Annotated in this window: 53 protein-coding genes and 2 pseudogenes (1 of these 55 cut by a window edge); 31 read left to right on the forward strand and 24 right to left on the reverse strand. The window is 28.9% G+C overall.

Annotated elements, in window-relative coordinates; all coding sequences use genetic code 11:
- A pseudogene (locus PG913_RS11585) lies at window positions 1-403 on the forward strand (amidophosphoribosyltransferase); it begins 1,497 nt to the left of the window's first position.
- Window positions 404-790: 387 nt separating this feature from the next.
- Here PG913_RS11585 and PG913_RS11590 read toward each other — a convergent pair.
- From PG913_RS11590 to PG913_RS11655, 14 genes and pseudogenes are all read right to left on the reverse strand, one after another.
- Entirely contained in the window at window positions 791-3,703 is a 2,913-nt protein-coding gene (locus tag PG913_RS11590; RefSeq protein ID WP_271230844.1) for a TonB-dependent receptor plug domain-containing protein, read from the reverse strand.
- Window positions 3,704-3,753: 50 nt separating this feature from the next.
- Window positions 3,754-4,485, reverse strand: coding sequence for an energy transducer TonB (locus PG913_RS11595; RefSeq protein ID WP_271230845.1), 732 nt, complete (start codon window positions 4,483-4,485; stop codon window positions 3,754-3,756).
- A 225-nt stretch (window positions 4,486-4,710) separates the two neighbouring features.
- On the reverse strand, window positions 4,711-7,404 hold the full coding sequence (locus tag PG913_RS11600; RefSeq protein ID WP_271230846.1) for a TonB-dependent receptor: 2,694 nt from the start codon (window positions 7,402-7,404) through the stop codon (window positions 4,711-4,713).
- A gap of 30 nt (window positions 7,405-7,434) precedes the next feature.
- On the reverse strand, window positions 7,435-8,157 hold the full coding sequence (locus PG913_RS11605; RefSeq protein ID WP_271230847.1) for an energy transducer TonB: 723 nt from the start codon (window positions 8,155-8,157) through the stop codon (window positions 7,435-7,437).
- A gap of 125 nt (window positions 8,158-8,282) precedes the next feature.
- Window positions 8,283-8,963, reverse strand: coding sequence for an energy transducer TonB (locus PG913_RS11610; protein ID WP_271230848.1), 681 nt, complete (start codon window positions 8,961-8,963; stop codon window positions 8,283-8,285).
- 300 nt (window positions 8,964-9,263) lie between these two features.
- On the reverse strand, window positions 9,264-10,475 hold the full coding sequence (hflX, locus tag PG913_RS11615; protein ID WP_271230849.1) for a GTPase HflX: 1,212 nt from the start codon (window positions 10,473-10,475) through the stop codon (window positions 9,264-9,266).
- A gap of 322 nt (window positions 10,476-10,797) precedes the next feature.
- Window positions 10,798-11,157 carry a Na(+)-translocating NADH-quinone reductase subunit F gene (locus PG913_RS11620; protein WP_271230850.1) on the reverse strand — a complete coding sequence of 120 codons (360 nt, stop codon included), beginning with the start codon at window positions 11,155-11,157 and terminating at the stop codon, window positions 10,798-10,800.
- Window positions 11,157-12,510 (reverse strand): annotated as a pseudogene (locus PG913_RS11625) (DEAD/DEAH box helicase). Before PG913_RS11625 ends, PG913_RS11620 begins: the two are co-directional and overlap by 1 nt.
- A 156-nt stretch (window positions 12,511-12,666) precedes the next feature.
- On the reverse strand, window positions 12,667-13,977 hold the full coding sequence (gene nqrF, locus PG913_RS11630) for an NADH:ubiquinone reductase (Na(+)-transporting) subunit F (protein WP_271232175.1): 1,311 nt from the start codon (window positions 13,975-13,977) through the stop codon (window positions 12,667-12,669).
- A gap of 2 nt (window positions 13,978-13,979) precedes the next feature.
- Window positions 13,980-14,714, reverse strand: coding sequence for an NADH:ubiquinone reductase (Na(+)-transporting) subunit E (nqrE, locus tag PG913_RS11635; RefSeq protein WP_271230851.1), 735 nt, complete (start codon window positions 14,712-14,714; stop codon window positions 13,980-13,982).
- Window positions 14,715-14,745: 31 nt separating this feature from the next.
- The gene (locus tag PG913_RS11640; RefSeq protein ID WP_058886083.1) at window positions 14,746-15,390 is read right to left on the reverse strand and encodes an NADH:ubiquinone reductase (Na(+)-transporting) subunit D; all 645 of its coding nucleotides are present in this window, start codon (window positions 15,388-15,390) and stop codon (window positions 14,746-14,748) included.
- Window positions 15,391-15,392: 2 nt separating this feature from the next.
- Window positions 15,393-16,133 carry a Na(+)-translocating NADH-quinone reductase subunit C gene (locus tag PG913_RS11645; protein ID WP_271230852.1) on the reverse strand — a complete coding sequence of 247 codons (741 nt, stop codon included), beginning with the start codon at window positions 16,131-16,133 and terminating at the stop codon, window positions 15,393-15,395.
- Window positions 16,134-16,135: 2 nt separating this feature from the next.
- Window positions 16,136-17,341, reverse strand: coding sequence for an NADH:ubiquinone reductase (Na(+)-transporting) subunit B (locus PG913_RS11650; RefSeq protein WP_271230853.1), 1,206 nt, complete (start codon window positions 17,339-17,341; stop codon window positions 16,136-16,138).
- Window positions 17,342-17,344: 3 nt separating this feature from the next.
- Window positions 17,345-18,697 (reverse strand): Na(+)-translocating NADH-quinone reductase subunit A, encoded by a 1,353-nt coding sequence (locus PG913_RS11655; RefSeq protein WP_271230854.1) that lies wholly within the window; start codon window positions 18,695-18,697, stop codon window positions 17,345-17,347.
- Window positions 18,698-18,861: 164 nt separating this feature from the next.
- On the opposite strand from PG913_RS11655, the gene PG913_RS11660 reads away from it, so the two are divergent.
- A complete protein-coding gene (locus PG913_RS11660) occupies window positions 18,862-20,082 on the forward strand; it encodes a type IX secretion system plug protein (RefSeq protein WP_271230855.1) in 1,221 nt (406 codons plus the stop codon).
- A gap of 51 nt (window positions 20,083-20,133) precedes the next feature.
- Complete coding sequence (gene apaG, locus PG913_RS11665) at window positions 20,134-20,520, forward strand: Co2+/Mg2+ efflux protein ApaG (RefSeq protein WP_271230856.1); 387 nt, start codon at window positions 20,134-20,136, stop codon at window positions 20,518-20,520.
- 11 nt (window positions 20,521-20,531) lie between these two features.
- On the opposite strand, the gene PG913_RS11670 is transcribed toward apaG, so the two are convergent.
- The 4 genes from PG913_RS11670 to PG913_RS11685 all read right to left on the reverse strand — a co-directional run bounded on the left by PG913_RS11670 (window position 20,532) and on the right by PG913_RS11685 (window position 25,021).
- Window positions 20,532-21,869, reverse strand: a complete 1,338-nt coding sequence (locus PG913_RS11670) for a hypothetical protein (RefSeq protein ID WP_271230857.1) — start codon at window positions 21,867-21,869, stop codon at window positions 20,532-20,534.
- Between the two features lie 4 nt (window positions 21,870-21,873).
- Window positions 21,874-23,589 (reverse strand): hypothetical protein, encoded by a 1,716-nt coding sequence (locus tag PG913_RS11675; protein ID WP_271230858.1) that lies wholly within the window; start codon window positions 23,587-23,589, stop codon window positions 21,874-21,876.
- Between the two features lie 7 nt (window positions 23,590-23,596).
- Window positions 23,597-24,268, reverse strand: coding sequence for a hypothetical protein (locus tag PG913_RS11680; protein WP_271230859.1), 672 nt, complete (start codon window positions 24,266-24,268; stop codon window positions 23,597-23,599).
- A gap of 75 nt (window positions 24,269-24,343) precedes the next feature.
- Window positions 24,344-25,021 carry an NRDE family protein gene (locus PG913_RS11685; protein ID WP_271230860.1) on the reverse strand — a complete coding sequence of 226 codons (678 nt, stop codon included), beginning with the start codon at window positions 25,019-25,021 and terminating at the stop codon, window positions 24,344-24,346.
- Between the two features lie 193 nt (window positions 25,022-25,214).
- Between PG913_RS11685 and pruA the strand changes: the two genes are divergently transcribed.
- The 7 genes from pruA (at window position 25,215) to PG913_RS11720 (ending at window position 33,940) form a co-directional block, all read left to right on the forward strand.
- On the forward strand, window positions 25,215-26,840 hold the full coding sequence (gene pruA, locus PG913_RS11690; protein WP_271230861.1) for an L-glutamate gamma-semialdehyde dehydrogenase: 1,626 nt from the start codon (window positions 25,215-25,217) through the stop codon (window positions 26,838-26,840).
- A gap of 144 nt (window positions 26,841-26,984) precedes the next feature.
- Window positions 26,985-29,819 carry a M16 family metallopeptidase gene (locus PG913_RS11695; RefSeq protein ID WP_271230862.1) on the forward strand — a complete coding sequence of 945 codons (2,835 nt, stop codon included), beginning with the start codon at window positions 26,985-26,987 and terminating at the stop codon, window positions 29,817-29,819.
- A 77-nt stretch (window positions 29,820-29,896) separates the two neighbouring features.
- Window positions 29,897-30,811, forward strand: coding sequence for a glutaminase (locus PG913_RS11700; protein WP_271230863.1), 915 nt, complete (start codon window positions 29,897-29,899; stop codon window positions 30,809-30,811).
- Between the two features lie 78 nt (window positions 30,812-30,889).
- Window positions 30,890-32,128: a DEAD/DEAH box helicase gene (locus tag PG913_RS11705; protein ID WP_271230864.1), complete on the forward strand. Its 1,239-nt coding sequence runs from the start codon at window positions 30,890-30,892 to the stop codon at window positions 32,126-32,128.
- 241 nt (window positions 32,129-32,369) lie between these two features.
- Window positions 32,370-32,768: a GlcG/HbpS family heme-binding protein gene (locus tag PG913_RS11710; RefSeq protein ID WP_271230865.1), complete on the forward strand. Its 399-nt coding sequence runs from the start codon at window positions 32,370-32,372 to the stop codon at window positions 32,766-32,768.
- A 288-nt stretch (window positions 32,769-33,056) separates the two neighbouring features.
- On the forward strand, window positions 33,057-33,425 hold the full coding sequence (locus tag PG913_RS11715) for an ArsR/SmtB family transcription factor (protein WP_271230866.1): 369 nt from the start codon (window positions 33,057-33,059) through the stop codon (window positions 33,423-33,425).
- Window positions 33,426-33,475: 50 nt separating this feature from the next.
- Window positions 33,476-33,940, forward strand: coding sequence for a DUF6428 family protein (locus PG913_RS11720; RefSeq protein WP_271230867.1), 465 nt, complete (start codon window positions 33,476-33,478; stop codon window positions 33,938-33,940).
- Window positions 33,941-34,015: 75 nt separating this feature from the next.
- Here the strand turns inward: PG913_RS11720 and rsmG are convergent, their stop codons facing one another.
- Window positions 34,016-34,642: a 16S rRNA (guanine(527)-N(7))-methyltransferase RsmG gene (rsmG, locus tag PG913_RS11725; protein WP_271230868.1), complete on the reverse strand. Its 627-nt coding sequence runs from the start codon at window positions 34,640-34,642 to the stop codon at window positions 34,016-34,018.
- A gap of 158 nt (window positions 34,643-34,800) precedes the next feature.
- Here rsmG and PG913_RS11730 point away from each other — a divergent pair, with 158 nt between their 5' ends.
- The 3 genes from PG913_RS11730 (at window position 34,801) to PG913_RS11740 (ending at window position 38,113) form a co-directional block, all read left to right on the forward strand.
- Window positions 34,801-35,892, forward strand: a complete 1,092-nt coding sequence (locus PG913_RS11730; protein ID WP_271230869.1) for a fatty acid desaturase family protein — start codon at window positions 34,801-34,803, stop codon at window positions 35,890-35,892.
- Between the two features lie 51 nt (window positions 35,893-35,943).
- Window positions 35,944-37,131, forward strand: a complete 1,188-nt coding sequence (locus PG913_RS11735) for a pyridoxal phosphate-dependent aminotransferase (protein WP_271230870.1) — start codon at window positions 35,944-35,946, stop codon at window positions 37,129-37,131.
- A gap of 127 nt (window positions 37,132-37,258) precedes the next feature.
- Window positions 37,259-38,113 carry a hypothetical protein gene (locus tag PG913_RS11740; RefSeq protein ID WP_271230871.1) on the forward strand — a complete coding sequence of 285 codons (855 nt, stop codon included), beginning with the start codon at window positions 37,259-37,261 and terminating at the stop codon, window positions 38,111-38,113.
- A gap of 14 nt (window positions 38,114-38,127) precedes the next feature.
- Here PG913_RS11740 and PG913_RS11745 read toward each other — a convergent pair whose 3' ends face one another.
- Window positions 38,128-38,610: a retropepsin-like aspartic protease gene (locus PG913_RS11745; RefSeq protein ID WP_271230872.1), complete on the reverse strand. Its 483-nt coding sequence runs from the start codon at window positions 38,608-38,610 to the stop codon at window positions 38,128-38,130.
- A 34-nt stretch (window positions 38,611-38,644) separates the two neighbouring features.
- Between PG913_RS11745 and PG913_RS11750 the strand changes: the two genes are divergently transcribed.
- From PG913_RS11750 to PG913_RS11760, 3 genes are read left to right on the forward strand one after another with little or no spacing between them, the layout of a single operon-like run.
- The gene (locus PG913_RS11750) at window positions 38,645-39,409 is read left to right on the forward strand and encodes a TatD family hydrolase (protein ID WP_271230873.1); all 765 of its coding nucleotides are present in this window, start codon (window positions 38,645-38,647) and stop codon (window positions 39,407-39,409) included.
- A gap of 4 nt (window positions 39,410-39,413) precedes the next feature.
- Window positions 39,414-40,505 (forward strand): hypothetical protein, encoded by a 1,092-nt coding sequence (locus tag PG913_RS11755; protein ID WP_271230874.1) that lies wholly within the window; start codon window positions 39,414-39,416, stop codon window positions 40,503-40,505.
- A complete protein-coding gene (locus PG913_RS11760) occupies window positions 40,471-40,986 on the forward strand; it encodes a methylated-DNA--[protein]-cysteine S-methyltransferase (protein WP_271230875.1) in 516 nt (171 codons plus the stop codon). Before PG913_RS11755 ends, PG913_RS11760 begins: the two co-directional genes overlap by 35 nt.
- A gap of 155 nt (window positions 40,987-41,141) precedes the next feature.
- Here PG913_RS11760 and PG913_RS11765 read toward each other — a convergent pair whose 3' ends face one another.
- Window positions 41,142-41,594, reverse strand: coding sequence for a nucleoside deaminase (locus tag PG913_RS11765; protein ID WP_271230876.1), 453 nt, complete (start codon window positions 41,592-41,594; stop codon window positions 41,142-41,144).
- Between the two features lie 63 nt (window positions 41,595-41,657).
- Between PG913_RS11765 and PG913_RS11770 the strand changes: the two genes are divergently transcribed.
- From PG913_RS11770 to PG913_RS11825, 12 genes are all read left to right on the forward strand, one after another.
- Window positions 41,658-42,437 (forward strand): UDP-2,3-diacylglucosamine diphosphatase, encoded by a 780-nt coding sequence (locus PG913_RS11770; protein WP_271230877.1) that lies wholly within the window; start codon window positions 41,658-41,660, stop codon window positions 42,435-42,437.
- Window positions 42,438-42,586: 149 nt separating this feature from the next.
- Window positions 42,587-43,576, forward strand: a complete 990-nt coding sequence (locus PG913_RS11775; RefSeq protein ID WP_232114000.1) for an AAA family ATPase — start codon at window positions 42,587-42,589, stop codon at window positions 43,574-43,576.
- Between the two features lie 9 nt (window positions 43,577-43,585).
- Entirely contained in the window at window positions 43,586-44,449 is an 864-nt protein-coding gene (locus PG913_RS11780) for a DUF58 domain-containing protein (RefSeq protein ID WP_271230878.1), read from the forward strand.
- Between the two features lie 32 nt (window positions 44,450-44,481).
- Window positions 44,482-45,399, forward strand: a complete 918-nt coding sequence (locus tag PG913_RS11785) for a BatD family protein (RefSeq protein ID WP_271230879.1) — start codon at window positions 44,482-44,484, stop codon at window positions 45,397-45,399.
- The gene (locus PG913_RS11790; protein WP_271230880.1) at window positions 45,386-46,393 is read left to right on the forward strand and encodes a vWA domain-containing protein; all 1,008 of its coding nucleotides are present in this window, start codon (window positions 45,386-45,388) and stop codon (window positions 46,391-46,393) included. Before PG913_RS11785 ends, PG913_RS11790 begins: the two co-directional genes overlap by 14 nt.
- 2 nt (window positions 46,394-46,395) lie before the next feature.
- Window positions 46,396-47,439 carry a vWA domain-containing protein gene (locus tag PG913_RS11795; protein WP_271230881.1) on the forward strand — a complete coding sequence of 348 codons (1,044 nt, stop codon included), beginning with the start codon at window positions 46,396-46,398 and terminating at the stop codon, window positions 47,437-47,439.
- A 17-nt stretch (window positions 47,440-47,456) separates the two neighbouring features.
- Entirely contained in the window at window positions 47,457-48,305 is an 849-nt protein-coding gene (locus tag PG913_RS11800; RefSeq protein ID WP_271230882.1) for a tetratricopeptide repeat protein, read from the forward strand.
- A 43-nt stretch (window positions 48,306-48,348) separates the two neighbouring features.
- Window positions 48,349-50,115, forward strand: a complete 1,767-nt coding sequence (locus PG913_RS11805; RefSeq protein ID WP_333780761.1) for a BatD family protein — start codon at window positions 48,349-48,351, stop codon at window positions 50,113-50,115.
- Complete coding sequence (locus PG913_RS11810) at window positions 50,115-50,876, forward strand: SH3 domain-containing protein (RefSeq protein ID WP_271230883.1); 762 nt, start codon at window positions 50,115-50,117, stop codon at window positions 50,874-50,876. The genes PG913_RS11805 and PG913_RS11810 overlap by 1 nt, the downstream gene beginning before the upstream one ends.
- Window positions 50,877-50,941: 65 nt before the next feature.
- Window positions 50,942-51,241 (forward strand): hypothetical protein, encoded by a 300-nt coding sequence (locus PG913_RS11815; RefSeq protein WP_271230884.1) that lies wholly within the window; start codon window positions 50,942-50,944, stop codon window positions 51,239-51,241.
- A 68-nt stretch (window positions 51,242-51,309) separates the two neighbouring features.
- Window positions 51,310-52,893: a SulP family inorganic anion transporter gene (locus PG913_RS11820; RefSeq protein ID WP_271230885.1), complete on the forward strand. Its 1,584-nt coding sequence runs from the start codon at window positions 51,310-51,312 to the stop codon at window positions 52,891-52,893.
- Between the two features lie 92 nt (window positions 52,894-52,985).
- Complete coding sequence (locus PG913_RS11825) at window positions 52,986-53,621, forward strand: carbonic anhydrase family protein (RefSeq protein ID WP_271230886.1); 636 nt, start codon at window positions 52,986-52,988, stop codon at window positions 53,619-53,621.
- Between the two features lie 64 nt (window positions 53,622-53,685).
- Here PG913_RS11825 and PG913_RS11830 read toward each other — a convergent pair whose 3' ends face one another.
- On the reverse strand, window positions 53,686-54,183 hold the full coding sequence (locus PG913_RS11830) for a CvpA family protein (RefSeq protein WP_271230887.1): 498 nt from the start codon (window positions 54,181-54,183) through the stop codon (window positions 53,686-53,688).
- A 129-nt stretch (window positions 54,184-54,312) separates the two neighbouring features.
- On the opposite strand from PG913_RS11830, the gene PG913_RS11835 reads away from it, so the two are divergent.
- From PG913_RS11835 to PG913_RS11845, 3 genes are all read left to right on the forward strand, one after another.
- Window positions 54,313-54,672 carry a hypothetical protein gene (locus PG913_RS11835; protein WP_271230888.1) on the forward strand — a complete coding sequence of 120 codons (360 nt, stop codon included), beginning with the start codon at window positions 54,313-54,315 and terminating at the stop codon, window positions 54,670-54,672.
- Window positions 54,673-54,842: 170 nt separating this feature from the next.
- Window positions 54,843-55,853 (forward strand): DUF4369 domain-containing protein, encoded by a 1,011-nt coding sequence (locus PG913_RS11840; RefSeq protein WP_271230889.1) that lies wholly within the window; start codon window positions 54,843-54,845, stop codon window positions 55,851-55,853.
- A gap of 46 nt (window positions 55,854-55,899) precedes the next feature.
- Entirely contained in the window at window positions 55,900-56,247 is a 348-nt protein-coding gene (locus PG913_RS11845; RefSeq protein WP_271232177.1) for a TlpA family protein disulfide reductase, read from the forward strand.
- Window positions 56,248-56,304: 57 nt separating this feature from the next.
- On the opposite strand, the gene PG913_RS11850 is transcribed toward PG913_RS11845, so the two are convergent.
- Together PG913_RS11850 and PG913_RS11855 are read right to left on the reverse strand one after the other, a co-directional pair.
- Window positions 56,305-56,664: a YraN family protein gene (locus tag PG913_RS11850; protein WP_271230890.1), complete on the reverse strand. Its 360-nt coding sequence runs from the start codon at window positions 56,662-56,664 to the stop codon at window positions 56,305-56,307.
- A complete protein-coding gene (locus tag PG913_RS11855; protein ID WP_271230891.1) occupies window positions 56,664-57,578 on the reverse strand; it encodes a S66 peptidase family protein in 915 nt (304 codons plus the stop codon). The genes PG913_RS11850 and PG913_RS11855 overlap by 1 nt, the downstream gene beginning before the upstream one ends.
- Window positions 57,579-57,671 lie beyond the last annotated feature (93 nt).

Below are 57,671 nucleotides of genomic sequence, written 5' to 3' on the forward strand. Positions count from 1 at the left end.
TTATGGTATTGACATGGCAAAAATCAATGATTTTATCGCCTTTAAAGCCGCTTTAGCATTATTAAAACAAACTAATCAATATGATATTATTGATACAGTATATGCTAAATGTAAAAAGCAAGAAACTAGCGAAGATAAAGATGTTGTAAATTTTGTAAAAGAAGTATATGCTCCTTTTACTGATGAAGAGATTTCTGGTAAAATTGCAGAGTTATTAAAAACATCTGATATTAAAACAGATGTTGAAGTAATTTTTCAGAATGTAGCTAATTTACATAAAGCTTGTCCTGATAATTTAGGTGATTGGTATTTTACAGGTGATTATCCAACAGATGGAGGTAACCGAGTAGTTAATCAAGCTTTCATAAACTTTTATGAAGGTAATGATGAAAGAGCTTACTAAGAGAAATTTTAAAAGCTAAAAACGGTTATAAACAAATATTAATTTATAGTATATATCCAAAAATCATACAAAAGTATTTTAATAAAAAGAGCTCGATAGTATATCGAGCTCTTTTTTTGTGTTAAAAAACATCTTTATAGCCTGTTTTAAATTCATTTAAAAACGTTTTATCGCTGAAAAATCGAATCTGTCAAGCTGAATTTATTTCAGTTTCACATCCTGATTAGCCATATTTCTTCACCTTATGCGATTCTGAAATAAATTCAGAATGACGATAATTTGGTTTTTATTTAATTTTTAAACAGGCTCTAAATTTATATCATTCTAAAACAATAAAAAACTCGAGCAGTAATGCTCGAGTTTTTTTATTTTATATAAAATATCTAATTAATTATTGATAATCCAAGAGACATAATACAATTGCCCTATTTGACCAGATCCTGGTGCAACAAAGTATTCTTTACCAAATAAATTTGTTCCTCCAATTTTAAATTTAGACTTCATCGAAGGTATACGATAATTTAACTGAGCATCAACTACAGTTCTTGCATCCACATTTCCTTTAATAAATTGTGATATCCACTTATATTTGTCTTGCCATCTAGCGTTAATATTAAAACCAATATTTCTGAAAATTTTATTATTTCCAAATTCAACTTTTACAGTATGTTTTGGTGTGTTAAAATTTGGTTCAAAAAATCCTAAATCTTTATCTACAATTTCATAATCTATAAAATCATAACTGAACCCAAAATTAAAAGATTTTAGTAACTTAGTCTTTAAACCAATACCAAAGCCATAAGATGTAACTTCTGATTTACTATTGGTTACAATATTAAACTCTTGTGCTAGAAGATCACCATCATCATCAACACTATAAAGTGAAGTATATGCTAATTCATCAAGAACCAATACTCCGTCAACAATTTCACCTGCTTGTATAGCTGGATCTGCTAATTCTGCTGTTGTTAATTTTCTATTACCAAAAGGATAAACTAAGCCTAATTTAGGGGTTATAATATCTTGTATAAATACAAAATCTTTATGTTTACTATAAAAACCATTAATATCTATATTAATATTATTAGTTTTTGTAACACCAAAAAAACTTCGATACCCTAACTCAAATGTTTTTACTTCTTCAGGTCTAACTTCTGTATATACTGATTTTACAAAATCTTTACCTGTGTAATCATCTTCAGGATATACAGATCTGGTTAGTAATGAATTATTAATTATATCTTCACCTGAAATAACTCCATCTAAATTATCATATTTTACACCGTGTAATTCATTATAATTTTTACCGATAGAAATTCTAGTTAAGTTATCTTTTGAAGTCCCTAAGTTAATTTTTCGCCCTAGTTGATTTCTCAAATATTGTTCTTGTATTGTTGGGTTTCTAAAACCTGTTTGATAAGAAGCTCTTAAAAAATGATTTCTATCTTCACCTAAAGCATAATTTACAGCATAACGAGGTGAATAATTTCCATCAAAATTTTGAGATTTATCATAACGTAAAGATCCTATTAATTTTAATCTATTATTAAGGAACTTTTTTTGAACTTGAGTATAAAAACCGTATTCGCTTATATTAATAGCTTTTGTAGCATCATTAAAAATTGTTCCTTTAGAGTTTGGATTGTACTGCCTAAATGATCCTCCAGCCTGAACATCTCCCCAATTGTTTAATAAATTACTAAAATTATAATTCCCTTCAACACGTGAGTAAGTACTCTTATCGTATATTTTACTACCACCTTCGGTAATTAATGTTTCTTTAACTCTTTTTAACTCTTTATCAAATTCAGATGTACCAGGCTGTAATGTATATGAATCAGCATAGGCTCTAGCTTTTTTCATAACATCTAAATTAGTTCTGAAATTACTTAAATCAGCACCACTATCATACATTTCTATTAAATAATCTTCCCCCCAATACTCTCCAGATAAAGAAGTCATTATCGTACCTGTTCTATTTAAATTAAACGAATTTCCTGCATCGTTTACAGTATGATACGTTCTTAAGTAAAAATGGTTTCCTTTTACTTCAAATTTTGATTGATTAACATAAGCATCTTCTTGAGTATACCTTGAACTACCTTGAAATAAACTGCTACCTGTTGCTACTCTTGAGCTTAGTATTAATTCTAAAGATTCATTTTGAAAAGGTCTATAATTGAAAGATACATCAAATTTTAAATTTTTTACTTTTTGACTCCCTCCTAATAATTCTCGTTCTGAATACCCTGTTCGGCTAATATTAAAATCTTGAGAAAAATCGAAATCATCATATTCAGGACTATAAAAATCTACTCCAAAAGAATATTCCGCTATATCTAGTAAATTGACACTACCATTAAATTCATCTCCATAAATATTTATACCATCATAATTTAAAGTAGTATTTCTATTTCCTTCGATAATTTTATTAGTATCAATTTGTTTATTTCGTCTATCATTTGCGTGCCACTCTTCAGCTACTATGTAGCTGAAATTAACTTTCGCAGCAAAAGACTCACTAAATTTATATGCCATACGTATAGCCGCATCATAAAAAGTATTATTTCCTGCCATTTCCTGATAAGTATTACCACTTTTTAAAGAAACACTAATACCTGTAAAATCGAAAGGGTTTTTAGTTGTCATTAGCATAATACCATTATATGCATTAGCTCCATATAGTGCTGAAGAAGCACCTGGTAATACCTCTATATGTTGAATATCTAAATCAGAAACTCCTGATAAATTACCAGGACTAAAGTTTAAAGCTGGTGCAGCAGTATCCATACCATCTACTAATTGAATAAACCTAGAATTAGTAAAATTAGAAAAACCTCTAGTATTAATTGATTTGAAGCCATAATTACCCTCTCTTGAATCGATTCCTTTTAAATTTACTAAACCATCATAAAAAGAATTTGAAGATGTTTTTTGAATATCATTCAAACCAAATCTTTCAATTGTTACTGGAGATTCAATAATTTTTTCAGGAATTCTAGAGGCAGATACAACTACTTGATCTAACAAAAAACTCTCTTTTAAAATGATATTAATTGATTTTTTTAAACTTGTAATCATAAGTTCTTCTGCTTGATAACCAAAAGCAGAAACCCTTAAAGTTAAAGGAAATTTTTGTGTGCTACTAAACTTAAACTCACCATCCTGATTTGAGACAGTACTTTTTCCATCTAAAGTAACCTTAGCATTATAAAAAGGTTCTAGATATTCATCATAAACTACACCTTTTATCTCTACTTGTGCATATGAAATAATGCTATACAAAGTAAAAACAATCATTATTGAATATTTTTTTAACATTTTAAAAGTTATTTTGTCTAATTATAAAATTATTCTTCTAAAGAAAAATTGATAGGAAAACCATATTTTACAGAAGTATGTTTTCCTTGTTTTTTAGCTGATTGAAACCTTGGTAATAATGAAACAACTCGTTTAGCTTCGTTATTTAATACTTCACTATCATCAGGACCTAACGTTTTAATATTTTTAACATAGCCACTTTTACTAATAATAAAACGAACCCAAACTTCACCTTCTATATTCTGTATTAAAGCTTCCGAAGGATAACTAAAGTGCTTAGAAATATGTTTCATCATTTCATTATTAAAACAATCAGACTCTTCACCTTTCTTTACTTTTTGGCAAGCATCAAAAACAGGTATTCTATCTACAGCCGTAAATTTTAATGCCTTTTTAACTTCTTCTTTTGATAATTTATTTTTAAGATCTTCAATATTTTTATTTATATTGATTTCCTTTGAAATATTTGCAGCGACTAAATCAGTAGTCTGTTTTTCATTAGAAGAAGAACTGACACCTGAAGTAGTTAAATTATTGGTTGAAATGACCATTTTTTTCTTCAACATTCTTCTTCTAGCAGATACTTTAACACTAATTTGCCTAGATTTTTTATTCTTCGAATCTTTTAATGGAGTTATAGCACATTTAGTTATGCTATTTAAATCGATATCTGTACTCTCTGGAGATTCACAAACTTCTTGCCCAAAAAGAACAGAAGATGTTATAATATATAATAGTGTAAATAAAACTGTTTTTTTCATAAAAAATGACTTTAAATAACTCACTATCAAATAACAAGCCAAACTTAATCAGGCGGCAAATATATTAAAATAATATCATTATTAGATAGTAAAATATTTTTTAATTTAAAAAAAGTATTTTCAACAACAGACTTTGATTAAACATAAAAAAACCTAAATAATACATGTATTATTTAGGTTTTTTTATGTTTAATTCTTTTATTTAGTAAATACTTGACTTATATACTACTGATTAATAGTCCAAGAAATGTAATACATTGAGCCAATTAATCCAGAACCAGGAGCAACAACATATTCTTTACCTCCTAAGTTAGTACCACCAACTTTAATTCTTGATTTTAAATTTGGAATAGTATAGTTTATCTGAGCATCTAATACAGTTCTACTATCAATATTTCCGTTTAAGAAACTAGATTGCCATAAGAATTCATTTTGCCATCTTGCATTTAGATTGAACCCGAAGTTTTTAAACAAATTAGGATTACCAAACATTACTTTTACTTGATGTTCTGGGGTATTAAAACCAGGTTGAAAATCTTCATCATCTTCTTGATTAAATATTAATTTACTTAATGTGTAATTTGCTCCAAAATTAAATGTTTTAAACACTTTTGTCGTTAAACCTACGCCAATACCATAAGACTCTACTTTAGCTAAGGTATTTGTATTTAAAGTAAACTCTGTTAAATCTTCATTTTCAAATGCATCTTTACCACCAACAAAACCTTCATAATTAGGCACTACTACTGTTTTAGTAGCTGTAAAATTATCATATTGATTATAATAACCATTTATATCTAATTCAACAATGTTAGTAGATGTTAAATTTACAATACTTCTATATCCTAATTCATAAGATGTTACTTTTTCAGGCTTTACTCGATTAGGGTTTACACGTACATAAGTACCATCTTTTAACATAAACGCATTATTAAAAACATCTTGTCCTTTAATAATAGTATTAGGAATATTCTCATTTTCAACTTCTACTAAAAAACGTTCTATATTTTCTGATGAAGTTCCTAATAAAAATTGATTTGGACCCGATTTCAATCCTAAATACTGTTCTAATGTACTTGGAGTTCTAAAACCTGTTTGATATGAAGCTCTTAGGATTTTATTTTCTTTAACAGCATAATTTAAAGCAACCCTTGGTGAAAAATTACCATCAAAGTTTTTTGTTTTATCATAACGAACAGACCCAGTAAACTTTAAACGATCATCTAAAAACTTCTTTTGTAGCTGTGAATATATTCCATACATATCAAATTCAATAGGATCTTCTTTATCTGTAAATAAAGTACCTTCTGAATTAATGTTAAATTTACGGTAAGAACCTCCTACTTGAAATTCACCCCATTTAATAATATCTCTAAAATTATAATTTACATCAGCATTATATAAATTGGTATTGTCTTTTATGCCTGCTCCTCCTTCACTAATAGAAGTATCTTTTATTTTAGCTAATGCTCTGTTAAAGTCTACTGTTCCTGGTTCAAGCCTACCCATATCAGCAAAACTCCTTGCTACATTATGGTTCCCTGATTTTATATTTGGTATTAACCCTCCAAATGCAGCTCCATATTCAGTAAACCACTTTTTATTAGATTTATAATCCTGATTTAAAGCAATCCCTGCAAAACGTAAATCATAGCTTATTCCTGTAGTATTAGTAGTGTAATAAGCACGAGCAAAGAAATTCTTACCTAAAACTTCTACTTTATGCTGTTGAACAAGAAATTCTTGTTGAGAAAACCTATTTGAACCTTGATATAAATTATCTCCTTCAGAGAAACGTGAATTAAGTATTACCTCTAACTTTTCATTTCCCATTGGTCTAAAATGTAACGATGCATCAAACTTTAAACCACTACCATCATAATCATATAGTTCTTTCTCTGCATATCCTGTTCTAGTTACAGTTCCTATATCTTTAAATGGACCTGTAAATGTATAAGCAATCTCATCTCCATAAAAATTTACTCCATCATAATCAGGTGTGTCATTTCTATTTCCTTCTTTAATAACACCTCCAACACCTGTTGTGTTCGATGCATCATTTGCATGCCATTCTTCAGCTTTATAAACAACTAAATTTGCTTTTGCTGCAATATAATTATTAAACTTATATGCCATTCTAACACCAACATCATGAAATTGATGTGATCCTGATTCTTCTTGATTGATAAAACCTGTTTTATAATAAGTACTTATTCCATCATAATCAAAAGGATTTTTACTTTTCATTAATAAAATACCGTTAAATGCATTTGCACCATATAAAGCTGAAGATGCTCCTGGAAGTATTTCTACATCCTTTACATCTAATTCTGATAGCCCTACAATATTACCTGCTGAAAAATTTAATGCTGGTATTGAAGTTTCAACACCATCTACTAACTGAACAAATCTTGTATTATCAAAAGTAGAAAATCCACGGGAGTTAATCGATTTAAAACCATAACTTGCTTCTCTAGAATCTACTCCTTTTAAGTTTGTTAATCCATCATAAAAAGAAACAGAAGTATTATTTTTAATATCTGTAAGTCCTAATCTCTCAATAGTTACTGGTGATTCAATAATTCGTTCTGGAGATCTAGAAGCTGAAATTACAACTTCATCTAAGGTTGTATTTTCTTTTAAAATAATATTTAATTCTTGATCTGCATCTGTTATTTCGATTACTTCTTTACGATATCCGAAAGCAGAAACTTGAATAACAAATGGAAATTCAGATTTTACTGTTAGCGTAAAACTTCCATCAATATCTGAAACAATTCTACTGTCTAATGAATTAATAATAGCACTTGGAAAAGGCTCTAGGTATTCATCATAAACCTTTCCTTCTATTATAACCTGTGCCGAAATAGCAATACTATAAATAACAAAAAAAAGTAGTAGTAGTAGTTTTTTATGCATATTGTTTTGTTTAGTTTAATTGTAATAAGATTATTGCTCTAAAGCAAATGAAATAGGAAAGCCATATTTTACAGAAACACGTCCACCATCTTTTTTTGCTGGAATAAATTGAGGTAATTTAGAAACTACTCTAACTGCTTCTTTATTTAATATACCTCCATTTCTAGGACCTAAAGTTTTAATGTTTTTTACTTCACCATTTTTATCAATAATAAAACGAACCCAAACTTCTCCTTGAATAGATTCTTGAATAGCATCACTTGGGTATCTAAAATGTTTAGAAATATGCGCAACCATTTTTTCATTAAAACAATTAACACGATCACCTTTTTTCACTTTTTTACAAGCATTAAACAAAGGGATTTTATCAACAGTATTAAATTTTGCAGCACTTTTTAATTCTTCAATAGATAATTTCTTTTTTATATCTTCTATATTTGTGTTTGATGATATAGATTTAGTAACTTCTAGATTTTCAGTTACTTTTTTAACCTTAACAAGACCTATACTTCCAATACTAGAAAGCTCCTTTTTCTTTATATTTTGTCTCTTTTTTAAGTGTCTTCTACTTGCAGATACTGTAACCGATATTTGTCTTGATTTTTTATTTTTTTTAGATTTTTTAATAGTACATTTAGTAATACTAATAGTATTTAAATCTAAATCCGTTTTATCTGGAGATTCACAAACTTCTTGTGATATAACATTAATTGAAAAGAAACAGGTTAACACTAATAATAATAATTCTCTCATAGTATAAGGGGATTAAGCTAAATAATTACTTAAAAATAATAGCAATTAAAACAAGCTTATAAGCTATACAAAGATACGTTTTTTTTTTTAAAACAGAAAAACCTTAATTTATCATTAATAAATATTTAATTTAAAGTAAAATTCATAGGGAATTTGTATATAACATTTGCTAAAAGACCTTTTTCTTTACCTGGAGTAAACTTAGGTAATAATAATACAATTCTCATTGCTTCTTTTTTCAATACATCATTATCTTTTTCTCCTTGTATTTTTACATCCTTTACTTCTCCATTCTTATCAATAACAAAACTTACTTCTAAATTACCTTCAACACCTTTCTTTAAAGCTTCCTTCGGATATATAAAATTATTAATAATATGTTTTTCCATTTCATTATTAAAACATTCAATATTATCTGATGAATCTTCATTACAAGATGCGAATAATGGAATATTCTCTACAGAATCAAAAGAAACAACTTGTTTTTCAGCTTCTTTTTTTAGCATTATTAATAATTCGGCATCTATTTTAGTTGTTGTTTGACTATCAACAAGTGCTTTTGTTTTTAAATTACTAGCTAAATGAACAACCTTATTTAAATAAATACGTTTTTTTAAATATCTTGTACTCGAAGCAATAACATATTTAGTTTTTTGTTTTTTTGTTTTTGTAACTTCTTTTCCTACTGCACATTTATTAATAGCATTAACATCTACTAGTACTTTCTTCTCTGAAAGACAAACTTTTTGAGAAAAAACAGATAGCACACTAAAAAAAACGGTTAATATTATTAGTATATTTTTCATTAGAATTTCTTTTAATTTTAAACAAATTATCCAACAGTTTTTAAAACTATTGAACGACATCAAATTATTTGATTTATCTATTTAAAAAGAATGATATGTAATTCTAATTTAGTTTGAAAAGTAGTATCAAAAGGAAATTTTGATATAGCGGAAGGTGTTCTTTTATTATTTTTCATTTTCTAGGGGGAATAAAATGGTTAAAATATTTTCTCTCTAAGAGATACCTCAATATACAACAAAAAGCACATAGACACAAAATATCTATGTACTTTTTACATTAAGCTATGTTAAACTAAGTGTTTACTCTATCGGTAAATCGTCTTCGTATAAGAAGTTATTGTAAGGAAATCGTTGAATATGTATTTTTTTAACTTCGTTATACACTCTTTCTTTAAAATCTTCTAAATTATCTTTATTTAATGCTGATATAAAAAGACTTTCTTTTCCTAAATCATTCATCCAAGTGTTCTTCCAATCATCAAGTGTATAATGATTTTTAGATTTCTCGGTGATTAAATCATCCTCATCAATTGTTTCGTGAGTATAAGCATCAATTTTATTAAAAACCATTAAAATTGGTTTATTTGAAGCACCTATTTCATCTAAAATTTTATTTACAGATGCAATATGATCTTCAAAATTTGGATGACAAATATCAACTATATGTAATAATAAATCAGCTTCACGAACTTCATCTAAAGTAGATTTGAATGACTCTACTAATTGTGTAGGCAACTTTCTAATGAAACCAACAGTATCGGTCATTAAAAAAGGAATGTTCTTAATTACAACTTTTCTTACCGTTGTATCAAGAGTTGCAAATAATTTGTTTTCAGCAAAAACATCACTTTTACTAATTACATTCATTAAAGTCGATTTACCAACATTGGTATATCCAACTAATGCAACACGTACCATTTTACCTCTATTCTTTCTTTGAACTGCCATTTGACGGTCAATAGTAGAAAGTTTTTTCTTTAATAAGGTAATTTTTTCTCTAATAATACGACGGTCAGTTTCAATTTCGGTTTCACCAGGTCCACGCATTCCGATACCCCCTTTTTGCTTATCAAGGTGAGTCCATAACCTTGTTAATCGAGGTAATAAATATTGACATTGTGCCAATTCTACTTGTGCTTTTGCAGAACTTGTTTGCGCTCTTCCTGCAAAAATATCTAGTATTAAATTTGTTCTATCTAATACTTTACATCCTAATTCATTCTCAATATTACGCAATTGCGCAGGCGATAATTCGTCATCAAAAATGGCAATACTGATGCCCTTTGATGCGATATACATTCTTACTTCTTCTAATTTACCAGTTCCTAAAAAAGTTTTAGGATTTGGTTTTTCCATTTTCTGGACAAAGCGTTTTACAGCAACTCCTCCTGCTGTTAAAGTCAAAAACTCTAACTCATCTAAATATTCTTCAGATTGTTTTTCGTTTTGTTTTTGGGTTATAATACCAATTAAAACCGCTTTTTCGATTATTTCTTCACGTGTTTCTTCCATACCCTGCAAAAATACAAATTTATCAATTGAACAACTCTTTTTTAATTTGTTCTTTATATACTTTGTTTTGTTTGCTGATGTTTTATTTAAATAGATATCAAAATATTTTAAATAATTATCAGAATTTAGTTTGGTTGCCTAGCCCCGATTGAAGCAATTGTTTGAGCTCTTTTTTGTTTTTTTCAAACAAAAAAAGCGAGTGCGGAAAGCGGGAAATAGCTTCAAATAATTTTTAAAATTAAAGCATAAAAAAACACTCACTTTTTACAAAATGAGTGTTTTTTAAAATATTTTTTAGGCGATAAAAAAAATTAAAGATGTTTTAAATCTTGATAAAATCTTCAAATGCCACATAATAAGGCTGATCTTTAAAAACAGGCATTTCAACACTTTTTGAATTTGCAATACCAATACCTGCAAACCAAATTTTTGCATTTTGTTTTTTTGCATGTTCTTTAAATGTTTCCATCCATAAAAAATCGTAATCTTCGGGTGTTTGAATATTATTTGTTGTTTTTACTAAAACAAAAATAGTAGGTTCGCCTTTTTTATATAACACAAACTGAGGATGTTTTTTTAATGCGCTATTAATAGCAACAAACTCATAGCCCATTTGCTGAAGCTTTTTACCAGCAATATTCATCCCTAAATTATGAAGCTCTTGTTTAGTAAGTACTTGCATTATTTTTTCTTATTACGCATGTTATAATTCTTATCTCCTTTTGTTTTAGGCTTCTTATATTTTTTCGCAATTTCTCTACGATAAGAACCACCTTGATTAGTTTTACTATTCTTTTCACTTTTTTCAATGAAAAGCAGGACCAGGAACATACTCTAAAGAAGTTCTGTTTTTATTCTTTTCTCCGTCTTCTTTCGGTCGTTCTTCCTCTGTTAATTCTTTAGAAATTTCAACATGCTCAGGAATTTCGAATAGTGGAATTTCATAATTCATCAATTCTTCAATTCTCGCTTTAGCTGGTAATTCTGCTTCTGTTGAAAAAAGAATTGAAGTTCCTTCTTTTTCTGCACGACCAGTTCTACCGATTCTGTGCATATAATTTTCAGGAAAATAAGGTGTGTTAAAGTTAATTACGTGGGTAACTTCTGATAAATCTAATCCACGAGCAATAACATCAGTTGCTATTAAAATACGTTTTTCGCCTTTATTGAATTGTTCAATAGAACGTAAACGGTAATTTTGTGTTTTGTTAGAGTGAATTACACACGATTGCCCAGGAAAATCTTCTTTCGTACATTCAAACAATCGATCGGCATTCCTTTTATTCGGAGTAAAAACTAATACTTTACTATATTCTTTTCTGTTTGATAATAATTCACCTAGTAAATTAACCTTTGTATAAAAGTTAGGTACATCGTAACTAATTTGCTTAATATTATCAAGTGGAGTTCCACTTACAGCGATAAAAATCTTTTTAGGAGCGATAAAGAAATCATCAATTAATGCTTCAACTTCTTGAGTCATTGTTGCCGAAAACATAATATTTTGACGACGAACAGGTAATAATTCAAAAATGTTTAATAATTGAAATCTAAATCCTAAATCTAACATTACATCAACTTCATCAATCACTAACTTTTGGATTGATCTTAACTTTAAAATATTACTTAAAGCTAAATCATATAAACGACCTGGAGTAGCTACAATAATATCTGCACCTTGTGCCACAGCTTCTTTATGTCTGTTTAAAGGAATTCCTCCAAATACACCTACAGTGTGTAGGGTCATAAACTCAGAAAGCTTTTCAATTTCACTAACTACCTGCACCACTAATTCACGAGTTGGCACAACAACAAGTACTCTTGGATGCTGTTGTTTTGAAAACTTCAAATCACGAAGTATCGGTAACATATAGGCAAAAGTTTTACCTGTACCTGTTTGAGCAATACCAACAACGTCTTTACCTGAACGAATAATAGGAAAGGCTTCTTCCTGAACTGGTGTTGGGTTTACAAAACCTAATTCTTCGATAGCGTTTTGTAATGGATTTGATAAATCTAAATCTTGAAAAGTAATCATTTGCATTAATTTGGTGCAAAGGTACGTTTTATAAGCTCAAATATCACAAGTATATTTCTTTGGATAAAATGTCTTTGTTTTTAATCACAAAAAAAACCGATACATTACTGTATCGGTTTTTATATTTTTTTTGATTTTTAGTAGATAAAAATTTTATCCTCCAAAATCATCAAATCGGATATTTTCGTCAGCAAGACCAAAATCTTCTCCCATTTTTTGAACAGCATTGTTCATTAATGGTGGACCACAGAAATATAATTCTAAGTCTTCTGGTGCTTCATGTTTCGCTAAATGCTCATTGATTACTACTTGGTGAATAAATCCTGTAAACCCATCTCCAGCTTCATCATTTACATCAGTTTTAACTTTCCAGTTATCCGCTTCTGTTGGATCAGATAAAGCAATAAAAAATTTAAAGTTAGGGAAATCTCTTTCTAAAGCTCTAAAATGTTCTACATAGAATAATTCAGCTTTTGAACGACCACCATACCAATAAGTTACTTTTCTACCAGTTTTTAATGTTCTGAATAAGTGATATAAGTGAGAACGCATTGGTGCCATACCTGCTCCACCACCTACATATAACATTTCAGCTTCAGATTCGTTGATAAAGAATTCACCATAAGGTCCAGAGATTACACATTTATCTCCTTTCTTTAAGTTAAATATGTATGAAGAAGCAACTCCAGGATTTACATCCATCCATCCACCTTTCACTCTATCAAAAGGAGGTGTTGCAATACGTACATTTAACATAATTTCTCTTCCTTCGGCAGGATAAGAAGCCATAGAATATGCTCTTTCTACAGTTTCTGTATTTTTCATTACCAATGGTCTTAAACCAAATTTATCCCAATCTCCTTCGAACTTATCTGGAGTCTCATGTTCTTCTGGATGCGCAGTAATATCCATATCAGCATAGTTTACCTCACAAGCTGGAATTTCAATTTGAATATATCCACCTGCTTTGTAACCCATATCTTCTGGAATTTCAACTACAAATTCCTTAATAAAAGTTGCAACGTTGTAGTTTCTTACAACAACTGCATCCCATTTCTTAATTCCAAAAATTTCTTCAGGAATAGAAATATCCATATCTTGTTTTACTTTTACCTGACAAGATAAACGAACTCCGTGTGCTAATTCTTTACGTGTAAAATGAGGTGTTTCAGTTGGTAAAGCTTCACCTCCACCAGAATTTACATGACACTCACATTGCACACAAGATCCACCACCACCACAAGCTGACGGTAAGAAAATCTTTTCTGCTCCTAAGGTAGATAACAATGTACCTCCTGAAGCAACTTCGATTACTTTATCACCATTAATAGTAATTTTTACTGGTCCTGATGGTGCTAATTTTTGCTTTACAAATAATAACAACCCTACTAAAATTAATAGAATTATTAAAAATGATATAACTGTTACAGCTACCGTACCCCCTGTACTTACTTCTAAAAACATCATTATTCTATAATTTTTTTAGTGTTATCAGCTAATTTTTCAGCTTGCTGTTTTGCTTCTTCTTTCTTTTCTATTTTGATTGCTGCTTTAGGAGCTTCTGGTGTTTTTACTTCTTCGTCACCTCCTGTTAACATACCTCCAAAACTCATAAACCCGATTGCCATTAATCCAGTAATAATAAAAGTGATTCCTAATCCTCTTAATGGTGCAGGAACGCTTGAATATCTGATTTTTTCACGAATAGCTGCAATTGCTAAAATTGCTAAAAACCATCCAATTCCTGAACCAATACCATAAGTTAATGATAATCCTAATGTTGGAATTTCACGAGATTGCATAAATAATGATCCTCCTAAAATTGCACAATTTACTGCAATTAATGGTAAGAAAATCCCTAAAGAGTTATACAATGCTGGTGCAAATTTTTCAACAATAATTTCTACCAATTGTACCATGGTTGCAATAGTTGCAATAAACATAATAAATGATAAGAAACTTAAATCGTAACCTTCATATTCAGCTCCTAACCAAGATAATGCTCCTGGTTGTAATAAATATTGATCTAATAACCAGTTGATAGGTACTGTTACAGCAAGTACAAAAATAACGGCAGCTCCTAAACCTACGGCAGTTGCTACTTTTTTAGATACTGCTAAGTAAGAACACATTCCTAAGAATGTAGCAAATACCATGTTATCAATAAATATCGACTTGAAAAATAATTCTAAATGTTCCATTTTTCTATATTTTTAATGAATTCTAACTCGGTTAGTCTTCAATTAATGCTTTGTTTCTACTACGTTGTATCCAAATAATAATACCTACAACAATTAATGCCATTGGAGATAATAACATAAATCCGTTATTTTCATATCCTAAAGCATATAATCCTGTTTGTTCTATTGGATCTCCTAATACTTTAAATCCTAATAAAGTACCAGAACCTAATAACTCTCTAAAGAAACCTACTGCAATTAAAATAGCTCCGTATCCTAATGCATTTCCAATTCCATCTAAGAATGATTTCCACGGACCGTTTCCTAAAGCAAAAGCTTCAAAACGTCCCATAATAATACAGTTGGTAATAATTAAACCAACAAATACCGAAAGTGTTTTACTTAATTCGTAAGCAAAAGCTTTTAATACTTGATCAACAATAATTACTAAAGCAGCAACTACTATTAACTGTACAATAATTCTAATTTTAGAAGGAATAATATTTCTCATTAAAGAGATTACAACGTTTCCTATACCTAATACAAATAATACAGAAACTGCCATTACTATAGAAGCTTTAAGTTCTGCTGTAATTGCTAATGCTGAACAGATACCTAATACTTGAATCGTAATTGGGTTGTTATCTAATAACGGATCTGTAATTAATGCTGCGTCTTTTTTTGATAAAAGTCCCATATTTATTTCAATGTTTTAAAGTAAGGCACGTATAAACCTAATTCAGATTTAATCATTGCAGCAACTCCATCACCTGTAATTGTTGCACCTGCAATAGCATCTACCTCGTTATCATTTTTATCTTCGTTCTTCGGATCATTATTAGATTTTGAAACTCCAATTCCTTTAAAAGAACCGTTATTCATTAAATCTTCTCCGATAAAGTCATCCATAAAATAGCGTTGCTTTATGTTTGCACCTAAACCTGGCGTTTCTCCTTTATGATCGAAAAAAGCACCTTGAACTACCATGTTTTTATCCAACGCAACATATCCCCAAATAGCATCCCAAAGACCTTTACCTCTAATTGGTGTGATATAAAACATTTTACCGTCTTTTTCTCCCACAAATACTGGTAATTTTCTTGTTTTCCCTGCTTTTGCAGCTGTTTGCTGTTTTTTTACATCGATTAAATATGCATTCGCATCTTCAGTAATATTAGTACCTTCAATAACGATTTGTTTTTTGATGTATTTTGAAAACTCACCAGCTACTTTGTCTTTAGAAACAAAGATTGCACTAGATTCATCATTTTCATTTATCCCCATAGCATACAAAATATTTTGTTGCTTTTCGATACGTTTATTTGCATCAATCATTGGGCGAAGCGATGAAGCTGTAAAAGCTAACAACGCACCTACTATTAATACCATACCAATGGCAAAAAGTAGTGTATATACATTACTGTCTGTTCTCTTACTCATAATTAGGCAGTTTTAACTTTAGTACGTTTTAATCTTCTCTTTATATTTCCTTGAACCACATAATGGTCAATTGTTGGAGCAAAAACGTTCATTAATAAAATAGCTAACATTACTCCTTCTGGATATGCAGGATTGAATACACGAATCATAATCGAAATAAATCCGATAAAGAAACCATAAATCCATTTTCCTTTGTTAGTTTGCGATGCTGATACAGGATCAGTAGCCATATATACAGCTCCAAATGCAAAACCTCCAATTAATAAATGTTTCCAGAAATCTAAACTCATTAATCCGTAAAACTTACTTGTTTCACCAATCCATCCTAAACCAACTACTTGATTAAAAACAAATCCCATTACTAAAGCTCCAATTACTGCTGATAACATAATTCTCCAGCTTCCAATCTTTGTAAAGATTAAGAATAAAGCTCCTAATAAAATTAAAAATGTAGATGTTTCTCCTACTGAACCAGGAATAAATCCGAAGAACATATCAGAAACAGAATGTGTTAATGGTTGAGATTGTGCTAAACTACCTAAAATAGTTTCACCTGAAATTGCATCTGCAGTTCCAGCTAATTCTCTAGCATCAGCCACCCATACTTTATCTCCCGACATCCAAGTTGGATATGCGAAGAATAAAAATGCACGTATTGTTAATGCAGGATTTAAAATATTCATTCCTGTACCACCAAATACTTCTTTACCTATAACCACACCAAATACTACGGCTACAGATAACATCCATAAAGGTAAATCAATTGGTACAATTAAAGGAACTAACATTCCTGTAACTAAGTACCCTTCTTCTACTTCACGCCCTTTAATTACAGCAAAAATAAATTCTACTACTAATCCTACTACATATGATACAATTACTAACGGTAAAATTTTTACTAAACCGATTAAGAAATTATCCATATTCCAGAAATCTCCACTAAAGAAAGACATTCCTTCTGTAAATCCATTGATTGCAGCGTTATGTTGATAACCCGCATTGAACATTCCGAAGATTAAACAAGGTACTAATGCCATAATAACTATGTTCATTGTACGCTTTAAATCATCAGCGGCCTTAATATGAGTTCCTCCGTGAGTTGTCTCATTTGGCAAATATAAAAAAGTATGGATTGCGTTAAACGCAGGTGCCATTTTAGTTCCTTTATATTTTTCTTTTAAATTATGTAAGTTTTGTTTTAAGCCCATATCTTATCCTAATTCTTCTCTCATTAAATCTAATCCTTCACGAATTATTTTCTGGTGAGGTTGTTTAGACACACAAATAAATTCTGTTAATGCGAAATCTTCTGGTGCAATTTCGTAAGCTCCTAATCCTTCCATTTCGTCAAGATCTTGATATTTACAAGCTTTTAATAATTGCATCGGATAAATATCTAAAGGAAAAACCTCTTCATATGACCCAGTAACTACAAAAGCTCTATGCTCACCGTTTGTATTGGTATTTAAGTCGTATTTTTTCTTCGGATTTAACCAAGAGAACGTAAATGCTCTTGATGTAGAAACCTTGTTAAATACAGGCTTATTCCATCCAAAAAACTCATAATCATTTCCTTCAGGAATTGCAGTTACTATGTTTTCATAGTATCCTAAAAATCCTTCTTCATTAACCTGAAGACCACTTAATACGTTTCCGCTAATTACACGTGCATTATCAGCTTCTAAATTTCCTTTTGTAAGTGCTCCAATATTAACTCCAGCTATTGCTGATACATATTGTGGCTTTGAAAATTTAGATCCTGCTAAAGCAATTGTACGCTTTGCGTTAAATTTACCAGTTAGTAATAACTCACCGATAACTACTAAATCTTGAGGAGTAACAACCCATACAACTTCACCTTTATTAATAGGATCTATTTGTGAAATTTGTGTACTCACATTACCAACAGGATGTGGTCCAGATACGTTGTGCAATTCAACTCCTTTCATTCCTTTAAACGGAGATGATGTTGAGCTTTTTGCAACAGAAACGTGTACTTTACCTGCTGTTAATTTAGTTAATGCAGTTAATGCGGTTTGTAATTCAGCTTCTTTACCTTTTAAGGCGTAATCATAATCGGCTGCTAAAGGTGCACTTGCGTAGGCAGATACAAAAATTGATTTAGGTGCTTGATTCGGATTTGCAACCACGTCATACGGACGCTGTTTTACAAATGGCCAGCAACCTGAAGCAAATAAGTGATTTCTCACTTCTTCACCAGACATTGCATCAACATCTTTTTTACCAAAATCTTTGTATTGCTGCTGTGCATCAGCAGTGATTTTAATTGCTAAAACTTTTCTTCTGGCTCCACGAACGATTTCTGAAATTTTACCACTAACAGGGCTTGGAAATAAAATGCGCTCATCACTTTTTGAATAAAAAAGTGCTTGACCTGCTTTTACTTCGGTACCTTCTTTTGCTAAAATTTTTGGAATAACGCCGTGAAAATCATCTGGCTGAATTGCAAACACGCCACCTAACGGAAGTTCGGTAGTTATTTGCGCTGCATCGCCAACGAGCTTGATGTCCAAGCCTTTCTTAATACGGATGTCTTTTGACATAGGAACTGAACTGATTAAATTGATTTTCTATAAAAAAAAACAAATTTACAGATTTTGATTTTTTCGAGTAACTATTTATATTTATATCTTTTAGATAGCTCTTTATTTATATCTATTCTAAATAAATTATTAATTTTACCTTACATTTTGATACATTTGCATTTATGATAAAAAAGCTATTAATCTTTGTATTTAGTACATTACACTTAATAATTAATGCACAAAATATCAAAACAATTCAATTACGCCCAAAATATAACACGAATCAATTTACGGCAATTGTAAAACTTGGGCAGGTTTTAAAACTCTCTTTTGATGATTTAGAGGCTGATAATAAAGAATATCAGTATAAAATTGCCCATATGACACACGATTGGAAACCGAGTAGCTTAACTTCTAATCAATATATTGATGGTTTTGATGAAAATGAAATCATAAACATCACCAATTCTTTTAACACACTTCAACCTTATACACATTATAGTGTTGATATTCCTAATCAAAATACAATTATCACCAAAAGTGGAAACTATTTAATTTCTATTTTAGATGAAAATTATGACGTAGTATTTACAAGGCGCTGTGTTTTTTATGAAGATATTACAACTGTTGGCGTTGCCGTTTTTAGAAGTAGAGAGACCAAATCAAATAATGAAAAACAAACCATTCAATTTACTGTAAATCATCAAAATTTAAGTATTAACAATGTTAATAAAGAAATTAATATTGCCTTATTTCAAAATCATAATTGGAACACAGTTCGATATAATATTCAACCTAAATTTATAAAACCAGCACAATTAATTTACAATCATACTCTTGAATCAAATTTTTGGGGAGGTAATGAATTTTTAAATTTTGATAGCAAATATTTACGTAGCACCAGTTTTAATATTGCTAAAACCGAAAGAAAAGATATTTATCACAGTTATTTATATACCAATGAAGAACGAGTAGATAAAAAATACACTTACAATCCTGATATCAACGGGCAATTTATAATAAGGACTTTAGAAGCAAACGACCCAAATTCAGAAGCTGATTATTCTATGGTTCATTTTTCGTTAGCTGCTTATGAAGCGTATCAAAATAAAGATGTTTATATTTATGGTGCTTTTAATAATTATCAATTATCCGAAGAAAATAAAATGAAATATGATGCTATTTCAGAAAGATATAAAGCCAAAATAAAATTTAAACAAGGCTTTTACAATTACAGTTATGTTACAGTCGATAAAAATAAAAAAATAAATTTAAACGAGATAGATGGCTCTTTCTATCAGACTGAAAATGAATATACTGTTATCGTATATTATAAGCCTTTCGGCGAAACTTACGACCGTGTTATCGGACTAGGGAATGGATACTTTAACCAAAACAGGTAACTTAGCAGTATCTTAATTGATTAAAGTAAAACCAACTTAAAAATTTAGACTATGTTAGAACAAATAACCAAAGGTATAAAAATAGCAATCAAGACACATTTTAATGGTTTAATAAACCATGGTCAAAATCAATATTATTCTTTTAGCTACTATATTTCAATAGAAAACAATTCAACAGAAACCGTAAAACTTTTAGAACGTTTTTGGATTATTTTTGATGCACTTAAAAATACTGAACACGTAGCAGGAGAAGGCGTTATAGGTGAAACACCAATACTTAAACCAAATGATGTTTTTAATTACAGGTCAAACTGTTTTTTGCTTTCAGCAACAGGTGCTATGAAAGGGAATTATAAAATGATGAATACAGAAACCTCTGAAGAGTTTTTAGTTACTATTCCTACATTTCAATTAATGAGTACTGGTATTTTAAACTAAAAAGTAAAATGTTATTTTAACATCTTATATATAAAACTTTGTGGTGTATTTTTAAAAACAACTTTAAAATCAACCTTATTGTTTTTAGTTATAACAGCTTTAACATTTTTTATTCCTGTTAAATAATCATTAGAAATAATTAAAGAATCTTCTTGAGTTTTTAGATATTCCTCTACATCAAAAAACAATGAAAATTTATTATTTACATGCTGATTATTTTTATAATAATTAGCATGTACAGCTTTTTTGGAATACAAAAATAATTCTTTAGAGTTTTTATCAGCATAAGTTTTAAAAAGTGGATTTACAACTAATATTTTTTCCCCATTAATATTTTTTATTGCTTTTTTTGATGATAAATAAGTGAAAATATAGCTTCCCCCAAGGCTTATATTTAAATCAGGAACTATTGTTTTTTGAATAGTTGTTGTTGCAATTTTATTAAAATCATCATCATATTCATAAGTTAGAATGGTGTCTTTTTTGTAGATAAAAGAAGCTAATTTCACATTAAAATCACCATTCCAATGAGTTTGAATACTATCTAACGATACGTTTGTTAATTTCTCAAAATTATCTTTTGATGATTTTTTTAAATAATCAAACAAAAAAGTTTTCTTTACTTTCCCCGAAAAAGATAATACTGAACGATTAGTAACACTCGTTTTATAAGATAAAAAAGGCATGTTTTTTTCAGATAATTCCCCAATTATTGATATTTCGTTTTCATCAACTCCAAGTTCTAAAAAGCTTTTACTTTTAGTTGATATAGCAATAAGTTCTTTACTATTTTTTAATTTTTGAACAATACTATTTTCATCATTTAAATAATTATTTGTATTTAAAATGGTATTTAATTTAGTTTCAATATTCGAAATTTCATCTAAATTAAATACAATTCTTAATTGATTTTTATTGATAAGATAAACAGTCTTTTTATTGATAAAATAATCAGCTTTTTCAAGAGTTTTTTTCACAAATTTATCTTGATTAAAAAACGATAATAAACGCATTTTATTTTTAATTTCAATAGTCGTACTTACCCACGTATTTTTTAAAACGTTGTTATTACTATAAAAAAATACATTTGAAGGAAACACAACCTCATCAAATAAAGAAAATGCTTTTTTATGCTGATTATTTTTTATCGATTTAAAATACAAAAAAGGATGTTTTACAACATCCTTTAACATAGTATATTCTATTTCTCGTAAATTCATACGAATAACAACATCCGCAGAAACAGGAATTTTATTAGCTGTATTTACAGTTCGATTATATCTAAAATAACCAAACGTAAATACAGTACAAATAATTATTAAAATAATAAATATTACTTTTTTAAGCATCTATTTACTTTGCCATTTCGTTAATAAATTCCAATAATAATTTTAAGGTATTTTCTTTTTTACCTTTGGTGTTTAATTTTAATTCTGATGATATTTTATTTCCTTTCACTTTTGAAACTACAAAACGAACATCTTCAACATTATTATTAGAAAAAGCAATCATTTTTCTTTCAGTACTTCGAAATGATTCCTTTGGTAAATTAGCAATCAAAGCATTTACATCAGCAAATAATACTGTTGAGTTTTTCTTAATTAATTTACGATGTTTACCTCCTTTAAAAAGTCCTTTTCCTATCGATAATTTTACCGCTCTTACTTTTGATGTTGTAACATAAAGTACATCATTTTTTATAACAGCATATAAATTGAAAGGTAATTTAGCATCTTTAACTATTATTTCAAAAACATTTTTAGCTCCTTTTACTAAATGATGTTTTTGCCCTAATTTGAATAATTTTGTTAACAATTCTTTTTCTTCTGATCCAATCATTAAGGTAAAATCAGGAACCAAGGCTTGTTTTGTTTTGGTTACTTCTTTACGTTTATAATCGTCATCATAAGTATATGATTTATAAGATACTTCTTTTTCTCCAAAATCATTTAATACAAATAATGCATCACCAGTAACTAAACTAGCCATTGCTTTTTCATCTACAATTAAAGATAATATGTCTCCAACAATATTAATTTCTTCATTAAATTTTGGAAACATTCCGCCATACATTTTATTAATCATTTCTGGATATTCCAATAATAATTGTTCTGTATCTATAGAAACACTCCAAAAAGCCAATGCTTCATCATGATTAAAACTATTGATTAAAGTGCTGTTCATTTTTTGATTATAAATCTTTTTGAAAGATTTTTTCACGTCATCACTAACAGTCATATCTAATAAAAGACTTGCATTTTTTTTATTGAAAGATAAATTAGCCGTAACTTCTTCTACTCCATAAATATTTTCACCCTTTTGAGGCATAAAATAAGACATTGAAGAATTTAATTCCTTTCCAAAAGAACCAATTAAATCAGACATTAATTCACCATAATTACGCATCCAAAATGTTGCAACAGCATTTTTTTTCTTTCCCTTCTGAAAACTTGAATTAACAGCAATAGAATTTAATAAAGGATTATTTACAACCGAAAATCCTTTTTGTAAAATCCATTGTTTTGAAAACAACTTTTTTACATCATACATCGATTGTCCTTCTAATTTATGTTTTTCAAAACGCTCGTTATGTTCCTTAAAGTAATTACGATGTTTATCTCCCTTTACAAATAAAATAAATTCATCATTCCAAATCATTACCTCACGACTTTTCTGGATATATCTGTAACCTTCGTCTTTTTTGATTTTCTTTAAATCTCTTTCTTTCAACATCGATTCGTACAACTTCCTATCATTTAATTCAACTAAAAATGTATGATATGAAATACTATCTGTTTTTTCAAAAAAGTAATACGCATTTGATTTTACATCAATTCCTGCTTTACTTATCGAACTTACTTTATCTTCTCTTCTTCTATTTACACTTCTTAATATTTCTTCACCTAAAAGACTGTCATCAATATCAGAAACCTTTATTAAGTCAAATAAGTTTTCGGCATCGGCAACTACTACAATATCGGCAGTATTAGGAATTTTACTTTCTAATTTTTGAGCTTGTAAAGCAACGATTGTATTTATAAATAGTAGTGTAGCAATTATTTTTTTCACGTTGATTTTAGTTTTCTAGTTTGATATTATTTTTTATACTTTGTTGGTTGGTTATTATATTTTGAGCTTTTACACGTAACATAACTGCTTTTTTACTTTTTGATATTTTAGCCAGTTTATTAGTGCATGATACTACAGGATTTTCAAAACGATATACACCTGTAAAAGTAGCAGTTTCAAAAACTTTTCTATCTTTCATTTTAGTTTTCTGAAATTCTTTTCCGATATTAAAATGATGACTTCGTGTAAATATTTTAACTGTTTTATCATACTTAAAATGTTTATGATTTTTTATTTCTAAAGCTTCCTTTTTAGAACTAAAAGTTGATAAAACTGTATTAAGAGCTTCTACTTTATCAAAATTACAAGAAATAGTAACTATAAAATCTTCAAAATTTAAGGTGTTTTTTACCTCATCAATACCTTTGATGGTTTTTATTTTTTGAACAATCGTTGCTACTTTATTTTTGATAGTATTTTTTGACGGAACTTTATATCCATTAATACTATCTAACAATAATATAGAAGCTATTTTGGTTTTACTTTCACTCAAGTTTATTGTAAAAGTAGCACTTCCTGAACCATCTTTATTGAATGATATTTCTTCTACAAACTCGAAACAACTGGTAAATAAGAACAACGAAATTATTGATAAAAACAAGAATCGTATTTTACTCATAACTTTTTTTTGCGAAAGTAATAAAAAACACAATTTTAAAAACATGATTTTTATCAATAAAAAACCATTTACCTACTAAATAGGATAATAATTCATTTTTACATCAGTAGCCTTTTTTATTATAGAAGTTACGCTTACAGTTTGTACAAGAGTACGTTTCATTTTTGGTGAAATCTCAATATTTCCTTTAGTTTCATCTGTATGAAAATCAAGTATTTTTTCCTTCGGAAGAAAAGTAGGATTTTCGTCTAACCATTCAGAAAACCATTCTCTTCGTAATTCTTTCATTTCCTCTGTATATAATGTTGATGATGACCAAATTTTAGGTTTATCTCCTAACTTTTGAAAATGTTTTTGTACTCCATCCCAAACTAATTCGTAGGCATTTAGTCCGTTTTCCCAATCGACTAAAACAATAGTAAAAGGTTCTATTTTATCAAAATTAAAATGATGAATAACTTCAACAGGGTTATCAACTTTTAATAATTCTTTTACAATAACTCCCCTACTCATTCTGTAGCTTTCAGCACGTTTATGTTTTATAAAACCTCCATTTAATAAACAAATCAATCTATTTTTTTCTGATAAACCAATCCAAGTTCCACCTGCTAATTCATCCTTCGGATATCTTAATTTTACGCCATCTTCATCATATTGTTTTGGAGCAATTGTTTTTCTTTTCGGATTTTCATCTCTATTAGAAGTTAATATAAAATCTTCACCGCCTAAAGGCAAATAAGTTACCGTACACATATTCTATTCTGTTTTGATAAATGAGACGTAAAAACAACTTAGTAATTACTAAAATAAATGTTAACTTTGTTCCGTAAAATAATTTGATATTTTTTTTACAGAACAAACAATTTAATCTTTGCAAATTAATAGTATTAGATTTTTGTTTTCGTTTTTTAACAAAATTTTTTTAACACACAAATAACAAACTAAAATGGCAAGAGGATTTTTTAAAGTTCCAGAAGCAATTAACGAACCTGTAAAAGGTTATGCTCCTGGATCACCAGAAAGAGAAGAGTTACTAGCAACATATAAAGCTATGTATAATAGTAACATTGATGTGCCAATGCATATTAATGGTGAAGAAGTTAGAACTGGAAACACTAAAAACATTACACCTCCACACGATCATAAACACGTGGTTGGTCAATATCATACAGCAGATAAATCTCACGTAGACGCTGCTATTAGTACTGCTTTAGCTGCAAGACAAGAATGGTCTAGTACTTGTTGGACTGAGCGTGCTTCTATTTTCTTAAAGGCTGCTGAATTATTAGCTGGTCCTTATAGAGCAAGAATGAATGCTGCAACAATGATTGCACAATCTAAAAACGTACACCAAGCTGAAATTGATGCATCATGTGAAATGATTGACTTTTTCCGTTTCAATGTACAGTATATGACTGATATCTTTAAAGATCAGCCATCTTCTGCACCTGGAATTTGGAACAGAGTTGAATACAGACCTTTAGAAGGTTTTGTATATGCAATTTCTCCTTTTAACTTTACTTCTATTGCAGCTAACTTACCTGCAGCAGCTGCCTTAATGGGTAACGTTGTTGTTTGGAAGCCATCTGATCATCAAGCATATTCTGCGCAAGTAATTGTTGATATGTTTAAAGAAGCTGGTTTACCTGACGGTGTAATTAACGTTGTATATGGTGATCCTGTTATGATTTCTGATACTGTATTAGCTTCTCCTGATTTCTCTGGATTACACTTTACAGGTTCAACTCATGTTTTCAAAAACTTATGGAAACAAATTGGAAATAACATCCATACTTACAAAACATATCCAAGAATTGTTGGAGAAACTGGTGGAAAAGATTTTATCTGGGTACACAACTCATCGAATCCTTTACAAGTTGCTACTGCAATAACTAGAGGTTCTTTTGAGTACCAAGGTCAAAAATGTTCTGCTGCTTCACGTGCTTACATTCCTGCTTCTATGTGGGAAGAAGTTAAAGGTCATTTAATTGCACAAGCTGCTGAAATTAAAATGGGTTCTCCTGAAGACACTAACAACTTTGTTAACGCTGTTATTCACGAAGGTTCTTTTGATAAAATAGCTAGTTTTATTGATGCTGCTAAAGCTGATGCTGATGCTGAAGTTATTATTGGTGGTGGTCACGATAAATCGGTAGGATACTTTATTGAGCCTACTGTAATCGTTGCTAAATCTCCTACTTATGCAACTATGACAACTGAATTATTCGGTCCTGTTATGACTGTTTTCGTATACGAAGATGCTGAATGGGAAGCTTCATTAAAATTAGTTGATGAATCTACTGAATATGCATTAACTGGTGCTATCTTTTCTAAAGATAGATATATTGTTGAAAAAGCTTCTAAAGCTTTAGAAAACGCTGCTGGAAACTTCTATATTAACGATAAGCCAACTGGTGCTGTTGTAGGACAACAACCTTTTGGTGGTGGTAGAGCTTCTGGAACAAATGATAAAGCAGGTTCTGCTCAAAACTTATTACGTTGGACTTCTGTTCGTTTAATTAAGGAAACTCTTGTATCTCCTACAGATTACAAGTACCCTTTCTTAGGATAGGAATCAAATAATATTATTTTAAAACCTCATCAAATTTTGATGGGGTTTTTTTATGCCAAATTCTAAGATTTATTTAACATTTTTCACTTTATAGATTTCCTATCTTTATCGAATTTCAAAAATCACAACCAAACAATTAAAACAATGTTTAAAAAACTACTATTAGTTACAGCAGTAACACTCTTTATAAGTTGTAATAAAGAAAAATCAACTACAAATAAAAAACAAACAAAAGCAACTTCTTTAAATGTTCCTTTCGAAAAATTTAAGTTAGATAACGGATTAGAAGTTATTTTACATACTGATAAATCAGATCCTATTGTAGCGGTAGAATTAATGGTTCATGTAGGTTCTGGAAGAGAAATTGAAGGAAGAACCGGTTTTGCTCATTTATTTGAACACTTATTATTTTTAGAATCTGAAAACCTTGGTAAAGGTGGTTTAGATAAAATGAGTGCAAAAATTGGTGGATCAGGTGCAAACGGTTCTACAAATAGAGATAGAACAAACTATTTACAAACCGTACCTAACGATGCTTTAGAAAAAATGATTTGGGCTGAAGCCGATAAATTAGGTTGGTTTATAAACACAGTTACCGACCCTGTTTTAGCTAAAGAAAAAGAAGTTGTTAAAAACGAAAAACGTCAGAATTATGACAATCGCCCTTACGGATTCAATCAACAAATTATTGACCGTAATTTATATCCAAAAAATCATCCTTATAACTGGCAAGTAATCGGTTCTTTAGAACATTTACAAAATGCTACTTTAAACGATGTAAAAAATTTCTTCAAAAAATGGTATGTTCCTAATAATGCTACTTTAGTTTTATCAGGAGATTTTGATACTGAAAAAGCCAAAGAATGGGTTTATAAATATTTTGATGAAATTCCTAGAGGTGAAGAAATTACTCCTTTAGCAAAACAATCAGGAAAAGTAGCAAAAACAAAATTATTATATTTTGAGGATAATTTAGCCAAACTACCAATGGTTACTTATGCTTGGCCAACAGTTCCATTATATCATAAAGATTCTTATGCTTTAGATATATTAACTGAATATTTATCACAAGGAAAAAAAGCACCTTTAAATACTATTTTAGTTGATGATTTAAAACTTACTTCAAATACTGATATGTGGAATTGGTCTTCTGAATTAGCTGGTCAAATTCAACTAGGTATCCGTGGATTTAACAACGGTAATTTAAATGATATCAATAATGGTGTAAATAACGCTTTCAAAAATTTTGAAAAAGAAGGTATTTCTGATAAAAATTTAAACAGAATTAAAGCTGGATTAGAAACTCAATTTTATAATAGCTTATCTAACGTACTTGGTAAAGGAACAAGTTTAGCATCTTACAACACGTATGCAGGAGATCCTGGTTTTATCAATAAAGAAATTGATTTAACTTTAAATGTTACCAAAGAAGATATAATGCGTGTTTATAACACTTACATCAAAAACAAAAATTTTGTAGCAACTAGTTTTGTGCCTAAAGGAATGGCTAATTTAGCTTTGAAAAATTCTAAAGAAGCAATTATTAAAGAAGAAAAAATTGTTAATGGTTCTGAAGAAAAATTCGATGCTAAAATTGCAACTGAATATACAAAAACTCCATCAAAAATAGATAGAGCTACAGAACCTGATTACGGAAAAAGTCCTACTTTAAATGTTCCTACTATTTGGAAAAACGAATTAACAAACGGAATTAAAGTATTCGGAATTGAAAATAGCGAAGTACCTTTAGTTCGTTTTAATTTAGTTATTGATGGTGGTCAATTATTAGAAAACATGAACAAATTAGGTGTTGCAAATTTAACTGCAAACCTTATGAATAAAGGAACTAAAAATAAAACCGTAGCAGAACTTGAAGATGCTATTCAAGAATTAGGCGCATCTATTGATATTTATGCATCAAAAGAAAATATAACTATAAGCGGTAATACTTTAGCTAAAAATTATGCCAAAACAATAGCTTTAGTTGAAGAAATGTTATTAGAACCTCGTTGGGATACAACTGAATTTGAGTTGATAAAAAAATCAGTTGTAGCTAATTTACGTCAACAAAAAGCAAATCCAACTACTGTAACTCGAAATGTATATAATGAGTTAATTTACGGAAAAGAAAATATCAAATCTAAAAATACTTTAGGAAGTATTGCATCCGTAGAAAAAATAAATTTAGATGATTTAAAATCATATTATTCAAATTACATTTCTCCTTCTGTTACTAAAATGCATGTTGTTGGTGATATCAATAAAGAAAAAGCCTTAAAACCTTTAAGTAATTTAACTGCTAAATGGGCTTCAAAAGAAGTTATAATTCCTGTATTTAAAACTCCTGAAGCTCCAAAAAAATCAGCTGTTTATTTTTATGATATTCCAAAAGCAAAACAATCAGTTATTAGTTTTGGCGCACCAGCTTTAGCTTTTACTGATAAAGACTTTTATCCTGCAACAGTAATGAATTACATTCTTGGTGGTGGTGGTTTTACTTCTAAATTAATGCAAGAATTAAGAGAAGGAAAAGGATATACTTATGGTATTTATTCTAATTTTTCAGGAACAAAAGCGGCAGGTCCGTTTACAATTTTTAGTAGAGTTAGAAGTAATGTAACTTTAGAATCGGCTGAATTAGTTAAAAAAATAATTACAGATTATCCAACTACTTTTTCTGATAAAGATTTAGCAACAACAAAAGGATTTCTAATTAAAAGTAATGCCAGACGATTTGAAACTATGAGAGCTAAACTAAACACGTTAGAAAACATTAGTACTTATAATTTGAATACTGATTACGTTAAAAACAGAGAAAAAATAGTTAATGAAATGACTATTGAAAAAGTACAAGAATTGGCAAAAAAACATATTAATCCAAATAAAATGATTTGGCTTTTTGTAGGTGATGCCGAAACGCAATTAGACCGTTTAAATAAATTAGGTTTTGGAAAACCTGTTTTATTGAATAAAAAATAATAATTTTCCATTTTAAAATAAAAAGCAATCTCCAATGAGATTGCTTTTTTATTTTTAACAAAAGTTATTTTAATAAAATGAACTATAAAAAAATAATACAAGAAGTATTTACAACCGTTGACAATATCGAAAACAAAGGAGAACTAGCCTCTTATATTCCTGAATTAGCAAGTTTAAATCCTGATAAATTTGGAGTTCATATTGCTACTACATCGAATATAAAATGTGGTTTAGGTAATTATCAAGAAAAATTTTCTATTCAAAGTATTGCTAAAGTTTTATCACTTTGTTTGGCTTACAAAATACTTGATGGAGATTTATGGGACAGACTAGGAGTTGAACCTTCTGGAAATCCTTTTAACTCGCTTCTTCAACTAGAAAATGACAACGGAATACCACGAAACCCTTTTATTAATGCGGGTGCAATTGTCATTTCAGATGTTCTTATCAGTAATTTAAAAAATCCTAAAGAAGATTTATTAGCATTTATTAAAAGTCTTTCTGGTAATAATGACATTAATTATTCGGCTAAAATTGCGGCTTCTGAAAAATCCGTAGGTTATAGAAATGTAGCACTTTGTAATTTTATAAAATCCTTTGGAAATATTAAAAATGAACCTAATGAAGTCCTTGATTTTTATTTCGATTTATGCTCGTTAGAATTAAGCTGTGAACATCTATCTGAATTATTTTTATTTTTAGCCAATAACGGAAAAGCGCCTCATAATAACGAGCAGATTATATCTAAAAGTCAGTCGAAAAGAATCAATGCATTAATGCAAACTTGCGGATTTTATGATGAATCTGGTCAGTTTGCATTTAAAGTCGGTTTAGCTGGAAAAAGTGGTGTTGGCGGTGGTATTATTGCCATATATCCGAACCAATATAGTATTGTTGTTTGGAGTCCAAAATTAAATGAAAAAGGAAATTCTTACAAAGGAATGAAGTTTTTAGAAGGTTTTACAACTTTATCAGAACAATCTATTTTTTAAAATAAAAGGATTTACAATCTAAAATTGAAACAAACCAATATCATTACATTTAAGTTATCTTTGCAAAAAAAATAATCAATGAAGTTTACAGGTTTACATCTTAATACCGATATTTTAAAAGCACTTAGTGAAGAAAAATATCACACAGCTACTTTAGTACAACAAAAAGTAATTCCGTTAGTACTAGATAAAAAAGATGTAATTGTTGGTTCACAAACAGGATCGGGTAAAACAGCCGCTTTTGCATTGCCTATTATTCATAATTTAGCCAAAGAACTAGCTTTAGTTCCTGAAAGAGGTCCTAGAAAAATAAAAGCCTTAGTTGTAAGTCCAACCAGAGAATTGGCAATTCAAATTGAAGAAAGTTTTAACACCTACGCAAAGTACACAAACATACTTACGGGAGTTGTTTACGGAGGAATATCGACAAAAGTACAAAAAGAAGTTTTAGCCAAAGGAATTGATGTTTTAGTTGCAACACCAGGACGTTTAATCGATTTGCACGAACAAGGAAGTGTCGATTTAACGACCTTAAAAACTTTTGTTTTAGATGAAGCCGATTTAATGTTAGACATGGGCTTTATTCATGATGTAAAAAAGATTGAAGCACTTTGTCCTCGCAAAAAACAAACACTTTTATGTTCGGCAACAATGCCAGAAAAAGTGAGCGATTTGGCAAAACAAATGTTGTACAAGCCAGAAACAGTTAATGTTATTCCGACTGATAATACCGTTAATAAAATTGGACAATTATTATATTATACGCCTAAAAAACATAAAGTAGATTTATGTTTATACTTATTAAAAAACACCATACAAGGACGTATTCTTATTTTTAGACGTACCAAATTTGGTGTTGATAAATTAGAGCAAACTCTTATCAAAAACGGATACAAAGTAACAAGTGTTCACGGAGATAAAACTCAGATTTTACGTAATCAAGCAATTGAAGACTTCAAAAATAATAAAGCAAATATTTTAATTGCTACCGATGTTGCCGCTCGTGGTATTGATATTCATAAAATTGATGCCGTAATTAATGTTGATATTCCTAATGTTCCTGAAACTTACGTTCACCGAATTGGTAGAACTGGTAGAGCTGGAAAAGCAGGAATCGCATTTTCATTTTGTAGCGCCGATGAAACTAGTTATATAAAAGGTATTCAAGAATTTTTAAAACGACCTATAAAAATTATTGAAGATCACCCATTTTTATTAGTAAAACCTAAACATATAAAGCAACCAAACACTATTAGTACAAACAAAAAAGGGCGAAAGTCTGAAGCTTCTAAAAAGAAGAAAAAGCGTTGGTATTAAAACAATATTTTTATAAAATTAAAACCTCTTCAGCTTATTTGAAGAGGTTTTCTTTTTTCATCAAAAATTAATAACTATTTTTTGAAGCAGTTTCCCGCTTTCCACACTCGCTTTTTTTTGAAGAAAAATCAAAAAAAGAGCTCAAACAATTGCTTCAATCGGGGCTAGGCATTTTTACAAACTTGTTTATTTCGTTTAAAAAATTATTAATTTTATCTATCAATTTTAAAACAAAATTATTATGAATATAACCTTATCCGAAGCAAAAAAAGTAATCGACACTGCAACTTTAAAAGCAGTAGCTTTAAATACAAAAATGAGTATTTCAATTGTAGATGCTGGCGCTAGTTTAGTAGCTTTTGAACGTATGGATGGTGCTTTTATTGGTCCTATTGATATTGCAATGAAAAAAGCTAAAACAGCCGCTTTATTCGGAAAAGATACTGGTATTCTTGGCGAATTATCGCAACCTGGAGCTCCTTTATATAATATTGAACATTCTAATAATGGATTAATTACTTTTGCTGGAGGTATTCCTATTAAAAATAAAAACGGAATTATTATTGGTGCTATTGGTGTAAGTGGTAGTACAGTTCAAAATGATTTTGAAGTTGCTCAAGCTGGTGCAAATGCTATTTAAAGATTAGTAATATTCAATAAAAAAAAGTTATTAAATGTAACTCTTTTTTTTAGCCCCGATTGAAGCAATTGTTTGAGCTCTTTTTTATTTTTTTCAAAAATAAAAAAAGCGAGTGCGGAAAGCGGGAAATAGCTTCTAATAATTTTTATCATTTTTCAACAAAAAACAGCAAAAAAAAGAGATATCACCCCCTTTTTAAGCAGAAAATAAAGGTTTTTTGCATTTTTTATCATTTTTGATTTTTTTATTCGAGTATTAATCGTAATATTACAATACAAGAATTTAAAAATGGGACTTACAAAATCAGAAATATTTACAACAGAACAAAACGAACTTTCAAACATTGCAAAAGTACTTGGGCATCCTGCACGTATTGCCATAATACAATATTTATTTAAAATTGATTCCTGTGTGTGTGGCGATTTAGTAAACGAAATCGGGTTAGCACAAGCAACTATTTCTCAACATTTAAAGGCTTTAAAAAACGCCAAATTAATTAAAGGAAACATCGAAGGAACTAGTGTTTGCTACTGCATCGATAAAGAAAATTGGACGCAAATTAAAAACCTATTAAACGGATTTTTAAATCTTGATACCAATTCTAAAGACATTGATTTAGGTAGTTGTAATTCAGAAAGTAACACGAATTGCTGTTAAAAAAAAACTACATTAATCAATCGTAATAATACGATTAAAAGACCAAACTTATGAAATTATCACAAATAAAAAATCATTTAGCTTCATTAAAAACAATTGCTTTTCAATTACCAAATGGAGAATTAGTTCCAAATCATTTTCACGTAACAGAAGTTGGAAAAGTTACTAAAAACTTTATTGATTGTGGCGGAACAGTAAGAAATGAAGAAGTTGTAAACTTTCAATTATGGAAAGCTGATGATTACGATCACAGATTACATCCTGAAAAATTAATCAATATTATTGAACTTTCTGAAAAGTTATTAAATATTGCTGATTTAGATATTGAAGTAGAGTATCAAGGAAGTACTATTGGTAAATATGGATTAGATTTTGATGGAACTAACTTTTTATTAACAACTACATTAACCGATTGTTTAGCAAAAGATAAATGTGGAATTCCTGAAAAACCAAAAGTAAAAATAGCAGAAATTAAACAACAAGCAAGTTGTGCACCTAATTCGGGATGTTGTTAAGCTATATTTAATATTAAAAAACAAGGCTGTATTTATAAATACAACCTTGTTTTTTTATGTAATTTAAGTAAATTATTATTTAAACTTCATTCCTAAATGCACTACTTTTTTAGTTTCGTAGAAATCTTCTTCAAAGAAATCTGGTAAATCATAAATAGTTGCCGAAGTATATTTTTCTAATTCTTCCGATAAATCACCACCTTTTAAATATAAAATTCCATTTTTTAAATCGTGATTTTGTTTTTTAGCGATTTTTCCTTTTGTCCAACCAACAAAAGTTTCCATTTGCGCCACTGCTCTACTTACAATAAAATCGTAAGTATCTTTAACTTCTTCTACACGTCCGTTGGTAGTTTTTACGTTTTGTAAACCTAAACCTTCAACAACTTCGTTCACTACTTTTATTTTTTTTCCGATAGAATCAACTAAATGAAACTGAGTTTCAGGAAACAAAATAGCTAATGGAATTCCAGGGAAACCACCTCCTGTACCAACATCCATAACCTTAGAACCTGGTTTAAATTGCATAACTTTAGCTATACCTAATGAATGTAAAACATGACGCAAGTATAATTCATCAATATCTTTACGAGAAACAACGTTAATTTTTAAGTTCCAATCTTCATACAAAGCTTGTAATTTAGAAAACTGTTCTAACTGTGTTTCCGTTAAATCGGTAAAATATTTTTTTATAAGTTCCATTGATATTGTGATTGAATATATTTTTCGTTGCAAAAGTAAAAAACTAATTGTTAATACTCATTTATCTAACAAAAGATATGTTTCTTGTTAAAAAGTGAATCCTAAGCAACAATATAGCGTAAAAACGTTTATTTTTGCTATATATAACACACAATAAAATGAAGACAATAAACTTCTCCAGAACAAACAACGTAAAGTTCTTTCGAACTCTAAATAAAAAGGTAAACACCTATTTTAAAGAAAATAATATTAAGCGTACAGGTAATTGGAAGTTATATACTAAAGCAATCATAATGTTTGCTACTTTCTTAATTCCGTTTGCATTAATATTAACAGTTGATATGCCACAATGGTTAATGCTTATACTTGTTGTAATTACAGGGATTGGTATGGCTGGTGTTGGTATGAACGTAATGCACGATGCAAATCATGATTCTTTTTCAAGTAAAAATTGGTTGAATAAATTAATGGGAAGCAGTATTTACATTTTAGCAGGAAATGTATATAACTGGAAAGTACAGCACAACGTATTACACCATACATTTACCAATATTAAAGGACATGATGAAGATATTGATGCGGGTAGAATTATTCGTTTCTCTAAACATTCTAAATGGTTACCTATACATGAATTTCAAAAGTTTTATTCGATATTTTTGTATGGTTTACTTACCATTAATTGGGCTATTACTACTGATTTCAAACAAATGAGTGGTTATTTAAAGCGTAAATTATCGTACGGTAAATTTCCGAATCCAAAAGTAGAATGGACAAAATTAGTTATCTCTAAAATTGCTTATTATTCTTTATGGGTTGTACTTCCATTACTTGTTTTAGACATTGCTTGGTGGAAAGTTTTACTAGGTTTTTTCGTAATGCATTATACTGCTGGTATGATTTTAAGTGTTGTTTTTCAATTAGCACACGTAGTACCAAATACAGAGATGCCTTTACCTGATAAAGAAGGAAACTTAGAACATACATGGGCAGTTCACCAATTATATACAACATCTAACTTTGCACCTAAAAATTGGTTAGTTAACTTTTATACTGGTGGATTAAATCATCAAGTAGAACACCATATTTTTCCGCATATTTCGCATGTTCATTATAATCAAATAGCAAAAATAGTAAAAGAAACTACAGAAGAATTTAACTTACCGTACAACGAATACAAAACAATGACAAAGGCTTTTATTGAGCACTTTAAACAATTAGGTACTTTAGGTGAAAAACCACGTGCTGCTTAAAAACAACGTCATTTAACAACTGAACAACACACAATTTAATAATACAACACAATGTCAAACGCATTATCAAACAGAATTAACAGTTTACCTGTATCACAAACTTTAGCAATGGCAGCTAAAGCAAGAGAATTAAAAGCAGAAGGTAGAGATATCATTAGTTTAAGTTTAGGAGAACCAGATTTTAATACTCCTGATTTTATTAAAGATTCAGCTATTGAAGCAATTAATCAAGACTATAACTCATACACACCAGTTGATGGATATGTAGAGTTAAAAGAAGCTATCTGTACAAAGTTTAAGCGTGATAACAACGTAACTTATACTCCAAATCAGATTGTAGTATCAACAGGTGCAAAACAATCTATTGCAAATATTGCACAAGTTTTATTAAACCCAGGTGACGAAGTTTTATTACCTGCTCCTTATTGGGTAAGTTATTCAGCAATTGCGACTTTATGTGAAGCTAAATTTGTTGAAATTCCTTCTTCTATTGATACTGATTTTAAAATTACTCCAGAGCAATTAGAAGCGGCAATTACGCCTAAAACAAAAATGATTTTCTTTAACTCGCCAAATAACCCAAGTGGAACTATTTATACAGAGGCAGAATACAGAGCTTTAGCGAAAGTATTAGAAAATCACCCAAATATTTATATTTTATCTGACGAAATTTACGAACACATTAACTATGGTACAAAACACTTTAGTTTTGCTGCTATCGAAAACATGTTCGACCGTACTATTACCGTAAACGGATTAGCAAAAGCTTTTGCTATGACAGGTTGGAGAATTGGTTTTATTGGTGCTCCACAATGGATTGCTAAAGCTTGTACTAAAATGCAAGGGCAAATTACTTCAGGAACAAACTGTATTGCTCAACGTGCTGCAATTACAGCTGTTTTAGCTGAACCAAGTAAAATACAATACATGGTTGATGAATTTAAAACTCGTAGAGATTTAGTTTTAGATTTATTAAGTGATGTTGAAGGAATTAAATTAAACATTCCTGAAGGAGCGTTTTATATTTTCCCTGATGTATCTGCTTATTTCGGAAAAACTATTAAAGGAAAAGAAATTAACAATGCAAGTGATTTTTCTATGTTATTATTAGAAGAAGCAAATGTAGCAACTGTAACTGGTGAAGCTTTTGGTGCACCTGCTTGTATTCGTATGTCATACGCTGCTTCTGAATTACAATTACGTGAAGCTGTTAGAAGAATTAAAGAAGTATTAGCTTAATATTTTTTCAAAATTTCTTATTATTAAAAAGGCTCGTAATTTTAAATTACGAGCCTTTTTTTGTTTTTAAAATCTTTTAAGCATACTTTACATGATTCTAATTCAGAATATTTAAAGCCTTATTCAATTGATATTACAAATACTACTTTCTATTATTAACATACTTTTAAATCCTTTTTCTTTTTTACTATTTATAATACTTTCATCTAAAAAAGAAGCGTATTTTTTTACAAAAGAAGAAACCAATGTTACTAAACTTAAAGTAAAACCTTACCTACTTTTTTCTGTTGGATATCTTACAATTATACTTGGTATAACTTATCTATGTAATTTTTTTGTCGATTTTAATTTTTGGGAAATTTTTGTTCCTAAAAACATATTTATTTCTGTAATTACTTGGTTCGTAACAGGGTTTACTTTACGTGCTTATTTAAAAGGAATGGAAGGTAATATTATGGGATTTATATTTTTTCCGATGCTTGCTTTAAGTATAATAACCTTATTTACTTTGAGTTTTTCTGATCTCTTATCATCACATAAATTTTTAAGTTTTAGTTTTCCTGTATTAGAAATCAACTTTTGGATACGATTATTATTACATTCTTTTATGCCTTTTTATGTTTTGATATATATAAACTCCAATAATGAAACCGAAAAACAAGATTTTCCAACTTCTATTTTAAGTATTTTAATACTCCAAATATTGTTTTTTGCTGTTAATTGGATATTTGTCTACATTTTTGGAAGTTCGATAAACCTATCACAATTTTTAGGAGAAGGACAAACTATTATTTATTATTTACCAATCTTAGGAGGTTTTGTATCTTGTGTTTTATTCTTTATATCAAAAGTAATTCCCGTTAAAAAAAGAAAAAATAACTACTTAGAAACTATCTCTTTGTATAGCGTTTTTATAACTTTTGGACTTATTATTTTAGAAGTAATCAATTACATCAATTTAATAATTCCTTTTTTTGAATAAATAAATTCAGCTTTCTAAAACGGTACTTTAAATAATTTTTTACGTTTCTTTTTCTTTAACTTTTTTAAATACAATAGTTTTTTATCATAATCAATAAATGCTTTTCCGCTATATAAGACATCAGCGCCAATAATTCCATCTACTTTTTTGGCTTTATGTTGAGTCAAAGCTGTATTTACGTGTGTTAAATCAAATAATACCAAATTACATTGATTAGTTTGCCACTTTCCAATTTGTAACGAATTATGTTCCGATTTTTGAGTTTCCATATCCACTGCTCCTGCTCCTGCTGCTTTCACTTCACTTTCTTCGGATATCAATTTAAATCGCTCTATTAAATCTAAGCCAACACGTGAATTTGATGCACCTGTATCTAAAATAAAAGTTCCTTTTACGCCATTAATTTTAGCTTTCAATTCCAAATGATTCGTCACCATTTTTTTAAGCTTTATCTTAATGTATTTCTTTTTCTTCAATATTTTTTTCAAACTTGCCATTTCTCGTACTTTTGCTTATTGTAAATATACATAAATGATTACTGATACACACACCCATTTATATTCCGAAGAATTTGACCAAGATAGAAACGAAATGATACAACGTGCAAAAGATGCAGGTGTTTCTCGTTTTTTTATCCCAGCAATCGACAGTTCATCAACAGAAAGAATGCTAGACTTAGAAAAAAATCATCCAAACGAGATGTTTTTAATGATGGGTTTACATCCTACTTATGTCAAAGAAAATTATAAAGAAGAACTTGCCCGTGTAAAAAAATGGATTGACAAACGTCCTTTTTATGCAATCGGCGAAATTGGAATCGATTTATATTGGGATAAAACCTTTGTAACGCAACAACAAGAAGCTTTTAGAACTCAAATTCAATGGGCAAAAGAAAAAAAATTACCGATTGTAATTCATTGTCGTGATGCTTTTGATGAAGTTTTTGAAGTATTAGAAGCTGAAAAAGGCGATGATTTATTCGGAATTTTTCATTGTTTCACAGGAACTTTAGAACAAGCAAAACTAGCCATTTCATATAATATGAAATTAGGAATTGGCGGAGTTGCTACTTTTAAAAAGGGTAAAATCGATAAATTTTTAAACGAAATCGACATAAAAGACATCGTTTTAGAAACCGATTCTCCATATTTAGCGCCAACGCCTTATCGAGGAAAACGTAACGAAAGTTCGTACATAACCAATGTTGTTGATAAATTAGTTGACATTTATAGTTTAACTTTTGATGAAATTTCAGAAATTACAACTCAAAATTCTAGAGATATTTTCAAAATTTAAAATCATGAAAAAACATATATTCATATTTTTTATATTATTAACTATAAGTGTAAAATCACAAGAGCATCGAAAATATTGGAAAGATGGAAAATTAACGTGGAATGATTTTCAAGCAATAACTGACCAAAACAATGCTTCTTTTTTACATTATAACCTCTTATATAAAACAGATAAAAAAGAAATTAAAAACACTATTTACAATGGAGTTTTTGCCGACGCATATATAAATAAAAAATTATCTTTTGTTAAGCATAATCTTAAAGACAAATATTTATTAGCATATAATCAAGTTTTATTTAATATTCTTGAGATAAATAAACGAAAATTTCAACAATTAATTTTTAATATAAATAACATTAATGAGTTAAACTCTTATCTAGTTGATTCAAATGAATTTTTAAATAAACAAGTTTATAATTTTCAAAAAGAAAGCAATGAAGGGCTTTCTATTGATGTTATTAATAAGTGGGAATTAAAAACAGCAAAAGAATTAGAAGAATCATCTAATTACTTTTTTATAGATTACAAAAAAAGTAACTGGACATATGGTATCTTTTTAGGTATGGATTTAGGAATGTATACAGGAAGTTATAAACAAAAATTTAATAACACATTAGCTCTAGCAATAGGCTTTGACTTTTCATATAAAAATGTCTATTTATTAACAAATATCTCAGTTACTAATAGTAAATTAAATAATGATTTAACAGACACAAATTTATTTTTAGCTAAAGGAGATAAAACAGTAATAAATAATTTTAATGCTTCATTAGGATATCCTGTTTATCAAACAGAAAAAATAAAACTAACACCATTTGTAGGTTACGGAATTACCTCTTTTGGAGAAGTATCTGAAGAAAAAAACAGACAATCAATAAGTACAGGAACTTCAATTTTTGGATTAAATCTTGATTTTAAAAACAAAAAAAGAGTGAATTTTGGTCCTTCAGTATTTAATATTAGAGAAGAAGGAAATACTTATATAAGAGCTAGAATATATGTAGGTAACTCTAATTTTAATCCAAATTTAAAAGGATATAGTATTAATATTGGAGTTGCTTATGGACTTGAAGGGCGATTATTATCAAAAAAATAATTTGAAGTTACAAACAACATATTATAAAACTCCCATAGGAACTGCCAAAATTGTTGGCAATCAAAACGGAATTCAATCGGTTTCAGTTGTAGATGAACAAATTAATTCTTCAACTGAAATTCCGATTTATTTACAAAAATGTGTTACCCAGTTATCCGAATATTTTGCAGGAACACGAACAACTTTCGATTTAAAATTAAATCCGCAAGGAACAGATTTTCAACAAAAAGTTTGGGCAGAATTATTAAATATCTCGTTCGGAAAAAGCACCACTTATTTACAGCAATCAAAACAATTAGGAAACCCGAAAGCAATACGAGCAGTTGCATCGGCAAACGGAAAAAATCCTATTTGGATACTAATTCCATGTCATCGGGTTATTGGTTCTGATGGTTCGTTAACAGGATACGCAGGCGGTATTTGGCGAAAAAAATGGCTTTTAGAACATGAAAGTGATTGCAAACAGCAAAGTTTATTTTAAGTATTTCATCAAAAAGATAAGTATAAAAAAGATTTTTTGAAGCAATTTCCCGCTTTCCGCACTCGCTTTTTTTTGAAGAAAAATCAAAAAAAGAGCTCAAACAATTGCTTCAATCGGGGCTAGAAATACAGCTATTATTTTATCTTTTTTAAAAATCAATTCAAATTTCGTTTTTCGATAAAAAATTTCTTCAATAAAAAACTACATTCTTCTTGTAAAACGCCTGATATAACTTTAGTTTTAGGATGTAATTTAGTTTGTAATACACTATAACCTAATTTTGGCTCACTAGCTCCGTACACAATTTTACCAATTAGCGCCCAATAACTTGCACCTGCACACATTTGACAAGGTTCAAGCGTTACATATAAAGTACAATCTTTTAAATATTTTCCGCCTAAAAAATCAGCAGCAGCCGTAAAAGCTTGCATTTCTGCATGTGCCGTTACATCGTTTAACATTTCGGTTAAATTATGCGCTCGAGCAATTATTTTATCTTTAAAAACAATAACAGCACCTACAGGAACTTCGCCTTTATCGAAAGCAATTTGTGCTTCTTCTAAAGCTTTTTTCATAAAGTAAGTATCATCAAAAGGATTTATTTCCATGGTATTGTAAGCGTTTTTAACAAAAGTAGCTCAAATTAGTTATTTTTACCAAAAACTACAATTTTGATTTCTATAAATACTACTCAAAATAAAAAAATCTATTTTGCTTCCGATCAGCATTTAGGTGCGCCAACAGCTGAAAAAAGTTTTCCTAGAGAACAAAAATTTATCCGTTGGTTAAACGAAGTAAAAGAAGATGCCGAAGCTATTTTTTTATTAGGTGATTTATTTGATTTCTGGTTTGAATATAAAACTGTAGTTCCTAAAGGTTTTGTACGTGTTTTAGGAAAACTTGCCGAAATTAAAGACAGCGGAATTCCGATTTATTTTTTTGTAGGAAATCATGATTTATGGATGAGCGATTATTTTGAAAAAGAATTAAATATTCCTGTTTATCATAAACCCCAACTATTTAATCTTGATGGAAAAACACTTTTAATAGGTCACGGAGATGGATTAGGACCTCATGATAAAGGTTATAAAAGAATGAAAAAAATTTTTACTTTTCCGTTGTTTAAATTTATGTTTCGTTGGTTACATCCTGATTTAGGTGTTCGTTTAGGACAATATATGTCTGTTAAAAATAAATTAATTTCTGGCGATGATGATGCTAAATTTTTAGGAGAAGACAACGAGTGGTTAGTTCAATATTGTAAACGAAAACTAGAAACAAAACACTACGATTATTTTGTTTTTGGACACCGTCATCTTCCTTTAGAAATTGAAGTATCCGAAGAAACATCTAAAGAAAAAAGCACTTATATAAATACTGGTGATTGGGTTAAATATTTTACCTACGCTATTTTTGATAACCAAAAGTTATCTTTAAAAGAATATAAATAAAAACAAACATCCTTGTTAAAATATTATTAATTGTATAAAAAAATAACAATATTCCCTGTTTTTTTTATCTTTAACCATACTTTAACATCAGTTATTTTCTTATTATTGTAGCTTTGTTTCACATAAAACTATAATATATTTCAATTACTATGGATGTAGATGTAAGAGCTATTAATGAAAAGGTCGAAAGAGAAAGTGCCTTTGTTGATGTATTAACAAATGAAATGAATAAAGTCATTGTTGGGCAAAAACATATGATTGAACGATTACTTATAGGACTTCTTGGTAACGGACATATTTTATTAGAAGGAGTACCTGGTTTGGCAAAAACTTTAGCCATTAATACCTTATCGAAAGCTGTACAAGGTAGTTTTAGCCGTATTCAATTTACACCCGATTTATTACCTGCTGATATTGTAGGAACAATGATTTACAATGTAAAACAAAATGAGTTTACTATTAAAAAAGGACCCATTTTTGCCAACTTTGTATTAGCTGATGAAATTAACCGTGCACCCGCTAAGGTTCAATCTGCATTATTAGAAGCAATGCAAGAGCGTCAAATTACTATTGGTGATGAAACTTTTAAGTTACAAGAACCATTTTTAGTAATGGCAACGCAAAATCCGGTAGAACAAGAAGGAACATACACACTTCCTGAAGCTCAGATTGACCGTTTTATGTTAAAAACAGTTATTGATTATCCAAAAATTGAAGACGAACAATTAATTATGCGTCAAAATTTAAACGGAAGTTTTGGAAAAGTAAATCCAGTAATTTCTGTAGAAGATATTTTAAGAGCTCGTAAGGTTACAAACGAAGTATATATGGACGAGAAAATTGAAAGATATATTCTTGATATTATTTTTGCAACTCGTTATCCTGAAAGATATAATTTAGAAAAATTAAAACCATTAATTAGTTTCGGAGCTTCACCTCGTGGAAGTATCAACTTAGCTAAAGCAGCTAAATGTTACGCTTTTATTAAACGAAGAGGTTATGTAATTCCTGAAGATGTTCGTGCAATTGTACACGATGTATTACGTCATAGAGTTGGAATTACGTATGAAGCAGAAGCCGAAAATATTACTTCTCTTGATATTATTGATGCTATAATTAATGAAGTACAAGTGCCTTAATTATAAAGTATGGACACTAAAGAATTACTAAAAAAAGTTCGTAAAATAGAAATTAAGACACGTAGGTTGTCTAATCATATTTTTGGAGGAGAATACCACTCAACCTTTAAAGGACGTGGTATGACTTTTTCTGAAGTGCGCCAATATCAATATGGTGATGATATTAGAGCTATTGATTGGAATGTTACCGCACGTTATAACGAAGCTCATATTAAAGTTTTTGAAGAAGAACGTGAGCTAACTATGATGTTACTTGTTGATGTTTCTGGTTCTGAATCTTTTGGTACTTCTGAGCAATTTAAAAAAGATACCGTTACCGAAATTGCAGCAACACTTGCATTTTCTGCCACCAAAAATAACGATAACGTAGGTTTGATTTTATTTTCTGATAAAATGGAACTTTATATTCCTCCTAAAAAAGGAAAAAGTCATGTATTGCGAATTATTCGAGAATTAATCGAATTTAAACCAAAAAGCAAACAAACCAATATTAATGAGGCTTTAAAATTTTTATCAAGCATCACCAAAAAGAAAGCCATTGTTTTTGTGCTTTCGGATTTTATGGATGATGATTATGAACGTACTTTAAAACTTGTTGGTAAAAAACATGATGTAACTGGTATCAGAATTTATGATAAACATGATGAAGAAATTCCAAACTTAGGAATGGTACCAATGCAAGATGCTGAAACAGGAAATATACACTTGGTAAATACTAGTTCTAAATCTGTTAGAAATCAATACAAAGAAAATGCTTTACGATTAACCGATTATTTTGAAACAGCTTTCAAGAAAAGTGGCTCAGGTACTATTAATGCTAGAGCAGATGAAAGCTACGTAAAAAAATTATTAGGCTACTTTAAACAAAAATAAACATTGCTTATTTTAAATTGACAGCATAAAAAATGAGAAATACATTATTTTACATATTCTTACTGATATATTGCGTTGGTTTTTCACAATCAGACAAAGTACAGGTTGAAATTGATACTACTAATATTCGTATTGGTGAACAATTTCAATATAAAATTTCAGTAAATGAAACTGAAAATGTTATCATTCCGAGTTTAACGAATTTAAAAGGATTAGAAATTGTTGATTCTTTAAAAATTGAAAACATTAAAAATAAACTAGTTAAAAAATATATTTTAACTGGTTTTGATAGTGGAGCTTTTTACATTCCGCAACAACAAATTTTCATTAAAAATCAAGCTTATTTAACTGATAGTTTACTTGTTAACGTAGCTACAATTGCTATTGATACTACAAAAGCTCAAAAATTCCCTATTAAAGGAATCAAAACTGAAGGATATCAATATAATGATTTTGAACAGTATTTTTGGTGGGTAGTAGCATTACTTATTTTAATTGGAGCACTACTCTATTATTTTATTATCAGAAAGAAAAAAGAAATTAAAGAAGAAGTTATTGTTCCATTATTGCCTCCGTATGAAGAAGCTATTGAGAAATTACAAGCTTTAGATAAAAAATTATTGTGGCAAAATAATGAAATAAAAAAATACTATAGCGAACTAACAAATATTGTTAGAGGATATATTGAAAGAGAGTTAAAATTACCTGCTTTAGAAATTACAACCGATGAATTAATGGATGTTTTAAATGATTTTAACAATATAAAATCGATTGAAACAGATAAAGAAACCATCTATAAATTAAAAAAATTATTACAAGAATCTGATTTGGTAAAGTTTGCAAAATCAAAACCAATGGATTATGAAATTGAACAAGATCGTAAAGATGCTAAAAGCATTATCGATAATTTAAAACCTAAAAAAGAAGCAATAGAAGATGAAGTGGAATAACTTTGAGTTTCATAGTCCTGAATTTTTATGGTTGCTAATATTGATACCTTTATTGGCTTTTTGGAATTTTTATTCTAGAAAAAAAGACAGCGCACAATTAACCATTTCAAGTGTAAAAGGATTTAAAATAAATGGTGGGATTTTACCAAAATTAAAACCATTATTATATATTTTCAGATTACTTGCATTAGCTTGTTTAATCGTTGGTTTAGCAAGACCCAGAAATGTAGCCGTAAGTAAAAAAACAAAATCGAATAAAGGAATTGATATTGTTATGGCAATTGATGTATCTGCAAGTATGTTGGCGAAAGATTTAAAACCAAATCGATTAGAAGCCCTTAAAAAAGTCGCTGTTGATTTTGTTAATCAAAGACCAAATGATAGAATCGGAATTGTAGTTTATGCTGGTGAAAGTTTTACTCAAACACCTATTACTAGTGATAAAGGAATTGTAAAAAGAACAATTTCCGAAATTAAATGGGGTCAATTAGATGGCGGAACAGCTATTGGAATGGGCTTAGGTTCTGCCGTAAATCGATTAAAAGAAAGTAAGGCTAAAAGTAAAGTGATTATTCTTTTAACCGATGGTGTAAATAATGCTGGTTTTGTAGATCCAAACACCGCAACCGAACTGGCAAAAGGAAACGGAATTAAAGTATATACAATTGGTATTGGTACAAATGGAATGGCTCCTTTTCCTTGGGCAAAAGACCCTAGAACTGGAAAAATCTCTTTTAGAAATCAACAAGTAGAAATAGACGAAAAACTATTAAAAAATATCGCAAAAGAAACCGATGGTAAATACTTTAGAGCAACCGATAACTCTAAACTAAAAGCCATTTATAGCGAAATAAATAAGCTTGAAAAAACAAAAATAGAAGAATTCAAATATTATAATTACACCGAAAATTATCGATTATTCGTATTTATTGCAGGTATCTTTTTATTATTAGAATTTTTATTAAAAAACACACTATTTAAAAGTTTTATATAAACATGTTATACCGATTAGAAGAACCGATATATTTTTGGCTATTTGCAATTATTCCGATATTAATTGTTGTTTTCTTATTTGTTTTATGGTGGAAAAAACGCACTCAAAAAAAGTTTACTAACGCTAAAATGTTAGCTAAAATTGCACCAAATTCATCTACTTTTAAATCGGTTTTAAAATTAATTTTCTTCTTAATAGGAATTTCTTTTTTAATTATTTCGTTGGTAAATCCTAAAATGGGAACAAAACTGAAAACCGTAAAAAGAGAAGGTGTTGATGTAGTTTTTGCTTTGGATGTTTCTAAAAGTATGTTAGCAGAAGATATTGCTCCAAACAGGTTAGAAAAAGCAAAACAAATCATTTCAAAAATTATTGATAAATTAGGTAGCGACAGAGTTGGTATTATTATTTATGCAGGAAATGCGTATCCGTTATTACCAATTACTACAGACCATGCATCAGCTAAAATGTTTTTACAAAATGCCAATCCTGATATGGTTTCAAGCCAAGGAACAGCAATAAATGAAGCCTTAAATTTAGCTAAAACCTATTATAATAATGATGAACAAACGAATCGTTTTTTAATTATTATTTCTGATGGAGAAGATCATCAAGAAGAAACAAAACAACTTGCTCAAAATATTTCAAATGAAGGCGTAAAAGTATACACCATTGGTGTTGGAACAGAAAAAGGAGCTCCAATTCCGATAAAAAGAAACGGCGCACTAGTTGGTTATAAAAAAGATAATCAAGGACAAACGGTTATAACCAAAAGAAAATCGGATGTTTTACAAGATATTGCTGAAGCTTCCGAAGGAAAATATATGGATGGAAATAAAACTTCAAATCCTGTAAATGCTATCGAAAAAATTATAACGAATGCTCAAAAAAGTGAATTTGAAACCAAACAATTTTCTGATTATAAAGATCAGTTTCAATGGTTTTTAGGTATCGGATTACTATTTTTAATTATCGATTTATTTTTCTTCGAAAGAAAAACAAAATGGGTTAAAAAAGCAGATTTGTTTAACGAAAAAGAGTCGTAACGGCAATTTTATAGAAAATGAAACAACCAAAAAATATACTATTTGTACTTTTTATACTGATGACTATACAGGCATCCGCACAAATAGACACGTTAAAATTACAGCGAGAAGCAAGAGTTTTATTACGTAAAGGAAATAAGCTTTACAACAAACAAAAGTTTGATGATGCTAGTATTTTATATCGTAAAGCTTTAGATAAAAATAGTACTTACGATAAAGCAAGTTATAATTTTGGTAATACTTTATATCAGCAAAAAAAATACAAAGAGGCTGTAGAACAATTTGAAGTTACTGCTAAGACATCAACAGATAAATTATCAAAAGCAGCAGCATATCATAATATAGGAAATGCTATGATGGAGCAAAAACAGTATCAACCTGCTATTGATGCTTATAAAAATGCCTTACGTAAAAATCCGAATGACGATGAAACACGTTATAACCTTGCTATTGCTAAAAAGAAATTAAAGAAAGAACAGCAAGATAAAAAGGATAACAAAGACAATAAAGATAAGAAAGACGACAAAGAAAATAAAGACAAGGATAAAAAAGATAAAGACAAAAAAGGCGACGACAAAGATAAAAAGGATAAGAAAGAAGACGATAAAAATAAAGAGAAAGAAAAGGACAAAGACAAGGAAAAAGAAGGCGACGATAAAGATAAAAAAGAGCAAGAGAAGAATCAGGATAAGAAAGATGATCCGAAAAAAGACGATAAAAAGCCACAGCCTAAACAGGCAAAAATGTCTCCTCAGCAAATGAAACAGTTGTTGGAAAGCTTAAATAATGAAGAGAAGAAGACTCAAAAGAAAATGAATGTGAAAAAATCGAAAGGAAAAAAAGTAAAACAAGAAAAAGATTGGTAATTTTCCAACTTTTAAAACCTTACTAATTTTTACGTTTTTAAAAATGAATATGAAATTAAAACTATACATATCTTTATTAATCTGTTTTATAACATTTACTATTAATGCACAAGAATCAGCATTAAAAACAACAGTTAGTAAAAATAAATTAGGTGTTAATCAACGTTTACGTATTGAATTTACCATTAGCCAACAAGGAGCTGATAACTTTACGCCTCCTAACTTTAAAAATTTTAAAATTGTTGGAGGACCTAGTCAATCGGTTAGTCAATCTTGGATAAATGGTAAAGTATCCTTTAAAAAATCATATACATATATTATTCAACCAAAACGAAAGGGAGAATATAATATACCATCTGCAACCATAGAAATAGATGGAGAAATAGTAAAATCAAACACAATAAAAGTTATTGTTTTAGGTGCTGTTGAAATTCCTAAAGATCCTAATGACCCTAATTATATCGCACAACAAAATATCCATTTAGTTGCCGAACTTTCAAAGTCTCAACCTTATGTTGGTGAAGATATTTATGTTGAATATCGATTGTATTTTAGTGAAAATATAGGTATTTATGACAATGCAATAACCAAAGCTCCACAATATAATGGGTTTTGGAATCAAGAAATTAAAAGAAACGGAACACCTGTCAAAATAGGTACATATAATAATGAACGATATCGATATGCAGTAATGCATAAAGCTTTATTAGTACCTACAAAAGATGGAAAATTAACCATAGATCCTATGAAAATGGATATTGTGGTGGCTGTTCCTACAGGTCGTGCTGATTTTTTTGGAAACGTAATTACAAAACAAGTTCGTAAAGAGTTTTATTCTGCAAAAAAAGTAGTAAACGCTAAACCTTTACCTCTTGAAAATAAACCTGAAAATTTTACGGGTGCAGTAGGTGAATTTAATTTTAATGTTTCTTTAAATAAAAACACTTTAAAAGCAAATGAATCTTCTCTAATAAAAGTAAGTGTTAGCGGTAAAGGAAATTTAAAATTATTTGAACTTCCGAAGATAGAAACTCCTAAAGAGCTTGAGGTTTATCAACCTGAAAGAAAAGAAAATGTTAGTGTTACTTCAAGTGGATTAAGAGGTTCTATTAATGATATTTATACTGTAGTTCCTGAATATAAAGGAAAATATAAAATTCCGAAAACAAGTTTTTCTTATTTTAATCCGAAGGAAAAAACCTATAAAACTATTACTACCCATGATTTATATGTTGATGTTTTAGAAGGAAAAACCTTACCTACTCCAAAATTAAACACAGAAAATAAACAAGAAGTAAAAATTACTGGAGATGATTTTAAATATATTCAAACTTCAACAAGCTTTGAATCTTTCAAACATTTTGATTTTTTCAAGTCTATACTCTTTTATATTTTATTATTGTTGCCAATATTAGCCATTCCTGTTAGTATTTTTATCCAAAAGAAAAAAGAAGAACGAGATGGAGATATTGTTGGTAATAAATTACGAAAAGCAGATAAACTTGCTAAAAAATATTTATCAGAAGCGGCAAATGAATTAGGAAATAAAGATCCTTTTTATGAAGCCTTAGAAAGAGCTTTGCATAATTATTTAAAAGCAAAACTTGGCATAGAAACAACTGATATCAATAGTGAAAAAATAACTCATTTACTAGAAGAAAAAGAAGTTCAAAATACAACAATAACAAGCTTTATTGAAGTATTACAAAATTGTGATTTAGCAAGATATACGCCAATTACAAACGTACAAATGAAAGAAGAGTACGAAAAAGCAAAACAAGTAATTACACAATTAGACAAGCAATTATAATGAAACAACTTATTGTACTAATATTGTTTTTTATCTCCAATATTTTATTAGCTCAAACTACTGATGAACTGTTTGTAAACGCCAATAATCTATATAAAGAAGGAAAATATGTAGATGCTATTAAATTATATAAACAACTTGAAACAACTGAAAATGTTTCATCAGAATTGTATTATAATTTAGCAAATACCTATTATAAATTACATAAAGTAGCGCCTTCTATTTATAATTATGAAAAAGCAATTCAATTAAATCCATTAAATGAAGATGCTAAAAATAATTTAATCATCGCAAAACGTTTAACTTTAGATAGAATTGAAGAGTTACCGCTTACTTTTCTTCAAAGGATAAATAAAAATTTATTGCAAAAATTCACTTATAATACTTGGGCGATATTTGTAATTCTGCTTTCTTTTTTAGCTAGTGTTTTATTTATATTATATTATTTTTCATACACTCCGAACAAAAAAAGATTGTTTTTTATAACTAGTACTATTTCTTTTTTACTATTAATTATCACTTTAAGTATTACTTATTCACAGTATAATCAATCAAAAAACAAGATTGAAGCTATTGTATTCTCAGAAGAAGTTAACGTAACAAATGCACCTACTAAAGATGCTAACGAGCTATTTACTTTACATGAAGGGACAAAGGTTAAAGTTATTGATACTGTTGATAATTGGAATAAAATTAAACTATCTGACGGAAAAACAGGATGGATTATTAATAATAATATTAAGCTGTTAAATAATTTTTAAAGGAAAATTTTAACAATAATTAAATAAAGCTTTCTTAAATTTGCATTTCAATTTAAAAAAAAACTTTGAAAGTAAAAATTGCACTTTTTTTCTCAATATTATTCATGAGCCTAATTGTTGCGCCTACAATTATTACTTTAATAGATGATAATCAGGATATTTCATATTTTTTTGATTTAACAGAAGAAGAAGAAAATAATACTAAAGAAGGTTTAAAAGAATTAAAGATATATTCAAATATTGATGTAAATATATTTTTCAAAAAAATTAAAAAAAGAAAAAATGTAATTTTTAACTCTAAAAACTACACTTCTCTTTATTTAAAAATTAGTACTCCACCACCCGAACTACCAACTCTTTTGTAGTATCAAAATTATTTATTTTTTATTAAAAACCCCTAGGTATATAAACTCAGGGTAAAAATCACGTATATATGTTTAAAAATATTAAGAACGATTTACCAGCAAGTGTAGTCGTATTTTTTGTCGCACTTCCTTTATGTTTAGGTATTGCTTTAGCAAGTGGAGCACCACTTTTTTCTGGATTAATTGCAGGAATTATTGGAGGAGTTGTAGTAGGAGCTTTAAGTGGCTCTAAAATAGGAGTTAGTGGTCCGGCAGCAGGTTTAGCTGCAATTGTATTAACTGCTATTGGTACTTTAGGTGGCTATGAAAACTTTTTAGTTGCCGTAGTTTTAGGAGGTATTATTCAGGTTATTTTTGGTTTTTTAAAAGCAGGAATTATTGGGTATTATTTTCCTTCATCAGTAATTAAAGGAATGTTAACAGGTATCGGTATTATCATTATTTTAAAACAAATACCTCATTTTTTTGGATATGATGCCTCTCCTGAAGGTTCTGATAGTTTTATAGAAGCATCTGGAGAAAACTCTTTTACAGCAATTTTTAATATTGTTGATAATATTAATTTAGGTGCTACAATAATTGGTTTTATTGGGTTAGCAATATTATTACTTTGGAGTAATGTTTTATCTAAAAAAGGAAAAATATTTCAAATAATACAAGGTCCTTTAGTAGCGGTTGTAGCAGGTATTGTATACTATTTTGTTACCATTCAAAACTCTAAATATGGTATTAATTCAGCACACTTAGTAAGTGTTCCTGTACCAGATAGTTTAGATTCTTTTTTAGGTCAATTTAGTTTTCCTAACTTTAGTGCTATTACAAATCCACAAGTTTGGGTTACTGCTTTTACTATTGCTTTAGTAGCAAGTTTAGAAACATTATTATGTGTTGAGGCATCTGATAAAATAGACCCAGATAAAAATGTAACACCAACAAATAGAGAATTATTAGCTCAAGGAACAGGGAATATCATTTCTGGACTTATTGGTGGTTTACCAATTACACAAGTTATCGTAAGAAGTTCTGCTAATATTCAATCTGGTGGAAAAACTAAATTAGCTACAATAATTCACGGATTTTTATTATTAATTTCTGTTATTTTAATTCCAACTTTATTAAATAAAATTCCACTATCTGTTTTAGCAGCAATCTTATTAGTAGTAGGTTATAACTTAGCGAAACCAAAAGTGTTTAAAGAAATATTTCAATTAGGTTGGAAGCAATGGATTCCTTTTACAGTAACTGTTGTTGGTATTGTTTTTGCTGATTTATTAGTAGGAATTGCTTTAGGTTTAATGGTAGGAATTATAGTTATTTTAATTAAAAGTTTTCAAAACTCTCACTTTTTACACATTGAAGATAAAAGTAATGGTAAGCATCGAATTAAAATGACACTTGCTGAAGAAGTAACCTTCTTTAATAAAGGTGCTATTTTAAAAGAATTAGATAGTTTACCTAGAGAAACTCATTTAGAATTAGATGTTAGAAAAACTAGATATTTAGATAATGATATTATAGAAATTTTAGAAGATTTTGCCTTTAAAGCAAAAGAACGAAATATAGATATTCAATTAATTTCAGAACGAGGTGTTGTAGAAAATCCTCCTAGTTATATTGAATTCTTCAATTTAAGAACTAAAAAAACAGCTTAAAAAACATATTAAAAAAAGCATTATTTTAACACTTGTTCTTTTTAACAAATGTTAAATAAAAAATATAAAAGACGATTTTAAAAACTAAAAATATGCCACATAGAAATAAAGCAATAACAAAAGATGTACAAGATAAATTAACACCAATGATTGTGTTACAAGATTTTATTGAAGGAAATTCTCGTTTTATTAGAGATGAAGTTCATACAATAGATCATAAAGCATTAATTACACAAACAACAGATGGACAACACCCAAAAGCAATTGTACTTTCATGTATCGATTCTAGAGTTCCTGTTGAATTAATTTTTGATCAAACTATTGGTGATGTTTTTGTTGCTAGAGTTGCTGGAAACTTTGAAAATACTGACATTTTAGGAAGTATGGAATACTCTTGTAAAGTTGCAGGAAGTAAATTAGTTTTTGTGTTAGGACACGAAAGCTGTGGAGCTGTAAAAGCTGCCTGTGATCATGTAGAACTAGGAAATATCACATCAATGTTAGATAATATTCAACCTGCAGTTAAAAAATCTGAAGAAGAAATTTCAGGAGATCATAATTCATCTAATAGCGATTTTGTTAATAAAACAATTGAAAACAATGTTCAATTAACAATTGAAAGAATTAGAGAAAAAAGTCCTATTTTAAATGAAATGGAACAAAATGGAGAAATTAAAATTGTTGGTGGTGTTTACCATATTAGTACAGGAAAAGTAGCTATGTTATAATTTTTAAAAAACATATAAAATAAAAAACCGAGATAGATATCTCGGTTTTTTTATGCCTTTATTTTTATTCCGCTATTTTATCATCCTTAATTATAGAAGGAAAAATTATAGGAGCTATTTTTTTAACAGGTTTGTATAAAATAGATTCTTCTAAATTTTCTTGCTTTACAAAAGGAATCGTGTCATTCATTTTTCCGAAGAAAATAAAAGCTACACTTAATATTAATCCAATTTTTAAAGCTCCAAAAACACCACCTAATATTTTATTTAAAATACCTAAAGAAGCAAAATCGGCTATTTTAGTTAACACTTTTCCTAACAAAGCAATTACTATTATAATTACAACAAATGTAGCTGCAAAAGCAGTTAATGAAATATATTTTTCATCCCAAGTAACACTGTCTTTTAACCAATCGGAAATGAAATAAGAAAAATGCATTGCTCCATAAACTCCAGCAATTAATGCTACTAAAGAAGCTACTTCAACAAACAATCCTTTCATTATTCCACGTACAAAACCAAAAAGTAAAAGTGTTGCTATTATAATATCAAAAGTATTCATATGTTTAAAAATAAAGATTATAAAATATCATTTTAAAAGATCAACACATATTTAAATTTATTATACGTGTAAATTCTATATCAAATATACATAACTCAGTTGTATCTTTGTATATTCAAAAAAATATAGATGACCAAAGAAGTTAACTTAAAGGAAAAATGGGATTTTGTGATAAAAAATTTATCAGATCAATTTGCAGATGGTGATGAGTTAAATGTCGATGCAGTTATTTATTTAATTGGAGTACAAGAATTAGGGCAAGGACAAAGACTATTTAAAAAAGATGAAAAAGTAAACTTAATGCATATTGCAATATGTAAACTTTTAGAACCTTACGGATATTATGAATTTGACTTCTTTGACGAAGATGGTTGGCCACATTACAAAACCTTAACAGAATTACCAAGTTTAAAAGCAGGTGAACAATCTGTTTTAATAAAAGAAGCAATTGTTAATTACTTTGAATTAATTGATTTTTTTAAAGTATAAAACATTGTAAAACTACTTTATTAACCAATACTAAATTATCTTTTTAAGAATAAAAGACAACCACTATTTTCATAAAATAAGAAAAATAAAATAAAATGTGGTACACTTCTTGGATAGATGTTAGTAAATGACTAGTTTTAAATATTAATTCAACTTTTTAAAATATACTAATGAAAAAATTACTGTCGCTATTAATATTTGCCACTTCAATAGTTAGCGCTCAATATACTATTAAAGGTACAATGACGCCACCTGAAAAAAGTGACTGGGTCTATTTACATAAATTACAAGGTGCTAAACCTAAGTTTATTAGTAATACTACTATAAAATTAAATACAATTGTTGTTGCTGGTGAAAAGCAAGTATTAGGTAAATTTGAATTTATTTTACCTGAAGATACAAAACCTGGTGCCTATAGAGCAACTTATAGAAATAAAGGAGCTGGGTTTGTTGATTTCTATTTTAATAAAGAAAATATAGAGTTTATATTTAACCCTAAATACCCAAATCAATCAGTAGTTTTTACAGCTTCTAGAGAAAATAAATTATATATAGAATATTTGCAAGCTTATGCTTTAATACAAAATAAAATTGATGAGAATCAAATTGATTATATTCAAAATGGAAATAAAGAGAATAAAAAAGCCTATAAAATAGCTGTAAAGAAGCTTCAAGATGTACAAAATATTTATGAAAATAAATCAGACGGTATGTTGGTTAATAATTTTATAGAAGCATCACAACGTTATAATCCATCAAGTCCTATTGATAATATGGATGAATATCTTTCGTCTACTGTAAATCATTTTTTTAAATATATAAATTTTAAAAATGATGCTTTATATAACTCTTCTTTTTTAGTAGATCGTATTGCTGATTACGTTTTTTACTTAAACTATTCTGAAAATAAAAAACTACAACAAAAATTACTTAAAGAATCAATTACTAAAGTAATGGGTAAACTTTCTGGTGTTGAATTAAAAAAATCAGTAACAGAGTTTTTAATTACTTCTTTAGCTGACAAACGCGATGGTGAAACAGTAGATTGGTTATTTGAAAAATACTATGATAAATTACCAGAAGATGAAATTAATGCTGAATTTAAAAAAGAAAAATTACAATTATTAAATGCTACCATTGGTAGAATAGCACCTGATTTTTCAATGGAAAGAAGAAGGTGAAAAATTAAAGTTATCGACCTTAGATGATGGTGAAAAATATTTATTAATATTTTGGAGTACTGCCTGTCCTCACTGTGTTAAAGATATTCCAGAATTACATACAATAATGCAAAAATATTCTAAAGTATCTGTGGTTTCTTTTGCTGTTGAAAAATACAAAGTTAATGATTGGGACCAATTTGTAATAAACTTACCGTATTGGCATAATGCAATGGGAACACATCCTGAATATAAATGGGATAATGAAACTATACAGAAATATAATTTATTAGCTACACCATCTTATTTTGTTTTAGATAAGGATAAAAAAATAATTGCTGTACCTAATGATTTAGCTGATGTCAAAAAATATTTTGATAATCTTCAAGAAGAAGAATCTGAAGAAGAAGAGTAAAATAATACTTTTCATACAATAAAAAAATCCTGATAAATTTTATCAGGATTTTTTGTTTTAAAAATATAGAAATGCATCTTCTATATGATGAATATTAAAACCTTCTTTACTTTTTAAAATTGCGATAATATCAAATCGAATTTCAACATCTAAATCTTTTTGATTTACATAATTATCAATTGCATAAACCAATAATTTTATTTTCTTCGGATTTACAAAATTTTGCGGATTACCAAAATAAGAACTAGATCTTGTTTTAACCTCAACAACAATTAAAGTATCTAATTTTTGAGCGATAATGTCAACCTCAGCCTTTTTAAATCGATAATTTTTCTCAACAATAATATATCCTTTATTTTGTAAATATTCGATAGCTAACTGTTCACCTTTTTCTCCAAGATCGTTATGTTGTGCCACTACTTAAATTTTACAGTTACTATTTTACCGATGCTATTTACTTCAACCATTCTTCCCATAATTAAAGCTCTGTTATCAGGTTCATGACCTGCAGGAAAATTAAATATAACAGGAATCTCTTTAGGAATCAAATCTAAAATTAATTGCTCGATAGAACTTCCCCAAGGTGTTGAATTTTTTTTAACCTTAGTCATATCACCTACAATAACACCACTTACTTTTGTAAAATATCCTGCACGTTTTAAACTTTGTAACATTCTATCAATCGAATATTTGTACTCCCCTATTTCTTCAATAAATAACACTTTATTTTCTGTTGATATTTGACTATCCGACCCTAACATCGATGCTAAAATAGCAATATTACCACCAACTAATCCTCCTTTAAAACTTCCTAATTGATTGTATTTTGATGCAGAAATATTATAAGAAAGAGATTTTCCAAACAAAGTTTTTTTAAGCGATGCAATACTTTTTGCAATAACTTCGGGTTTATCTTGTAAACTTGTTCCCATTATTCCGTGAATCGTTTCTACACCTAAATTATGAATATGATTATGAAACGCTGTGATATCAGAATAACCAATTACCCATTTAGGATTTTCAATAAATTTAGAAAAATCTAATTTATCTAATATTCTGACAGAACCATAACCGCCACGAGCCGACCAAATAGCTTTTATATTCGAATTATCTAAAGCATCTTGAAAATCTTGACAACGCTGTTCATCCGTTCCTGCAAAATGATGAGATTGATTAAACATATGTTTTCCGTAAACAACTTTTAACCCCCAACTTTCAGCTAATTTTTTGGCTTTATCAATAATATGTTTTCTGTTTTTTAAAATTCCTGCTGGAGCAATTATTGCGATTGTGTCGCCTTTTTGTAAAGATGGCGGCGTTATTAAATTCATAGTTGATGTTTGTGAAAAAGCTATAGATACGGTTAGTAAAAAAGATAGTATTGTTAAAATTCTCTTCAAAATAGTGTGTTATTTATCAATGTG

Origin of the sequence: Tenacibaculum pacificus (assembly GCF_027941775.1) — a bacterium.
GTDB classification, from domain to species: Bacteria; Bacteroidota; Bacteroidia; order Flavobacteriales; family Flavobacteriaceae; genus Polaribacter; species Polaribacter pacificus_A.

What these genes read in the sequence shown, in the direction of transcription:
- PG913_RS11590 (WP_271230844.1), bottom strand. Translation starts at nt 3,703, where the DNA reads ATGATTGTTTTTACTTTGTATAGCATTATTTCATATGCACAAGTAGAG.
- PG913_RS11595 (WP_271230845.1), bottom strand. Translation starts at nt 4,485, where the DNA reads ATGAAAAAAACAGTTTTATTTACACTATTATATATTATAACATCTTCT.
- PG913_RS11600 (WP_271230846.1), bottom strand. Translation starts at nt 7,404, where the DNA reads ATGCATAAAAAACTACTACTACTACTTTTTTTTGTTATTTATAGTATT.
- PG913_RS11605 (WP_271230847.1), bottom strand. Translation starts at nt 8,157, where the DNA reads ATGAGAGAATTATTATTATTAGTGTTAACCTGTTTCTTTTCAATTAAT.
- PG913_RS11610 (WP_271230848.1), bottom strand. Translation starts at nt 8,963, where the DNA reads ATGAAAAATATACTAATAATATTAACCGTTTTTTTTAGTGTGCTATCT.
- hflX (WP_271230849.1), bottom strand. Translation starts at nt 10,475, where the DNA reads ATGGAAGAAACACGTGAAGAAATAATCGAAAAAGCGGTTTTAATTGGT.
- PG913_RS11620 (WP_271230850.1), bottom strand. Translation starts at nt 11,157, where the DNA reads ATGCAAGTACTTACTAAACAAGAGCTTCATAATTTAGGGATGAATATT.
- nqrF (WP_271232175.1), bottom strand. Translation starts at nt 13,977, where the DNA reads ATGTTTTTAGAAGTAAGTACAGGGGGTACGGTAGCTGTAACAGTTATA.
- nqrE (WP_271230851.1), bottom strand. Translation starts at nt 14,714, where the DNA reads ATGGAACATTTAGAATTATTTTTCAAGTCGATATTTATTGATAACATG.
- PG913_RS11640 (WP_058886083.1), bottom strand. Translation starts at nt 15,390, where the DNA reads ATGGGACTTTTATCAAAAAAAGACGCAGCATTAATTACAGATCCGTTA.
- PG913_RS11645 (WP_271230852.1), bottom strand. Translation starts at nt 16,133, where the DNA reads ATGAGTAAGAGAACAGACAGTAATGTATATACACTACTTTTTGCCATT.
- PG913_RS11650 (WP_271230853.1), bottom strand. Translation starts at nt 17,341, where the DNA reads ATGGGCTTAAAACAAAACTTACATAATTTAAAAGAAAAATATAAAGGA.
- PG913_RS11655 (WP_271230854.1), bottom strand. Translation starts at nt 18,697, where the DNA reads ATGTCAAAAGACATCCGTATTAAGAAAGGCTTGGACATCAAGCTCGTT.
- PG913_RS11660 (WP_271230855.1), top strand. Translation starts at nt 18,862, where the DNA reads ATGATAAAAAAGCTATTAATCTTTGTATTTAGTACATTACACTTAATA.
- apaG (WP_271230856.1), top strand. Translation starts at nt 20,134, where the DNA reads ATGTTAGAACAAATAACCAAAGGTATAAAAATAGCAATCAAGACACAT.
- PG913_RS11670 (WP_271230857.1), bottom strand. Translation starts at nt 21,869, where the DNA reads ATGCTTAAAAAAGTAATATTTATTATTTTAATAATTATTTGTACTGTA.
- PG913_RS11680 (WP_271230859.1), bottom strand. Translation starts at nt 24,268, where the DNA reads ATGAGTAAAATACGATTCTTGTTTTTATCAATAATTTCGTTGTTCTTA.
- PG913_RS11685 (WP_271230860.1), bottom strand. Translation starts at nt 25,021, where the DNA reads ATGTGTACGGTAACTTATTTGCCTTTAGGCGGTGAAGATTTTATATTA.
- pruA (WP_271230861.1), top strand. Translation starts at nt 25,215, where the DNA reads ATGGCAAGAGGATTTTTTAAAGTTCCAGAAGCAATTAACGAACCTGTA.
- PG913_RS11695 (WP_271230862.1), top strand. Translation starts at nt 26,985, where the DNA reads ATGTTTAAAAAACTACTATTAGTTACAGCAGTAACACTCTTTATAAGT.
- PG913_RS11700 (WP_271230863.1), top strand. Translation starts at nt 29,897, where the DNA reads ATGAACTATAAAAAAATAATACAAGAAGTATTTACAACCGTTGACAAT.
- PG913_RS11705 (WP_271230864.1), top strand. Translation starts at nt 30,890, where the DNA reads ATGAAGTTTACAGGTTTACATCTTAATACCGATATTTTAAAAGCACTT.
- PG913_RS11710 (WP_271230865.1), top strand. Translation starts at nt 32,370, where the DNA reads ATGAATATAACCTTATCCGAAGCAAAAAAAGTAATCGACACTGCAACT.
- PG913_RS11715 (WP_271230866.1), top strand. Translation starts at nt 33,057, where the DNA reads ATGGGACTTACAAAATCAGAAATATTTACAACAGAACAAAACGAACTT.
- PG913_RS11720 (WP_271230867.1), top strand. Translation starts at nt 33,476, where the DNA reads ATGAAATTATCACAAATAAAAAATCATTTAGCTTCATTAAAAACAATT.
- rsmG (WP_271230868.1), bottom strand. Translation starts at nt 34,642, where the DNA reads ATGGAACTTATAAAAAAATATTTTACCGATTTAACGGAAACACAGTTA.
- PG913_RS11730 (WP_271230869.1), top strand. Translation starts at nt 34,801, where the DNA reads ATGAAGACAATAAACTTCTCCAGAACAAACAACGTAAAGTTCTTTCGA.
- PG913_RS11735 (WP_271230870.1), top strand. Translation starts at nt 35,944, where the DNA reads ATGTCAAACGCATTATCAAACAGAATTAACAGTTTACCTGTATCACAA.
- PG913_RS11745 (WP_271230872.1), bottom strand. Translation starts at nt 38,610, where the DNA reads ATGGCAAGTTTGAAAAAAATATTGAAGAAAAAGAAATACATTAAGATA.
- PG913_RS11750 (WP_271230873.1), top strand. Translation starts at nt 38,645, where the DNA reads ATGATTACTGATACACACACCCATTTATATTCCGAAGAATTTGACCAA.
- PG913_RS11755 (WP_271230874.1), top strand. Translation starts at nt 39,414, where the DNA reads ATGAAAAAACATATATTCATATTTTTTATATTATTAACTATAAGTGTA.
- PG913_RS11760 (WP_271230875.1), top strand. Translation starts at nt 40,471, where the DNA reads ATGGACTTGAAGGGCGATTATTATCAAAAAAATAATTTGAAGTTACAA.
- PG913_RS11765 (WP_271230876.1), bottom strand. Translation starts at nt 41,594, where the DNA reads ATGGAAATAAATCCTTTTGATGATACTTACTTTATGAAAAAAGCTTTA.
- PG913_RS11775 (WP_232114000.1), top strand. Translation starts at nt 42,587, where the DNA reads ATGGATGTAGATGTAAGAGCTATTAATGAAAAGGTCGAAAGAGAAAGT.
- PG913_RS11780 (WP_271230878.1), top strand. Translation starts at nt 43,586, where the DNA reads ATGGACACTAAAGAATTACTAAAAAAAGTTCGTAAAATAGAAATTAAG.
- PG913_RS11785 (WP_271230879.1), top strand. Translation starts at nt 44,482, where the DNA reads ATGAGAAATACATTATTTTACATATTCTTACTGATATATTGCGTTGGT.
- PG913_RS11790 (WP_271230880.1), top strand. Translation starts at nt 45,386, where the DNA reads ATGAAGTGGAATAACTTTGAGTTTCATAGTCCTGAATTTTTATGGTTG.
- PG913_RS11795 (WP_271230881.1), top strand. Translation starts at nt 46,396, where the DNA reads ATGTTATACCGATTAGAAGAACCGATATATTTTTGGCTATTTGCAATT.
- PG913_RS11800 (WP_271230882.1), top strand. Translation starts at nt 47,457, where the DNA reads ATGAAACAACCAAAAAATATACTATTTGTACTTTTTATACTGATGACT.
- PG913_RS11805 (WP_333780761.1), top strand. Translation starts at nt 48,349, where the DNA reads ATGAATATGAAATTAAAACTATACATATCTTTATTAATCTGTTTTATA.
- PG913_RS11810 (WP_271230883.1), top strand. Translation starts at nt 50,115, where the DNA reads ATGAAACAACTTATTGTACTAATATTGTTTTTTATCTCCAATATTTTA.
- PG913_RS11820 (WP_271230885.1), top strand. Translation starts at nt 51,310, where the DNA reads ATGTTTAAAAATATTAAGAACGATTTACCAGCAAGTGTAGTCGTATTT.
- PG913_RS11825 (WP_271230886.1), top strand. Translation starts at nt 52,986, where the DNA reads ATGCCACATAGAAATAAAGCAATAACAAAAGATGTACAAGATAAATTA.
- PG913_RS11830 (WP_271230887.1), bottom strand. Translation starts at nt 54,183, where the DNA reads ATGAATACTTTTGATATTATAATAGCAACACTTTTACTTTTTGGTTTT.
- PG913_RS11835 (WP_271230888.1), top strand. Translation starts at nt 54,313, where the DNA reads ATGACCAAAGAAGTTAACTTAAAGGAAAAATGGGATTTTGTGATAAAA.
- PG913_RS11840 (WP_271230889.1), top strand. Translation starts at nt 54,843, where the DNA reads ATGAAAAAATTACTGTCGCTATTAATATTTGCCACTTCAATAGTTAGC.
- PG913_RS11855 (WP_271230891.1), bottom strand. Translation starts at nt 57,578, where the DNA reads ATGAATTTAATAACGCCGCCATCTTTACAAAAAGGCGACACAATCGCA.